This is a genomic window from Mesorhizobium sp. LMG 17147 (assembly GCF_024297145.1).
GTDB lineage: Bacteria > Pseudomonadota > Alphaproteobacteria > Rhizobiales > Rhizobiaceae > Mesorhizobium.
This window is the reverse complement of sequence record NZ_JANCTC010000002.1, coordinates 55362-111672: the sequence shown is the minus strand read 5'-3', so window position 1 is coordinate 111672 and position 56311 is coordinate 55362. Positions and strand designations below refer to the sequence as shown.

55 protein-coding genes and 1 riboswitch (2 of these 56 only partly in view) are annotated in these 56311 nt (G+C 63.2%); of the genes, 18 read left to right on the top strand and 37 right to left on the bottom strand.

Going from position 1 to position 56311, the window contains the following annotated elements:
• Positions 1–42 carry the 5' end (the start) of a polyhydroxyalkanoate synthesis repressor PhaR gene (phaR, locus tag NMG46_RS04285; protein WP_254816501.1) on the bottom strand. 567 nt of this gene lie to the left of the window's left edge, so the window shows 42 of its 609 coding nt (coding positions 1–42); its start codon is at positions 40–42; its stop codon lies beyond the left edge, outside the window.
• 278 nt (positions 43–320) lie between these two features.
• On the opposite strand from phaR, the gene NMG46_RS04280 reads away from it, so the two are divergent.
• Both NMG46_RS04280 and phbB read left to right on the top strand, forming a co-directional pair.
• Complete coding sequence (locus tag NMG46_RS04280; RefSeq protein WP_254816500.1) at positions 321–1505, top strand: acetyl-CoA C-acetyltransferase; 1185 nt, start codon at positions 321–323, stop codon at positions 1503–1505.
• A gap of 103 nt (positions 1506–1608) precedes the next feature.
• A complete protein-coding gene (phbB, locus tag NMG46_RS04275) occupies positions 1609–2334 on the top strand; it encodes an acetoacetyl-CoA reductase (RefSeq protein WP_254816499.1) in 726 nt (241 codons plus the stop codon).
• Between the two features lie 65 nt (positions 2335–2399).
• Here the strand turns inward: phbB and NMG46_RS04270 are convergent, their stop codons facing one another.
• A complete protein-coding gene (locus NMG46_RS04270) occupies positions 2400–3650 on the bottom strand; it encodes an NAD(P)/FAD-dependent oxidoreductase (protein ID WP_254816498.1) in 1251 nt (416 codons plus the stop codon).
• Between NMG46_RS04270 and NMG46_RS04265 the strand changes: the two genes are divergently transcribed.
• The 5 genes from NMG46_RS04265 to NMG46_RS04245 all read left to right on the top strand — a co-directional run bounded on the left by NMG46_RS04265 (position 3586) and on the right by NMG46_RS04245 (position 10230).
• Entirely contained in the window at positions 3586–4317 is a 732-nt protein-coding gene (locus NMG46_RS04265; RefSeq protein ID WP_254816497.1) for a TetR family transcriptional regulator, read from the top strand. The genes NMG46_RS04270 and NMG46_RS04265 overlap by 65 nt on opposite strands.
• A gap of 700 nt (positions 4318–5017) precedes the next feature.
• Positions 5018–8395 (top strand): helicase-related protein, encoded by a 3378-nt coding sequence (locus tag NMG46_RS04260; protein WP_254816496.1) that lies wholly within the window; start codon positions 5018–5020, stop codon positions 8393–8395.
• A gap of 12 nt (positions 8396–8407) precedes the next feature.
• On the top strand, positions 8408–8794 hold the full coding sequence (locus tag NMG46_RS04255; protein ID WP_254816495.1) for an RNA-binding S4 domain-containing protein: 387 nt from the start codon (positions 8408–8410) through the stop codon (positions 8792–8794).
• Positions 8795–8941: 147 nt separating this feature from the next.
• A complete protein-coding gene (gene fdxA, locus NMG46_RS04250; RefSeq protein WP_254816494.1) occupies positions 8942–9280 on the top strand; it encodes a ferredoxin FdxA in 339 nt (112 codons plus the stop codon).
• A gap of 368 nt (positions 9281–9648) precedes the next feature.
• The gene (locus NMG46_RS04245; protein ID WP_006327799.1) at positions 9649–10230 is read left to right on the top strand and encodes a CarD family transcriptional regulator; all 582 of its coding nucleotides are present in this window, start codon (positions 9649–9651) and stop codon (positions 10228–10230) included.
• Between the two features lie 76 nt (positions 10231–10306).
• On the opposite strand, the gene NMG46_RS04240 is transcribed toward NMG46_RS04245, so the two are convergent.
• From NMG46_RS04240 to NMG46_RS04230, 3 genes are all read right to left on the bottom strand, one after another.
• Positions 10307–11080: an amino acid ABC transporter ATP-binding protein gene (locus tag NMG46_RS04240; RefSeq protein WP_254816493.1), complete on the bottom strand. Its 774-nt coding sequence runs from the start codon at positions 11078–11080 to the stop codon at positions 10307–10309.
• A complete protein-coding gene (locus NMG46_RS04235) occupies positions 11077–11757 on the bottom strand; it encodes an ABC transporter permease subunit (protein ID WP_254816492.1) in 681 nt (226 codons plus the stop codon). The genes NMG46_RS04240 and NMG46_RS04235 overlap by 4 nt, the downstream gene beginning before the upstream one ends.
• Positions 11758–11879: 122 nt before the next feature.
• A complete protein-coding gene (locus NMG46_RS04230; RefSeq protein ID WP_254816491.1) occupies positions 11880–12653 on the bottom strand; it encodes an amino acid ABC transporter substrate-binding protein in 774 nt (257 codons plus the stop codon).
• A gap of 325 nt (positions 12654–12978) precedes the next feature.
• Between NMG46_RS04230 and NMG46_RS04225 the strand changes: the two genes are divergently transcribed.
• On the top strand, positions 12979–13836 hold the full coding sequence (locus tag NMG46_RS04225; protein WP_254816490.1) for an RNA polymerase factor sigma-32: 858 nt from the start codon (positions 12979–12981) through the stop codon (positions 13834–13836).
• Between the two features lie 13 nt (positions 13837–13849).
• On the opposite strand, the gene NMG46_RS04220 is transcribed toward NMG46_RS04225, so the two are convergent.
• From NMG46_RS04220 to thiB, 4 genes are all read right to left on the bottom strand, one after another.
• Positions 13850–15319, bottom strand: a complete 1470-nt coding sequence (locus NMG46_RS04220; RefSeq protein ID WP_254817057.1) for a M48 family metalloprotease — start codon at positions 15317–15319, stop codon at positions 13850–13852.
• Between the two features lie 254 nt (positions 15320–15573).
• A complete protein-coding gene (gene thiQ, locus NMG46_RS04215; RefSeq protein WP_254816489.1) occupies positions 15574–16365 on the bottom strand; it encodes a thiamine ABC transporter ATP-binding protein in 792 nt (263 codons plus the stop codon).
• Positions 16362–17981 carry a thiamine/thiamine pyrophosphate ABC transporter permease gene (thiP, locus tag NMG46_RS04210; protein ID WP_254816488.1) on the bottom strand — a complete coding sequence of 540 codons (1620 nt, stop codon included), beginning with the start codon at positions 17979–17981 and terminating at the stop codon, positions 16362–16364. Before thiP ends, thiQ begins: the two co-directional genes overlap by 4 nt.
• 240 nt (positions 17982–18221) lie before the next feature.
• Positions 18222–19235 carry a thiamine ABC transporter substrate binding subunit gene (thiB, locus tag NMG46_RS04205; RefSeq protein WP_254816487.1) on the bottom strand — a complete coding sequence of 338 codons (1014 nt, stop codon included), beginning with the start codon at positions 19233–19235 and terminating at the stop codon, positions 18222–18224.
• 43 nt (positions 19236–19278) lie between these two features.
• Positions 19279–19393, bottom strand: a riboswitch (TPP riboswitch).
• 140 nt (positions 19394–19533) lie between these two features.
• Between thiB and NMG46_RS04200 the strand changes: the two genes are divergently transcribed.
• The 4 genes from NMG46_RS04200 (at position 19534) to NMG46_RS04185 (ending at position 22618) form a co-directional block, all read left to right on the top strand.
• The gene (locus tag NMG46_RS04200; protein WP_254816486.1) at positions 19534–20178 is read left to right on the top strand and encodes a thiamine diphosphokinase; all 645 of its coding nucleotides are present in this window, start codon (positions 19534–19536) and stop codon (positions 20176–20178) included.
• 1 nt (position 20179) lies between these two features.
• Positions 20180–22000: an ABC-F family ATP-binding cassette domain-containing protein gene (locus tag NMG46_RS04195; RefSeq protein ID WP_254816485.1), complete on the top strand. Its 1821-nt coding sequence runs from the start codon at positions 20180–20182 to the stop codon at positions 21998–22000.
• Positions 22001–22076: 76 nt separating this feature from the next.
• Complete coding sequence (locus NMG46_RS04190; RefSeq protein ID WP_254816484.1) at positions 22077–22319, top strand: type II toxin-antitoxin system CcdA family antitoxin; 243 nt, start codon at positions 22077–22079, stop codon at positions 22317–22319.
• On the top strand, positions 22319–22618 hold the full coding sequence (locus tag NMG46_RS04185) for a CcdB family protein (RefSeq protein ID WP_254816483.1): 300 nt from the start codon (positions 22319–22321) through the stop codon (positions 22616–22618). Before NMG46_RS04190 ends, NMG46_RS04185 begins: the two co-directional genes overlap by 1 nt.
• Before the next feature lie 31 nt (positions 22619–22649).
• On the opposite strand, the gene NMG46_RS04180 is transcribed toward NMG46_RS04185, so the two are convergent.
• Together NMG46_RS04180 and NMG46_RS04175 are read right to left on the bottom strand one after the other, a co-directional pair.
• Positions 22650–24332, bottom strand: a complete 1683-nt coding sequence (locus tag NMG46_RS04180) for a hypothetical protein (RefSeq protein WP_254816482.1) — start codon at positions 24330–24332, stop codon at positions 22650–22652.
• A 73-nt stretch (positions 24333–24405) separates the two neighbouring features.
• Complete coding sequence (locus NMG46_RS04175; protein WP_254816481.1) at positions 24406–25704, bottom strand: adenylosuccinate synthase; 1299 nt, start codon at positions 25702–25704, stop codon at positions 24406–24408.
• Positions 25705–26024: 320 nt separating this feature from the next.
• Here NMG46_RS04175 and NMG46_RS04170 point away from each other — a divergent pair, with 320 nt between their 5' ends.
• Positions 26025–26927: a DMT family transporter gene (locus NMG46_RS04170; RefSeq protein WP_254816480.1), complete on the top strand. Its 903-nt coding sequence runs from the start codon at positions 26025–26027 to the stop codon at positions 26925–26927.
• A gap of 84 nt (positions 26928–27011) precedes the next feature.
• On the opposite strand, the gene serA is transcribed toward NMG46_RS04170, so the two are convergent.
• From serA to glmM, 5 genes are all read right to left on the bottom strand, one after another.
• Positions 27012–28610: a phosphoglycerate dehydrogenase gene (gene serA, locus NMG46_RS04165; protein ID WP_254816479.1), complete on the bottom strand. Its 1599-nt coding sequence runs from the start codon at positions 28608–28610 to the stop codon at positions 27012–27014.
• A gap of 182 nt (positions 28611–28792) precedes the next feature.
• Positions 28793–29968 (bottom strand): phosphoserine transaminase, encoded by a 1176-nt coding sequence (locus NMG46_RS04160; protein WP_254816478.1) that lies wholly within the window; start codon positions 29966–29968, stop codon positions 28793–28795.
• Positions 29969–30165: 197 nt separating this feature from the next.
• A complete protein-coding gene (locus tag NMG46_RS04155) occupies positions 30166–30915 on the bottom strand; it encodes an outer membrane protein (RefSeq protein WP_254816477.1) in 750 nt (249 codons plus the stop codon).
• A 233-nt stretch (positions 30916–31148) separates the two neighbouring features.
• Complete coding sequence (locus NMG46_RS04150; RefSeq protein WP_254816476.1) at positions 31149–31988, bottom strand: outer membrane protein; 840 nt, start codon at positions 31986–31988, stop codon at positions 31149–31151.
• A gap of 225 nt (positions 31989–32213) precedes the next feature.
• The gene (glmM, locus tag NMG46_RS04145; protein ID WP_254816475.1) at positions 32214–33566 is read right to left on the bottom strand and encodes a phosphoglucosamine mutase; all 1353 of its coding nucleotides are present in this window, start codon (positions 33564–33566) and stop codon (positions 32214–32216) included.
• 534 nt (positions 33567–34100) lie between these two features.
• Here glmM and NMG46_RS04140 point away from each other — a divergent pair.
• Entirely contained in the window at positions 34101–35087 is a 987-nt protein-coding gene (locus NMG46_RS04140; RefSeq protein WP_254816474.1) for a hypothetical protein, read from the top strand.
• A gap of 403 nt (positions 35088–35490) precedes the next feature.
• On the opposite strand, the gene ftsH is transcribed toward NMG46_RS04140, so the two are convergent.
• The 18 genes from ftsH to NMG46_RS04050 all read right to left on the bottom strand — a co-directional run bounded on the left by ftsH (position 35491) and on the right by NMG46_RS04050 (position 50513).
• Entirely contained in the window at positions 35491–37416 is a 1926-nt protein-coding gene (gene ftsH, locus NMG46_RS04135; protein WP_254816473.1) for an ATP-dependent zinc metalloprotease FtsH, read from the bottom strand.
• A gap of 105 nt (positions 37417–37521) precedes the next feature.
• Positions 37522–39015, bottom strand: coding sequence for a tRNA lysidine(34) synthetase TilS (gene tilS / locus NMG46_RS04130; RefSeq protein ID WP_254816472.1), 1494 nt, complete (start codon positions 39013–39015; stop codon positions 37522–37524).
• A gap of 54 nt (positions 39016–39069) precedes the next feature.
• On the bottom strand, positions 39070–40170 hold the full coding sequence (gene ybgF, locus NMG46_RS04125; protein WP_254816471.1) for a tol-pal system protein YbgF: 1101 nt from the start codon (positions 40168–40170) through the stop codon (positions 39070–39072).
• A gap of 188 nt (positions 40171–40358) precedes the next feature.
• Positions 40359–40865, bottom strand: a complete 507-nt coding sequence (pal, locus tag NMG46_RS04120; protein ID WP_254816470.1) for a peptidoglycan-associated lipoprotein Pal — start codon at positions 40863–40865, stop codon at positions 40359–40361.
• A gap of 230 nt (positions 40866–41095) precedes the next feature.
• Positions 41096–41380 carry a four helix bundle protein gene (locus NMG46_RS04115; protein WP_254816469.1) on the bottom strand — a complete coding sequence of 95 codons (285 nt, stop codon included), beginning with the start codon at positions 41378–41380 and terminating at the stop codon, positions 41096–41098.
• Between the two features lie 178 nt (positions 41381–41558).
• Complete coding sequence (tolB, locus tag NMG46_RS04110) at positions 41559–42869, bottom strand: Tol-Pal system beta propeller repeat protein TolB (protein ID WP_254816468.1); 1311 nt, start codon at positions 42867–42869, stop codon at positions 41559–41561.
• 39 nt (positions 42870–42908) lie between these two features.
• Complete coding sequence (locus NMG46_RS04105) at positions 42909–44066, bottom strand: TonB family protein (RefSeq protein WP_254816467.1); 1158 nt, start codon at positions 44064–44066, stop codon at positions 42909–42911.
• A 7-nt stretch (positions 44067–44073) separates the two neighbouring features.
• On the bottom strand, positions 44074–44532 hold the full coding sequence (tolR, locus tag NMG46_RS04100) for a protein TolR (RefSeq protein ID WP_254816466.1): 459 nt from the start codon (positions 44530–44532) through the stop codon (positions 44074–44076).
• Between the two features lie 9 nt (positions 44533–44541).
• On the bottom strand, positions 44542–45252 hold the full coding sequence (gene tolQ / locus NMG46_RS04095) for a protein TolQ (RefSeq protein ID WP_254816465.1): 711 nt from the start codon (positions 45250–45252) through the stop codon (positions 44542–44544).
• Between the two features lie 294 nt (positions 45253–45546).
• Entirely contained in the window at positions 45547–46017 is a 471-nt protein-coding gene (ybgC, locus tag NMG46_RS04090) for a tol-pal system-associated acyl-CoA thioesterase (protein ID WP_302893633.1), read from the bottom strand.
• Between the two features lie 129 nt (positions 46018–46146).
• Complete coding sequence (gene ruvB, locus NMG46_RS04085) at positions 46147–47187, bottom strand: Holliday junction branch migration DNA helicase RuvB (protein ID WP_023677999.1); 1041 nt, start codon at positions 47185–47187, stop codon at positions 46147–46149.
• The gene (locus NMG46_RS04080) at positions 47184–47588 is read right to left on the bottom strand and encodes a PIN domain-containing protein (protein WP_254816464.1); all 405 of its coding nucleotides are present in this window, start codon (positions 47586–47588) and stop codon (positions 47184–47186) included. Before NMG46_RS04080 ends, ruvB begins: the two co-directional genes overlap by 4 nt.
• On the bottom strand, positions 47585–47869 hold the full coding sequence (locus NMG46_RS04075; RefSeq protein WP_254816463.1) for an AbrB/MazE/SpoVT family DNA-binding domain-containing protein: 285 nt from the start codon (positions 47867–47869) through the stop codon (positions 47585–47587). Before NMG46_RS04075 ends, NMG46_RS04080 begins: the two co-directional genes overlap by 4 nt.
• 67 nt (positions 47870–47936) lie before the next feature.
• Positions 47937–48557 carry a Holliday junction branch migration protein RuvA gene (gene ruvA / locus NMG46_RS04070; protein ID WP_254816462.1) on the bottom strand — a complete coding sequence of 207 codons (621 nt, stop codon included), beginning with the start codon at positions 48555–48557 and terminating at the stop codon, positions 47937–47939.
• A gap of 13 nt (positions 48558–48570) precedes the next feature.
• Positions 48571–48993, bottom strand: coding sequence for a type II toxin-antitoxin system VapC family toxin (locus NMG46_RS04065; RefSeq protein ID WP_254816461.1), 423 nt, complete (start codon positions 48991–48993; stop codon positions 48571–48573).
• Complete coding sequence (locus NMG46_RS04060; protein ID WP_254816460.1) at positions 48971–49240, bottom strand: AbrB/MazE/SpoVT family DNA-binding domain-containing protein; 270 nt, start codon at positions 49238–49240, stop codon at positions 48971–48973. Before NMG46_RS04060 ends, NMG46_RS04065 begins: the two co-directional genes overlap by 23 nt.
• A 56-nt stretch (positions 49241–49296) precedes the next feature.
• Positions 49297–49809 carry a crossover junction endodeoxyribonuclease RuvC gene (gene ruvC, locus NMG46_RS04055; protein ID WP_254816459.1) on the bottom strand — a complete coding sequence of 171 codons (513 nt, stop codon included), beginning with the start codon at positions 49807–49809 and terminating at the stop codon, positions 49297–49299.
• A gap of 176 nt (positions 49810–49985) precedes the next feature.
• Positions 49986–50513 carry a DUF1465 family protein gene (locus NMG46_RS04050; protein ID WP_254816458.1) on the bottom strand — a complete coding sequence of 176 codons (528 nt, stop codon included), beginning with the start codon at positions 50511–50513 and terminating at the stop codon, positions 49986–49988.
• A 580-nt stretch (positions 50514–51093) separates the two neighbouring features.
• On the opposite strand from NMG46_RS04050, the gene NMG46_RS04045 reads away from it, so the two are divergent.
• On the top strand, positions 51094–51645 hold the full coding sequence (locus NMG46_RS04045; protein WP_254816457.1) for a DUF2269 family protein: 552 nt from the start codon (positions 51094–51096) through the stop codon (positions 51643–51645).
• A gap of 40 nt (positions 51646–51685) precedes the next feature.
• Here NMG46_RS04045 and NMG46_RS04040 read toward each other — a convergent pair whose 3' ends face one another.
• Both NMG46_RS04040 and NMG46_RS04035 read right to left on the bottom strand, forming a co-directional pair.
• Complete coding sequence (locus NMG46_RS04040) at positions 51686–52456, bottom strand: sulfite exporter TauE/SafE family protein (RefSeq protein WP_254816456.1); 771 nt, start codon at positions 52454–52456, stop codon at positions 51686–51688.
• Positions 52457–52551: 95 nt separating this feature from the next.
• Positions 52552–53001 carry an Lrp/AsnC family transcriptional regulator gene (locus tag NMG46_RS04035; protein WP_254816455.1) on the bottom strand — a complete coding sequence of 150 codons (450 nt, stop codon included), beginning with the start codon at positions 52999–53001 and terminating at the stop codon, positions 52552–52554.
• Positions 53002–53133: 132 nt separating this feature from the next.
• On the opposite strand from NMG46_RS04035, the gene NMG46_RS04030 reads away from it, so the two are divergent.
• The 3 genes from NMG46_RS04030 to NMG46_RS04020 all read left to right on the top strand — a co-directional run bounded on the left by NMG46_RS04030 (position 53134) and on the right by NMG46_RS04020 (position 55804).
• Positions 53134–54018, top strand: a complete 885-nt coding sequence (locus NMG46_RS04030) for a DMT family transporter (protein ID WP_254816454.1) — start codon at positions 53134–53136, stop codon at positions 54016–54018.
• A 105-nt stretch (positions 54019–54123) separates the two neighbouring features.
• Positions 54124–54771, top strand: a complete 648-nt coding sequence (locus NMG46_RS04025; RefSeq protein WP_254816453.1) for a thiamine phosphate synthase — start codon at positions 54124–54126, stop codon at positions 54769–54771.
• Position 54772: 1 nt separating this feature from the next.
• Positions 54773–55804, top strand: a complete 1032-nt coding sequence (locus tag NMG46_RS04020) for a tetratricopeptide repeat protein (RefSeq protein ID WP_254816452.1) — start codon at positions 54773–54775, stop codon at positions 55802–55804.
• Between the two features lie 43 nt (positions 55805–55847).
• Here the strand turns inward: NMG46_RS04020 and NMG46_RS04015 are convergent, their stop codons facing one another.
• Positions 55848–56311, bottom strand: the 3' portion of a protein-coding gene (locus NMG46_RS04015; RefSeq protein ID WP_254816451.1) for an NAD(P)-dependent alcohol dehydrogenase. Its footprint extends 64 nt past the window's final position; 464 of the gene's 528 nt are visible here — the last part of the coding sequence; the start codon falls outside the window, past its right edge; it ends in the stop codon at positions 55848–55850.

Below are 56311 nucleotides of genomic sequence, written 5' to 3'. Positions count from 1 at the left end.
GGCATATTTCTTGATAACAATAGGTTCGTCTTTTGCGGCCATCTGCATCCTCCCCGGACACCGGGCAGCTTAAGTAAGCCGCCGGTAACGATTGCGCCTTTTTAAAGGATATGCGCAAAAGCGTCATGAATCCAAGCAGTTTGTGCAGTGCGGGAACATTTTATGCTGCGCAGCACGGACGGGCCGCCGTTGCAGCGGCGTGCGGCATGCTTGCGGCAGTCGGACGCCATGCCCATTTCGGGTTTGACTCGGGTTGTGGAAAGGGCAAGAAAAGTCCCCGACGGCACCCGAAATCGTTCCCCGAAAGCTTGGAGAAGAACATGTCCGCTTCCAACGCCATCGTTGTTGCCAGTGCAGCGCGCACGCCTGTCGGCTCCTTCAACGGCGCCTTCGCCAACACGCCAGCCCATGAATTGGGTGCGGTCGCCGTCAGGGAAGCGCTTGTCCGTGCCGGCGTCGAGGGCAAGGAGGTGGACGAGGTCATTCTCGGCCAGATCCTGACCGCGGCCCAAGGGCAGAACCCGGCGCGGCAGGCGGCTATGGCCGCCGGCGTGCCGCAGGAGGCTACCTCCTGGGGCCTGAACCAGCTCTGCGGCTCGGGCTTGCGCGCCATCGCGCTCGGCATGCAGCAGATCGCCCAGGGCGACGCGAGGATCATCGTTGCCGGCGGCCAGGAATCGATGTCGATGGCTCCGCATGCGCAACATCTGCGCGGTGGCGTCAAGATGGGCGACTTCAAGCTGATCGACACCATGATCAAGGACGGCCTGACCGATGCCTTCTACGGCTATCATATGGGCAACACCGCGGAGAACGTCGCTCGCCAGTTCCAGATCACCCGCGACGACCAGGACCAGTTCGCACTGGCTTCCCAGAACAAGGCCGAGGCCGCGCAGAAAGCCGGAAAATTCAAGGACGAGATCGTTGCCTTCACAGTCAAGGGCAGGAAGGGCGACACCGTCGTCGACCAGGATGAATACATCCGCCACGGCGCCACAATCGATGCCATGACCAAACTCAAGCCGGCGTTCGACAAGGAAGGCACGGTAACAGCAGCCAATGCTTCCGGCATCAACGACGGCGCCGCCGCCGTGGTGCTGATGACCGAAGCGGAAGCCGCAAGGCGCGGCATCACACCTCTGGTGCGTATCGTTTCCTGGGCGACCGCCGGCGTCGACCCGCAAATCATGGGGACGGGACCGATCCCCTCCTCGCGCAAGGCGCTGGCCAAGGCCGGCTGGTCGGTCGGCGACCTCGATCTGGTCGAAGCCAACGAGGCCTTCGCCGCGCAGGCCTGCGCCGTCAACAAGGACATGGGCTGGGACCCGGCGATCGTCAACGTCAATGGCGGCGCCATCGCCATCGGCCATCCGGTCGGCGCCTCCGGCGCCCGCATTTTCAACACGCTGGTCTACGAGATGCGCCGCAGAAGTGCCAAGAAAGGTCTTGCCACGCTGTGCATCGGCGGCGGTATGGGCGTTGCCATGTGCGTGGAAGCATTGTGATGAGATAAGCGATACGAGTAGGATACTGCCGCAAAGCGAGTAGGGAAAGAGGGCAAACCCCACCGCTTCAACGCGCAGTCATCTGCATTTCCCGGGAGGACACATGACAAAGGTAGCAATCGTCACAGGCGGGTCGCGCGGCATCGGCGCGGCGATATCGGTCGCCTTGAAGAGCGCCGGCTATTCGGTGGCCGCAAACTACGCGGGCAATGAGGATGCGGCGGCAAAGTTCAATGCAGCGACCGGCATCCCGGTCTATAAATGGTCGGTCGCGGACTATGAAGCCTGCACTGCCGGCATCAAACAGATAGAAGCCGATCTCGGTCCCGTCTCGGTGCTGGTCAACAATGCCGGCATCACCCGCGACGCGATGTTCCACAAGATGACGCGCGAGCAATGGAAAGAGGTCCTCGACACCAATCTTTCCGGCGTCTTCAACATGACGCATCCGTTGTGGGGTGGAATGCGCGACCGCAAGTTCGGCCGCATCATCACCATCTCCTCGATCAACGGCCAGAAAGGCCAGGTCGGCCAGGTCAATTATTCGGCTTCGAAGGCCGGCGACATCGGCTTCACCAAGGCACTGGCCCAGGAAGGCGCGCGCGCCGGCATCACCGTCAACGTCATCTGCCCCGGCTATATCGCCACCGAGATGGTCAAGGCGATGGACGAGAAGGTGCTCAACGAGCGTGTCATCCCGCAGATCCCGGTCGGCCGTCTCGGCGAGCCGGAGGAGATCGCGCGCTGCGTCGTCTTCCTCGCTTCCGACGATGCCGGTTTCATCACCGGCTCGACCATTTCAGCCAATGGCGGCCAGTACATTAGCTGAGGCTTGGGATGTCGCGGATGCCCCCGTACCGGCCCGACGGCAGGTACGGGCAGATAACCGGGCTGTCACGCGGCAAGCTTCAGCGCTGGGCTGGCTTCAGGCTGGGTTCGGGTAATTGAACCTGCCTCGCACGCGGGTGCCGGCAGACGGGCAAGCGGCGCCCGGCTAAGGCCCGACAGCTTCAAGGCGATGCGGCGCTTCAGGAATGGTGTGAGGTTCAGCACCGATAGTACGAGGTTGCGAACGAACCGCTTCACCGGACTGCGGGCAAGCGCCATGCCGGTCATCATGCCAGCCAGGTCAAGCACCTCTTGGGCTGCCGGGCGTCGCAGCGTTTCATAGAGTTCGAGCTCCGCTTCGGGGCGCACGCCGTTCACCACGTCGCCAAGCAATTGGCCAAGCACGACCGCGTCGACGATGCCGGTATTCATGCCTTGCCCTCCCGCCGGACTGTGCACGTGCGCGGCATCGCCCATCAGGAACAACCGGCCCTTGCGGTATGACCGGACCAGGCGGTGATGCACGCGAAACCGCGAGCTCCACGACAGGTCGAGCACGCGGGTTCTTTCTTTGGTCGGTCCACGGCTGTCGAGCAGCACCTGTATGTCTGCGACTGCGGGTTTTTCCGGTGCATCGTCCATTGTCGCGACGACGCGGTACGATCCGTCTGGGAGCGGCGCCACCACCACCAGTCCGGCTGGCGCAAAGAACAGCGACACTTCGGTTGGCCCAACCGGCCAGTCGAGACGAACGTCGGCGAGAACGAACGACGCCTCATAGGCCGCACCGTCGAACTCGATGCTGGCCGAGTTGCGCACCAGGCTGTGCATGCCGTCGCCGCCAACGACGTAACGTGTCGATATGATCTTCTCGCGACCGTTTTCGACCACCGTCACGCGCGCACCGTCAGGGTCCTGAACCACCGCTTTGGCCTCGACCACGAGGTGGATCACGCCGCCCAGGGCCGTAATCCGCTCGGCAAACACCTGCTCGGTGAGATTCTGAGGCAGCATCATCAGATAGGGATGCCTCGACGGAAGCTTTCCGAAATCGAGCTTGAGCAGTGCCCGGCTGCGATCTCGGATGGCGAAATTCTGCAGCTTCAGGGCAAGTTCGCTCAGCCGCTGCGTGACGCCCAGAGGCTCCAGCGCTTCCAGCGTCTGAGCGTGGATGACGCCGGCCCGCGAGGTCTGAAGGCCCTCCCCAAGCCTGTCGATCAGAACATGGTCGACCCCGGCCTGGTGCAGCACGATGGACAGCGCCAAGCCGGTCGGGCCGGCGCCAATAATCAGGACTTCCGTTTTATCTGGCAACATTTTCTCTCTCCATTTATCAACACATGTTGACTTTCTAGCCGAAGCCATTGCATTTGTCAACAGTCGTTGGCATATGGATTTCATGAGCGAGAATCAGCAGAAGAAAACCAGCAAGTCGGACCGCACCCGCGCCCAGATCCTCGAAGCCGCGAGGCTGCTGTTCGCCAAGCACGGCTATGACGGCGCCTCCATCCGCGACGTCGCGGCCCATGCCTCGATCGATCCGGCCATGGTGATCCGCTATTTCCGCAGCAAGGACGAGCTATTCGCCAGAGCGGCGGTCGTCGACCTGAAATTGCCGGCACTGCGGGTGATCGATCGAACCGCCATCGGCAAGACACTGATCAGGCGATTTCTCGAAATCTGGGAAGATCCGGCCAACGGTACCGGCATGGCAATTCTGCTGCGGTCGGCGACGTCGAACGAATTCGCCGCCGAAAAGTTGCGCGATGTATTTGCCAACCAGGTGAGGCCACTGGTTGCGGCGGTCGCTGATCCCGCCGATGCGGGCCGGCGGGCCGGGCTCATTTCCAGCCAGCTGCTGGGTTTGGCGATGTGCCGTTACCTGCTGCGCCTACCACCGGTCGTCGCCCTGTCTCACGACGAAATCATCCAGACCGTCGGCCCTACATTGCAGCGCTATGCCGTCGGAGAGGACGTGCCTTGAACAAGCCGTTCAGCGTGGGGCCGAGTCTGAGCCTCATGCGGCAAGTGCGCCGACCGATGGCCATGACGCCGGTGTGTGCCGAACCAGCACGCAAAGGTTAATGGCCGCTGCGCAGCCTGTGCAAAAACCGCCCGGCTGCCTGTGGATTCTCGGTGGAGAAGCTGTTCACAACACAACATGTTGCGGTGAACAAACCAAGAAACTTCGGCTATCTCTGATTCGTCGCCGATTCGTTCCGGCTTTGAGCGGAACGTTAACGAGGAGAGCTGAAAACTCCCTCGAAATGATTAAGGCGCGTTAGGAAAGATCAATAATTTCATAATGTTGTGCGAAGCAGATTGGCCACCCACGACCATTCACCGGCAAAGATTAACCATGGTGCTCGCCTGGATGCCGCTTGCATGAATCGGGCCAGTTCCCGTGATTCAGCATGTGGTGAGGTATGCCGGCAGAAAACCCAGATGTAGCCGTGAACAAAACCTGAATCGGCGAGAGTCAGTGATTCGTCGCTGATTCGTTCCAGACTCGTTCCAACTGTTAATCGGGAACAGATTTTCTGGCTTTGAAGCGACCAATCGGCCTGCCCTCGGCACATTCCGCTTTCGCTTCGCGCCCGAAATCCCTATGTGTCGCCTGTCATACGCGGCCAATATGGGCGCGCTCCCGACAATGCGAGGCGGAGAGCCTTATTTCCAGGCCGATGAACATCCATCCGAAACACACTGAACCGCTGATCCTGACCGGCCGGGACGTGACGGCCGTGCTCGGCCCGACCAACACCGGCAAGACCCATCTCGCCATCGAACGCATGGTGGCGCATGAAAGCGGCGTCATCGGCCTGCCGCTCAGGCTGCTTGCCCGCGAGGTCTATGCGCGCGTCTGCGAGAAGGTCGGCGCCCATAAGGTTGCGCTCATCACCGGCGAGGAAAAGATCCAGCCGGCTGGCGCGAAATACTCGGTCTGCACGGTGGAAGCGATGCCGCGCGAGACCGACGCCGCCTTCGTTGCCATCGACGAGGTCCAGCTCGCCGGCGATCTCGAACGCGGCCACATCTTTACCGATCGCATCCTGCATCTGCGCGGCCGCCAGGAGACGCTGCTGCTTGGCGCGGCCACCATGCACGGCATCCTGCAGCGCCTGCTGCGGGGCGTGTCGGTGGTGACCCGGCCACGGCTGTCGCATCTTGCTTATGCCGGCTCGAAGAAGCTGACCCGCCTGCCGCGGCGCACCGCGATCGTCGCCTTCTCGGCCGACGAGGTCTATGCCATTGCCGAGCTGATCCGCCGCCAGCAAGGCGGTGCCGCCGTCGTGCTCGGCGCACTCAGCCCGCGCACCCGCAACGCCCAGGTGGCGCTGTTCCAGTCGGGTGACGTCGACTACCTCGTCGCAACCGACGCCATCGGCATGGGCCTCAACCTCGACCTCGACCACGTCGCCTTCGCCCAGAACCGTAAATTCGACGGCTACCAGTACCGCAACCTGACAGCGGCCGAGCTCGGCCAGATTGCCGGCCGCGCCGGCCGGCATCTGCGCGACGGCACCTTCGGCGTCACCGGCCAGGTCGATCCACTGGATGAGGAACTGGTCAAGAAGATCGAGGCGCATGATTTCGACCCGGTGAAAGTGCTGCAGTGGCGCACCGCGCATTTCGATTTCGCCAACCTCGATGCGCTGAAGCGCTCGATCGAGACCAACGCCCCGGTCGAAGGCCTGACGCGCGCGCTGCCGGCCGTGGACGCGCAGGCGCTCGAGCATCTGTCGCGCGACGAGGATGTCCGGGCACTCACCACCGATGCCAGACGCGTGGCGCTGCTGTGGGAAGCCTGCGCGCTGCCCGACTACAGGAAGATCGCGCCGGCCCAGCACGCCGACTTGATCGCCTCTATTTACATGGACCTTGCCAGGCATGGCCATGTCGACGAGAACTACATGGCCGAGCAGGTGCGCCGTGCCGACTCCACCGAAGGCGACATCGACACGCTGTCGCACCGGATTGCCCAGATCCGCACATGGACCTTCGTTTCCAACCGACCCGGGTGGCTGGCCGATCGGGCACACTGGCAGGAAAAGACGCGCGAAATCGAAGACAGATTGTCGGATGCGCTGCATGAGCGGTTGACGAAACGTTTTGTAGACCGCAGGACTTCCGTCCTCATGCGGCGCCTTAGAGAAAACACGATGCCTGAAGCCGAAATCAGCCCAACCGGAACCGTCCTCGTCGAAGGCCATCATGTCGGCGAGCTGCAGGGTTTCCGCTTTACCGCCGACCAGAGCGCCGGCGGCGAGGACGCCAAGGCGGTGCGGGCGGCGGCGCAGAAGGCGCTTGCCGCCGAGTTCGAGGCGCGGGCCGAGCGCTTCGGCGCCTCTGCCAATGGCGACATCGCCCTGGGTTCGGATGGCACGCTGCGCTGGATCGGCGCGCCGATCGGCACGCTGGTCGCCGGCGAAGACGCTTTGAAGCCGCGTCTTGTCCTGCTGGCCGACGAGCAGCTCACCGGTCCGGCCCGCGACAAGGTTGCGGCGCGCGCCGAGCGCTTCGTCAATTTCCAGATCGAATCCCTGCTGAAGCCGCTGGTCGACCTCAAGAATGCCGAGCAGATCACCGGCATCGGCCGCGGCATCGCTTTCCAGCTTGTCGAGCATTTCGGCCTCATTAACCGTCGCGACATCGCCGACGAGATGAAGTCGCTCGACCAGGAAGGCCGCGCGGCCCTTCGCCGCCTCGGCGTGCGCTTCGGCGCCTACCATGTCTTTGTGCCGGCACTGATCAAGCCGGCGCCGGCCGGGTTGATCACGCTGCTGTGGGCGCTGAGAAACGACGGCAAGGACAAGCCCGGCTTCGGCGATGTCGTTCACGCACTGGCCTCCGGCCGCACCTCGGTGGTCATCGATCCGACCTTCGACAAGACCTTCTACAAGCTTGCCGGCTACCGCAATCTCGGCCGGCGTGCTGTACGCGTCGATATTCTCGAGCGGCTGGCCGACCTGATCCGGCCGGCGACCAACTGGAAGCCGGGCCTCGGGCCTCGCCCCGACGGCGCCTATGACGGCCAGTCCTTCATGGTGACGCCGCCGATGATGTCGATCCTCGGCGCGACCGCCGACGACATGGAAGAAATCCTGAAGGGGCTCGGCTATCGCGCTGATGCCAAACCGGCGGCCGCGGTCAAGGCGCGGCTCGAAGCACAGGACAATGCCGCGCGCGAAGCGGCCGCTGCAAAGCAGGCGGCTGAAGACGCAACGCGAGTCGAGCAGGCGAGGATGGCGGAAGCATCTGCCGCGGCAGAGCCGCCGGCCGAGGCTTCGGAACCCGTGTCGAATGCGGCTCCCGTTGCGGAGGCGGCGGCCGAAGCTGTAACCGAAGCGACGGCAGAGCCTGTCGCGGAAGCTCCAGCCCTTGAAGCTGCGGCAGAAGTCACGCAAGAGACCCTGCCCACCGCCGAAGCGGCTGCAGAACCAGCGGCTGAGCCAAGGGCGGCGGAACTTGGGGCGGAAACTGAGGCTACGGCACCGGCAGAGCCGCCGATTTTCGAAACGACGGAAGCATCGCCGGCCGAACCTGCAGCGACGGCGGAAGCCGTCGCTGGCGACGCTGCCCCGGAGGCGGAGGAGCCAAAACCTATCCTATTATGGCGGCAGGGTCGTTTCGACCAGCGCCCGCGTCATCGCCAGCATGACAACCGCCCCCGGGACAATCAACGGGGCACTCGCGCGCGCAATGGTCAAGCTGCGCCGGTAGATGCCGGCGGGCAACCGACGCCAGGCGACCGGGCCGCCCGTCAGGGGCGCCACGACCCGCGTGACGGCGCCGGCAAACCGCGCTTCGATCGCAGCAAGTTCAAGCCTAAACCGCAAGGCGAGGCTGGGGAGCAGCGCGCCGGCAAGCCGCAAGGCGAACGCCCCGACCGGCGCGAAAACCGGCCCGGCTGGAAGGCTGGCCGGCAGGACGGCAAAGGCAGCGCCCAAGGCGCAAAGCCCGCCTTCCAGCCGAAACCGCGTGAGGAACGCCCGGTCCGCTTCGACCCGGACTCGCCCTTCGCCAAGCTCGCCGCGTTGCGCGACCAGCTGAAGAAGTAAGCTGCTCGTCCAATGGTCACTGATGCTCGCCAGCGCATCGACAAGTGGCTGTTCTTCTCGCGCGCCGTAAAATCGCGCACGCTGGCAGCCAGGCTGGTCGTCGCCGGACGCGTCCGCATCAATCGCGACAAAGCAGCGCAGGCCTCCGATGCGGTCCGGCCGGGCGACGTTTTGACCATCACGCTGGAGCGGCGGATCTTCGTCTGGAAAGTCCTTGGCACCGGCGTACGGCGTGGCCCGGCCGAAGAGGCCCGCCTGCTCTACGAGGACATGTCGCCGCCCGCCACGCCCAAGGGCGAGGCGCTTCCGGATGCGGTGCCGCCGTTGCGCGAGGCCGGCAGCGGTCGCCCGACGAAGAAGGAACGCCGCCAGACCGACCACCTGCTCGGCGACGATTGAGCAAGGTCGAACGCCCGCTTTGCCGGCCTTCCGGAATTCCATTCCGGAAACCGCGGCACCGCTGGCAGGGCCGCCCTTGCCACCAGCGGACAAAGGCGTTACCTCACCAAAAAAGCCCAACAAAATGGGACGTCCCGGAGCCGACCAATGACCTATGTCGTGACCGACAATTGCATAAAATGCAAATACATGGACTGCATCGAGGTCTGTCCGGTCGACTGCTTCTACGAAGGTGAGAACATGCTCGTCATCCACCCGGACGAGTGCATCGATTGCGGCGTCTGCGAACCGGAATGCCCGGCCGACGCGATCAAGCCCGATACCGAACCGGGCCTCGACAAATGGCTGCAGATCAACACCGAATATGCCGAGAAATGGCCCAACATCACCGCCAAGAAGGAGCCGCCGGCCGACGCTAAAACTTTCGATGGCGAAACTGGCAAGTTCGAGAAATATTTCTCCCCCGAGCCCGGCGAAGGCGACTGACGAGCCGGCCAGCTGCGGCCGCCTGACGCCACTTAACAGACGTGATACATTAACTGCCTTGACAGGCGGCAACGGCGCGTGGCCTTCGCGCGTGCAGCAAAACCTTGATTCTTCCGACTTTTTGTGTTATATCAGCCAAACATGCCGGTGACACAACGTCGATTTATGGCGCAAACGCCCCAAATCACTGAAAGGTGAATTTCTCAATCCGGACCAGAGCGATCTGGGGCAGGCGGTCGCAATGTTGCGATTTGCCGGTCCTGGCCTTTCCGGTGAGTTCATCGTTGTGTGGCTAAGGACCGGTCACCCCGGTCGCACGAGTTCGGGCCGGCACGATGCCGGTACCACAACAAGGAGTTCAGGGCGTAATGGCAACGATCACCCCGCAGAAGAAGTCCACCGCAGCGCGCCACGGTTTCAAGACCGGCGAGTACATCGTCTATCCGGCGCATGGTGTCGGCCAGATCGTCTCGATCGATGAGCAGGAAGTCGCGGGCCACAAGCTGGAGCTGTTCGTCATCGACTTCCAGAAGGACAAGATGCGCCTCAAGGTGCCGGTCGCCAAGGCGACCTCGATCGGCATGCGCAAGCTGTCGGAAGAGGATTATGTCGAGCGCGCGCTGAAGGTCGTGCAGGGCCGCGCCCGCGTCAAGCGCACCATGTGGTCGCGCCGCGCCCAGGAATATGATGCCAAGATCAACTCCGGCGATCTGATCTCGATCTCGGAAGTGGTGCGCGACCTCTATCGCGCCGACAACCAGCCGGAGCAGTCCTATTCCGAGCGCCAGCTCTACGAGGCGGCCCTCGACCGCATGGCCCGCGAGATCGCGGCCGTCAACCGCATGTCGGAGACCGAAGCGGTGCGCCTCATCGAGGTGAACCTCAACAAGGGCCCCAAGCGCGGCGCCAAGGCCGACAACGAGGAAGCCGAGCAGGAAGAAGCTGCCTGAGCCTTTTCGCCTTCGAATTCAGAAAAACCCGGCCTCGCGCCGGGTTTTTTGTTTTGGCTGACCGGTAATGGCCGCTCTAGCTCTTGCCGCCGCCTTCCCGTTCCGCCTCCTGCTTCAGCGTGGCGATGAACCGCTTGGTCCGCTGGCGCTCGGGGTTGCTGAACAGCACCGCGGCCGGCCCTTGTTCGACGATGTTCCCGGCATCGAGGAACACCACTTCCCGCGCGATCTTCGAGGCGAGCCGCAGATCATGCGTCGCCATCACCATTGTCGTGCCCTCGCTGGCGAGCTTGCCGAGCACGTCGACCACCTCCTGAGCCAGTTCCGGATCAAGTGCAGAGGTCGGCTCGTCGCAGAGCAGGACTTTCGGCGAAGGCGCCAGAGCCCGGGCAATCGCCACGCGCTGCTGCTGGCCGCCTGACAGCGTCGCCGGCCAGGCATCGGCCTTGTGCGCCATGCCGACCTTTTCGAGCAGGGCTAGCGCCCGTCCGCGCGCTCTTTCCTTGGGCCATTTCAGCACCGTCACCAGCCCCTCCATGATGTTCTCGATCGCAGTGCGATGCGGAAACAACTGGAAATTCTGGAACACCATGCCGGTCTGCAGCCGCAGTCGCTGGATATCCCTGGTCGAGACCCTGCCGCCGGGGTGGAACTCGAGTGCATCGTCGCCGATCCGCACCGTGCCTGAAGTCGGCAGCTCGAGCAGGTTGATGCAGCGCAAAAGCGTGCTCTTCCCACCGCCTGAGGGCCCGACAAGCGCCGTGACGCTGCCTTCCTCGATGGTGACGGTCACGCCCTTCAGCACCAAATTGTCGCCGAAACGCTTTTCGATGTTGGTGAGGCCGATCATGCGCGCGCCTCCAGGAAGCCGCCATAACGGTTGAGCCGCGTTTCCAGCCGCGCCTGCAAGGCCGACAGCACGGAGCTCATGACCAGATAGAGAGCCGCTGCCTCGACATAGAGGATCAGCGGCTCATAGGTGGTGGCGACGATGCGCTGCGCCGCCTGGAACATCTCCGGCACGGTGATAGCGGCGGCGAGCGAAGTGTCCTTGACCAGCGAGATGAAGGTGTTGGACAGCGGCGGCACGGCGACGCGTCCCGCCTGCGGAAGAATGGTGCGCCGCATTGCCTGGCCCCAGGTCATGCCGATCGAATAGGCCGCTTCCCACTGACCCTTGGGCACCGAACCGATGACGGCGCGGATGATTTCCGACGAATATGCGCCGATGTTCAAGGTAAAGCCGATCAGTGCTGCCGGAAAGGCGTCGAGCAGGATGCCGACCGATGGCAGGCCGTAGAAGATCAGGAACAGTTGCACGAGAAGCGGCGTGCCGCGGAATATCCAGACGTAGAAGCGGACCACGGCGACCAGCGGTTTGGGACCGAACAGCCGGACAAGCGCCACAACCAGGCCTAGGACAAGACCGAATGCAAACGACAGCAGCGTCAACGGCACGGTGAAGATGAGTGCGGCCCACAGCAGCGTAGGCAGGGATTCCAGCATCAATTGCAGCCAGTGCGGCACGAAGGCTCCTCCTTGCCAGATTGCCGTCGCTCACATCACGCGAAAGCGGCGGGCCGTCAAAAGACAGCTCGCCGCGATATGAACGACGCGGGCCGGCGTTCGGCCCACACGAGAAAGCCGTTTTACTTCGAAACGTCCTGGCCGAAATAGGTGTCGGCGATTTTCTTGTAGGTGCCGTCGGCCTTGATGTCGGCCAGCGCCTTATTGATGGCGGCCACCAGTTCCGGATCGCCCTTGCGCACGATGACGCCGGAATAGTCGGCGTTTTCCTCCTGCGCGGCAATCTTCACATTGGCGTCGGGCTTGTGCTTCTTGAAGTCGAGGAAGGACAGGCTGTCGTTGATGGTGGCGTCGGCGCGGCCGGTAAGAAGAAGCTGGATCGACTGGTCGAAGCCGTCGGTGCCGACGAGTTCGGCGCCGTTGGTTTCAGCCAGCTTGCCGAAGTTCGAAGTCAGCGACTGCGCCGCATTCTTGCCCTTGAGATCGGCGAAGCTCTTGATATCGGTGTTGTCGCCACGCACGATCAGCACCGCCTTGGAGGCGATGTAGGGATCCGAAAAGTCATATTTGGCCTTGCGCGCCTCGGTGATGCCGACCTCGTTGATGACGGCATCGTAGCGGTTGGCGTCGAGACCGGCGATCAGCCCGTCCCATTTGCCTTCGAGGAACTGGGCTTTGACGCCGAGGCGCTCGGCGATGGCCCGCGCGATCTCGACGTCGAAGCCGACGAGCGCGCCGGAAGCATCATGATAGGTGAAGGGCGCATAGGTTCCTTCCGTGCCGACCTTGAAGACGCCGGACTGCTTGATCTGGTCGAGATTGGCGCCGGCATGACCGGCAGCGATGGCCAGAACCTGCAGCGTTCCGGCGATGATGAGCGATTTGAGCCATTTCATTTTTCTGTGATCCCGTCCTTGGCCGATGTCCGGCGTCATTGCGAGTGCCGGAAAATGACAGATGCGCGATGCCGGAATAAGAAACTAAATTTCAAAAATCTCGCGCCCTTGAAATCCAATTCTCAACCAGCAGTTCCCGGGGCCATCCGGCTGAGTCAAGGCCGGTGGCGAATCGCCTGGAACAGCGCAATCGACATGACAGTCCGGGGGAACATTCCCCCGCATGGCACGTTCTTCGCTGTTGTAGGGCGCGGCGCCGCCATTTCAACCATCGGCGCCAACTCACGATTCGATCGCACCGCAACGCCTGAAGCAGGAGCGCGGCATGATGGAAGACAGTGCAGGACGGACCATGGTTCGCGCGGCGATGAAAGCCCCTTATCTGGAACGTGACGAAGAGCATCTCCTGGCGCTGCGCTGGAAGGAAAACAATGACCAGCACGCGCTGCACCGCATCACCGTCGCGCATATGCGGCTGGTCATTTCCATGGCGTCGCGGTTTCGCCACTACGGCCTTCCGCTGGGCGACCTGATCCAGGAAGGCCATGTCGGGCTGCTGGAGGCCGCGGCCCGTTTCGAGCCCGAGCGAGAGGTGCGGTTCTCGACCTATGCGACATGGTGGATCCGCGCCTCGATGCAGGACTATATCCTGCGCAACTGGTCGATCGTGCGCGGCGGCACCAGCTCCGCGCAAAAGGCGCTGTTCTTCAACCTGCGGCGTCTGCGCGCCCGCCTGGCAAACGGCGCCGAGCAGACGTCGAATGCCACGCTCTACCGCGAAGTGTCGGCGGCTCTCGGGGTATCGGAGGCCGATGTGGCGATGATGGATTCCCGCCTTTCGGCGCCGGACAGCTCGCTCAACACGCCGCTTGCCGACGATGCGGGCGCAACCGAGCGGATGGAGTTCCTGGTTTCGGATGACCCGCTGCCCGATGAGGTGGTCGGCGACACGATCGACGTCGAACGCCGCTCGGTGTGGCTGAAGACGGCGCTCGGCGCTCTCAATGCGCGAGAACTCAGGATTATCGAGGAACGCCGGCTGAGCGACGAGGGCGCGACGCTCGAAGCGCTCGGCGAGACGCTCGGCATCTCCAAGGAACGTGTCCGGCAGATCGAGGCGCGCGCCATGGAAAAGCTCAAGGCGGCGCTGGTAAAGCAGAATCCGGAATTTCTCGCAGCCTGAATCGCGTCGGCTGCTATTTGTCGGTGACGATCTTAACCTTGTCGCCGGCCGAAACCGCAGCACCCGGCGACAGCGCGTTGAGCACCCTGAACAAATCCAGCTTGCGGTCGACGCCGACCATCTGTGCGGCCAGGGAGCCCATTGTCTGGCCGGGCTGCACCGTGACGATGCGGATACGCAGTGGCTTCAGTGCTGCCTTCTCGGCAGCACTCAGGATGCGGAATGAGCCGCTGACCGAGCGCGCCACCGTGCTCAGCGAGGTGCTGGCCGACGGTGCAGCAGTCAGCAAGCGGTAGACCTGGCCGCCGGCGCGGATCACCGCAATATCGAATTGCCAGCCATCGGCGCCGGCATGCGCGGTCGCCGCTTCGTTGCCGTTGATCGTCTCCTGGCGCACGCTGCTGTCGTCGAGGCCGGCAACCCAGCCGCTGCGGATGTAGTCGGTCAGCGAGCGGTCCTTGTCGATCGAAACGCCGTCGAAGCGGATTGCCATGTCGCCCGGGCCTGTGGCCGTCACCGCCGCCGCCGAATTGTCGATGATGAAGCCGTTGGGCACCGAGAACGACACGCCGAGGCCAGGATGCAGGAAGGTTTCGCCGCGCACATAGCCTTCCTCCGGCGTGTCGCCGTAGAGCAGCCCGTCTATGCCGGCAAGGAAGGAATCGCGGTCGCGCGACCCGACACCGGGCGCGCCGAACTGGCGGGCGTGGCGCTGCGCGAGATCGATACGCTGCGGCGTGTTGGGGTGCGTCGCCAGGAAGTCGAGGCTGGCGTCGGTGGCGCCACTGATCGAGCGGAAATCGGTATAGGCCGACATCGACTGCAGGAAGCGGCCGGCGGCGTAGGGGTCGAAACCGGCTTCGCCGATCGACTTGATACCGATGGCATCGGCCTCCAGCTCCTGATTGCGCGAGAACTGGGCCAGCCTCAGCTTGCCGCGGATCAGCGCCGCCTTGGCCGTCGGGTTGTCGCCGAGCACGTCCGAAACGACCTTGGTCGCCAACCCCTCTTCGGCTTCCAGCTGCTGGCGCTGCAGACCATGATTGGCCGTAACGTGGCCCATCTCATGCGCAATGACGGCGGCAAGCTCGGCTGAATCGTTGGCCAACGCCAGCAGGCCGCGGGTGATGTAGAGATAGCCGCCCGGCAGCGCGAAGGCATTGACGTTGGGCGAGTTGAGGATGGTGATGCGGTAGGTCTGGGTCGGGTTGGCCGACACCACGGTCAGTCTGCCGACGACCTTGGCCACCATGCGCTCGAGCTTGGGGTCGGAATACTCGCCGCCATAGGTGGCGAGGATGCGCGGGTGCTGCGCCTTCGCCAGTTCGGCGAGCCTGCTGTTAGCGGCGACATTGTCGACCGTAATCGGCTTGTCGGAGGGCTGGAAGCCCGATTCCTGCACGTCGGGAGGCGTGAACATCTGGCAGCTTGCCAGCGCCACGGCAAGGCCGGCCAGCGCCAGAAAGCGCGCCAGCGGTTTCAGCCTCCGATTGTCGATGCCGGTCGGCAGGTCGGCTTCCTTTCAAGTCCTGTGACGTGACCGCGAAAATCTGGCGCGATTTCCGGAAAGCATCACGCGCAAAATCAAGTTCTACGGCGTCCTTCGTGCGTCCGACAGATACGAGGCAGCAAGGGCAAATCACGGTCCAGGCCGGACCAGCTCCTGGCGGACCTAGCCACACTACCTCGACCATGGCAAGCAAGCGCCGCTTCGCCTTCCTCCGGTTTGACCGTAAATTATGTCCGCTTCCGGGCAACATCTCGTGATCCAGCCGCAAACGGACCCGAGCCGATATAGCGTCGGAATGCGTCCGGTCCAGCCCCAACGAAAAAATCGGCGGCGGTGCCCGTCGCGGCAACCGTGCCACCATCCAGGAAAACCATGTTTTGGCCGATGCGGCGCGCATCGTCCGGCTGGTGCGTGACGAACAGCACCGTCATGCGCTGCTCCGAATGGACGTCGGCCACCAGGTCGAGCATGTCGTCGCGCAGTGCCGGTCCGAGCGAAGCGAACGGCTCGTCGAGCAAGAGCACCGGCCGGTCGCGCACTAAAACCCGGGCGAGCGCGACGCGCTGCCGCTCGCCGCCGGAGAGTTCGCGCGGCAGTCGGCTTTCCTTGCCGGCCAGGCCGACGCGCTTCAGCGCTGCGGCGATTGCGGCGCGGTCAGCCTCGCTCAGCCTGAGCGAAGGCGAGCGGCCGAGCCCGACATTCTGCTCGAGGGACAGATGGGCAAACAGGTTGTTTTCCTGGAACACCATCGATACCGGCCGCGCTGATGGCGGCGCAGTGCTGACGTCGGCGCCGCCGATGAGCACGCGGCCTGACCGTGGCGCCTCGAAACCGGCCACCAGATTGAGCAGGGTCGACTTTCCCGAACCGCTCGGCCCCATGATGGCGGTGATTTCCGACGCCGGGAAATCGACATCGAATATAAGCGGCGTTTCACCATAGCTGAACGAGACATTATCGAGCCGCACGGCCGCGCCTTTTTCCACCGAAATGGACCGTTCCGGGCTGATCGGCATCATGATTTCTCCCTCCTTCCCATCCAGTCCGCGGTCAGCACCAGCGCCAGGCAGACAAGGCCGAGCAGCAGCGCCAGCCCGGCCGCATCCTCGGTGCGGTAACTGCCCATGCGGGCCAGCAGCAGGTAGGGCAAGGTTTGCACGGAATCGCTGCCGAACAGCGCAATGACGCCAAGATCGCCGAGCGACAGCGCCATGGCGAAAGCGAAGCCGGTGGCGAGCGGCCGCCGCAGCGACGGCCAGTCGACCAGCCGCAACCGGTTCCAGCCTGAGATGCCAAGCTGTGCGCAAAGCCGTTCGTGGCGTTCGCTCGCCGCGTCATAGGCAGGGCGGATGGCGCGGATGGCGAACGGCATCGCCATCACCGCATTGACCGCAACGACCATGACAGGGGCGATCGCAAAGACATCGCTGACAGTGCGCAGGAAGAGGAACCAGCCGGCGCCGATGACGATGGGCGGCACCACCAGGACGAACCCCGCACCGGTGTCGGCCAGATGCTCGAGCACCGTCCGCCCGCCTGTCCGCCGGGTGAGCGCCAGCGCCCAGCGCGCCATGACCAGCGACAGCGACAGCGCCAGGGAGAGCAGCGCCGATAAGACGGACAGCGCGGCACTGGTCGCCGTCGCTTGCCGCACCGCGCTCTCGCCGGCAAGGCGGCCGAGATCGGCGCCAAGCCCGGCCGCCAGCGTGGCCGCCATCGGCCCGGCGACAAATAGCAGTGCCAGCCCGATCACCAGCGCGTTCAGCACGGTCTCGGCCGCGCCGGCTGAAAAATACCGGCGCGGCGCCACCGGCAGATTGGCGTCGCCGGTCATATTGGCGCCAAGCCGCGTCAAGGCCAGCACGACCACGAAGGTCAGAGCAATCTGCAGCAAGGTCAGCGTCACAGCCCGCGCCGGGTCGAAGTCGAAACGCAGCGCCTGGTAGATGGCAACCTCCAGCGTCGTCGCGCTGGGTCCGCCGCCGAGCGTAAGCACGATGGTGAAGGAGGTGATGCACAGCATGAAAACGAGCCCGGCAACGCCCGGCAAGGCCGCACGCAGCGGCGGCCATTCGATCAGCCGGAAGGCCGGCGCAGCACCCATGCCAAGCTGGCTCGCCAGCCGCCATTGGTCGGCCGGCACGGTCTGCAACGCCTCCAGGAACAGCCGCGTCGCCAGCGGCAGGTTGAAGAAGACATGGGCGACGAGTATGCCCGACAGGCCATAGATGCCGGGCCAGCTCTGGCCGCCTAGCGCGCCCAGCATGCCGGCGAAATAGCCGGCGCGGCCATAGAGCGCCAAGACGCCGAGTGCGGCAACAATGGCCGGCAGCGCCAGCGGCACGGCGAAAAGCTGCAGGATAAAGCCTCGCCCGAAAAACTGTGGATGCCGCGACAGGGCACGCGCGACGAACAGTGCTGGCGCGACGGAGAGCAGGGTCGACAACAGAGCCTGCCAGAGCGTGAAACGGACGATACGCAAGAGATACGAATCGAAGGCGGAGGCGACACCGGACGGGTCGCGTGTGGCTTCGACGACAAGCCCGGTGAATGCACCGCCGATCAGCAACGCGATGGCCGCGAGCGCGAGGATGCCGGCGGTGATGCGGGAGTCAGATGATGGTGCGCGTTGCACGCTAGACCACCAGATTCGAGATTCTTAGTGAGGATTGCGTTCCTTCGCGCCCCCCTCTGTCCTGCCGGACATCTCCCCCACAAGGGGTGAGATCGGCAGTTTCAGCGCTCCGCTCATTCCAGCAACATCGGCGACCGGCGAAAGCCGCCGTGCCGTCCGATCTCCCCCCTTGTGGGGGAGATGTCCGGCAGGACAGAGGGGGGCGCCGTAGAGCGATCATCTTCGATCAATCGGCCAAAGCTACTTGCTCATCGCCGCAAGCCACTCATCGACCCAGGCCTTGCGGTGGGCCGCGACTTCCTCCGGGCTGAACAGCAAGGTCTTGGTCGGTTTGACCAGCTTGTCGAACGCCGGATTGAGCGGCTTGTCGGTCTTGCCGGCCGGGAACATCCAGTTGGTTTCGGGAATGACGTCCTGGAATTTCGGTCCGGTCATGAAGGCGATGAACTTTTCCGCCAGGGGGTTCTTCGCGCCGTTGGTGGTGATCCCCGCAACTTCGATCTGCAGATATTCGCCTTCCTCGAAGGACGCCGCCTGGTAGCGCTCGGTGTTTTCGGCGACCATGTGGTAGGCCGGCGACGTGGTATACGACAGCACCATCGGCGCCTCGCCCTTGGTGAACAGGCCGTAGGCCTCGCTCCAGCCTGGCGTCACCGTCAGCACCTTTGCCTTGAGCTTGACCCAGGCTTCGGGCGCCTTGTCGCCATAGACCGACTTGACCCACAACAGCAGGCCAAGGCCCGGCGTCGAGGTGCGCGGGTCCTGGATGACGATCTTTTCACCGGCATCGCCCTCGACCAATTCCCTGAGGCTTTTCGGCGGGTTCTTCAGTTTTTCGGTATCGTAGACGACGGCGAAATAGCCATAGTCGAACGGCACGAAGACGTCGTCGCTCCAGCCGCCTGGCAAGCTGACGCTGGACACGGCGCCGTGCGGCGAAAACAGGCCGGTTGCCTTGGCGTCGGCGGTTAAATTGGTATCGAGGCCAAGCACGATATCGGCCTTGGTGGCGGCCCCTTCCAGCTTCACACGGTTGAGCAGCGCCACGCCGTCAGCGACCGAGACGAATTCGATGACGCAGCTGCATTCGGCCTCGAAAGCCTTCTTCACCGCCGGTCCCGGACCCCAATCGGCGGTGAAGCTTTCATAAGTATAGACGGTCAGTCTATCCTGTGCCGATGCCTGCCCTGGCAGGGCGAGCGCGGATGCCGCAACCAGGACAATCGGGACAAGAGAGTGGAAAAAACTGCGCATCGGCGCCTCCTTCGTTCGCGTTGAAAGGAATTGAGGCGTCGGGCTGTCCGAAACGTCTAATCCCTCCGCCGGTACAAACCGGATCAGGTTCAGCGGGTTGGCAGTCTTGCCTCTCAGCCGGTCCGCGAAGATCGCGTCCGGCACCCCGTTAGAGCGTTTCGACACATAGGCCCGGCCGAAGTGCCGCGCAAGCGGAAGTTTGCCGGGCATCCAAAGCCCAGCCTTCCGTTTCGTCTGCCGTTTCATCTTCCGTTTCATTCTTCCGTTTCTGGGGCAGGGCTGGTAAGGGCCACGAGATATGAGCACATTCACCATCCTGCTTGGCGGCGATCTCATCCGCACGCCGCTGCTCGACCGCCAGGTCGAAGGCTCGCGCGTCATCGCTGCCGATGCCGGCATCGGCCATGCCCGTATGCTGGGCCTGAGGCCGGAACTCTGGGTCGGCGATTTCGATTCCGTGCCTGCCGAGTTGCCGGAGGATCTGGCCGCCGTGCCACGGCAGGTGTTTCCCGCCGAAAAGGACAAGACCGACGGTGAACTTGCTATCGCCGCCGCGCTCGAACGCGGTGCGACCAGCCTTGTGCTCGCAGGCGCCTTCGGCGGTAAACGCACCGACCACATCTTCCTGCATCTGGCGTTGAGCGTCCGGCTGGCGGAGGGCGGAACGGAAGTGCTTTTGACCAGCGGCGCACAGGAAGGCATTCCCTTGCTGCCCGGAAAGACTTGCTTCGACTATGCCGACGGCACGCTGTTTTCGGTGCTCGGCTTCTCCGATCTCGCCGGCCTGAGCGTCACCGGTGCCAAATGGCCGCTCGACCACGTCGAGGTTGCGTTCGGCTCGTCGCTTACCATTTCCAACGAGGTTAGGGGCCGGTTGGAAATCGCGCTGGCCAGCGGCCGCGCGCTGCTGCTCGCGCATCCTTTTCCCTTACCTGAAAGCTGACATGGCACCGCCGCTTCTCAATCTCGACGGGATAAAGCTGACCTTTGGCGGCGCGCCGCTGCTCGACGGTGCCGCCCTGACGGCCTCAGTTGGCGACAAGATCGCCCTGGTCGGCCGCAACGGTTCGGGCAAGTCGACGCTGCTCAAGATCGCCGCCGGACTGATCGAGCCGCAGGACGGCGAAGTCTTCCGCCAGCCTTCGGCAACCGTGCGCTACTTGCCGCAAATGCCCGACATGGACGGTTTTGCGACCGTCCGCGCCTATGTCGAGGCGGGGCTCGGGCCCGCCGACGATCCCTATCGCGCCACCTATCTGATGGAGCATCTCGGCCTGACCGGCGAAGAACGGCCGAACGACCTCTCCGGCGGCGAGGCGAGGCGTGCGGCACTCGCCCGCGTCATGGCGCCGGAGCCCGACATTCTCCTCCTCGATGAGCCGACAAACCATCTTGACCTGTCGGTCATCGAATGGCTGGAGGAGGAGCTTGCCCGCACCTCCTCGGCACTGGTCGTCATCTCGCATGACCGCCGTTTTCTCGAGCGCGTGTCACGCGCCACAATCTGGCTCGACCGCGGTCAGACCCGCCGTCTCGACAAGGGCTTTGGCTATTTCGAGGAATGGCGCGACACGGTGCTGGAGGAGGAAGAGCGCGAGCAGCACAAGCTCGGTCGCCAGATCGTGCGCGAGGAGCACTGGCTGCGCTATGGTGTGACAGCGCGGCGCAAGCGCAACATGCGCCGGCTCGGTGAGTTGCAGACCATGCGCCAGCGCTTTCGCGGTCATCGCGGCGCCGAGGGTGCGGCGACGATGACAGCCAGCGACGCCGCCGAATCCGGCAAGCTGGTGATTGAAGCCAAGAACATCGAGAAGAGCTTTGGCGATCTGACCGTGGTCAAGGGATTCTCGACCCGCATCCAGCGCGGCGATCGCGTTGGCCTGGTCGGGCCGAACGGCGCTGGCAAGACGACGCTGTTGAAGATGCTGACCGGCGAATTGAAGCCGGACGCAGGCACGGTGCGGCTCGGCACCAATCTGGAGATCGCCACACTCGACCAGAAGCGCGAGGCCGTCGACCCGCAGGAGACACTGGCGCAGTATCTCACCGACGGTCGCGGCGAGAACCTCGTCATCAATGGCGAACAGCGCCACGTCGTCTCTTACATGAAAGACTTCCTGTTCAAGCCGGAACAGGCGCGCACGCCGGTGCGCGAGCTTTCGGGCGGCGAGCGGGCACGGCTGATTCTCGCCCGCGTTTTGGCGCGGCCGGCAAACCTGCTTGTGCTCGACGAGCCGACCAACGACCTCGACATGGAGACACTGGAGTTGCTGCAGGAATTGGTCGCCGGCTTTGCCGGCACGGTGATCCTGGTCAGCCACGATCGCGATTTCCTCGACCGCACCGTGACCAGCATCATCGCGCCGGATGGTGACGGCCGCTGGATCGAATATGCCGGCGGCTATTCCGACATGCTGGCGCAGCGCGGCGGCACCAGGCTGGACGACCGCAAGGCGCGGCCGAAGGCAGAGACCAGCGAGGCGACGGGTGCAAGCAGGAGCGACGCGGCCGCTCCCAAGGGCCCGGCAAAGAAACTGTCGTTCAAGCAGAAATTCGCGCTGGAAACCTTACCCAGGAAGATAGAGGCGGTGTCGGCCTCGATCTCGCGGCTGGAGAACAACATCGCCGATCCGGCCTATTACGAGCGCGACCCGGCCTCGTTCCAGAAGACGATTGCCGCGCTCGACAAGGAGCGCGTCACACTGGCAGCGCTCGAGGAGGAATGGCTGGAACTCGAGATGCTGCGCGAGGAGATGGAGGGGTAATTCGCGAGTTCAAGCACCTTGTCGTTGCGACTAGAGATGAGTGCGCATATATTATGCGCATGCTGCAGAGGTGATCATGCGCAAGATAGCTGTGAATGCGGTTCGTCAGCCGGCAAATCTGTCGATCGACTCAAAGCTCATGAAGGAAGCCAAGGGGCTCGATGTGAATGTCTCGCGCGCCGCTGAGGCTGGCATCGCAGAGGCAGTGGCCGCCGAAAAGACGCGGCTGTGGAAGCTTGAGAACCGCGCGACGATAGATGCGTGGAACGAATATGTCGAAAAACACGGTATTCCGCTGGCGGAACATCGGCAATTCTGATGGCGCGCTACGACGTCTTCGCGGGTAGCATCGAAGGCGGCTATCTCCTCGACGTCCAGGCCGATCTGCTCGACCATTTCAAGACCCGGGTGGTCGTCCCGCTGCTGCCGGTTGCGATGGCGCCATCACCAATGCGAAGGCTCCATCCCATTTTCGAGATCAATGGTCGGAAATTGGTCATGGCCACCCATTTGATCGCCACGGTTGCGGCGACGGAACTGGGCGAGAGCCGACTGAATCTGACCAGGCATCACGAAGACATCGTGAGCGCGCTCGACATGCTGTTCCAAGGCTTCTGAGCCAAGGAGGCGTTGGGCTGGTGAGCCGGCCTCACCCCGCCGTCTTTGTCTGCCAGGCCTTCAGCGCCTCGTCGAACACCTTCTCGCCGGGAATTCCCTTTTCCATGGTGAGCAGCGCCCGCCGCCCGGTCTTGTAGACGACCGGCACGTCAATCCAGTCCTGACCTCTGAGCAAGGTCAGATTGGCGTCTTCATCCGCCTTGGTGTCGTTGAGCGCAACCAGGAAGAAACCGTCGGCGATCTTGGCCGGGATGCCGATCAGCGGGCTGCCGGCATCCTGCTCGGAGCCCTTCATGGCGACACGCAAGATGTTGTCGACACCGCCGCCCTCGAAGCCATTAGGCGTCAGGAAGATCATCTCGATGATGTGGCTGGCCGGCAGCGTCTGGTCGGTGTTGCGACGGATCGTCATGCGCAACTGGATATCCTTGCCTGGAATGGTCGCCTCGGCACGGATCGCCGGCTCTGGTGGCAGGTCGCCGCCGGGCGATTCCTGCACCAGCGACCAGACGATGTTGCCGGGCTCGGCCGAGCCTTGAGCGGTGCTGGTGCGCTCCTCGTAGAAGATCGCCTTCTGGCCGACGGCCAACGCGGCTTGCGGCGGAACTGCCGTCGGTGCCGCTGCCGTCGCGGGCGGTGGGGCGGCCGTTGCAGGGGCTGGCGGAGCAGCTGCAGCATCGGGCGGTGTTGCGGGCGTTGGCGCAGCCGACCCATCGACTGCTGGAGCATTGGCCGTGGCTTGCGTGTCGGCGGGTGCGGCCGGTGCCGGCGCGGCGGGTGCCGGGGTGGTCGGCGCTTGAGCGGCCGACGGCGGCGTGGTCAGTGCGGCGACGGATTCGCCTTCGCCGATGCCCGCCTGCCCGGCCGCGGGGCCGGGATCGACTTCGTGGCCCTCGGGCGTAAGGCGCTGCGTAAACTTCGCGCCCTCGCCGGCCTCCGTCGGAGGCGCGGCGGCCGGTACGGCCGCATCGGCCACCGGCTTGGCCGGGGCTGGTTTTACCAGCGGTTCGGTGGCGACGGCTTTGGTCTCGTCGAGGCCGAGCATGCTGCCGAACGCATCCTTGTTCAGCCAGATGCCATAACCGCCACCGGCAATGACCAGCAGGGCAATGGCGGCGGCGATCACGCCGCCATAGCTGCGCCTGCGCTCGGCAGGATGGAGCCGCTGGAACCTGTCCTCCGCGGGGCCGCCGTCGTTGGAAAAGTCGTCGCCCCGAAAAACGCTGTCTTGGTCATCGGCCGTCGGAAGATCCATATCGGACGGCGGCGGACCAGCGCGCTCCTGAGGAAGAGCGACGGGCTGCGGCTTTTGCCAGTTCGGCACCGCCTTGGCGGGCGTGGACTGCCATGCCGGCCCAGTCTGGGCCGGCCCGGTCTTTGCTGGCCCCGTCGTTGCTGGCTCGGTCTTTGCCGGCTGCCGGACATGGCTGGGCTGGTTCTTGTTGCGGTCGATGGAGGAGAAGATGTCCTCCAGTTCCGCCAGCGGATCGGATGCCGGTGCCGGTTTAGCATATTCTCGCTCAACGCTTGCGATGGCGTCTTCGAGTGCGCGCTTCTGCCTGGCGACATCCGACGGCGCAAACGGCGGATCGCGTTCGGCAATTTTCTTCGCGATCGTCGAACGCGCCATGTCATAAACTTTGGCGCGCACTTCCGCCGACGGCTTATCAAGCTTGTCTAGCGTCTTTTTCAGGGCACCAACAAAATCTACCATGCTTCAGTCGACCTGCATTTGTTTCTGGGCCGGCCCCCGCAAATCAGCCGCAATGCCCGGAAAGGCTGAGAAACTAGTCTTGAAACGGATCGGTCACAAGTATCGTGTCGTCCCGTTCAGGGCTGGTGGAAAGGAGTGCGACCGGCGCGCCGATCAGCTCTTCGATGTGGCGGACGTACTTCACCGCCTGGGCCGGCAGATCGTTCCAGCTACGCGCGCCGGCGGTGGTACCTTTCCACCCCTCCAACGTTTCGTAGACCGGTTCGACGCGGGCCTGCGCACCCTGGCTGGCCGGCAGGTAATCTATCGCCTCGCCGTCGAGTCGGTAGCCGGTACAGACCTTAATCTCGTCCAGCCCATCGAGCACATCGAGCTTGGTCAGCGCAATGCCCTTGATGCCGTTGACGGCGACGGCCTGGCGGACCAGCACGGCATCGAACCAGCCGCAGCGGCGCTTGCGGCCAGTTACGACGCCGAATTCATGGCCACGCGTGCCCAGGAACTCGCCGATCTCGTTCTTCTGCTCGGTCGGAAACGGGCCTTCGCCAACACGCGTGGTATAGGCCTTGGTGATGCCGAGCACATAGCCGATGGCGCCCGGGCCGACACCGGACCCGGCAGCGGCCTGGCCGGCAACGGTATTTGACGAGGTGACGAACGGATAGGTACCATGATCGATGTCGAGCAACGTGCCTTGCGCGCCCTCGAACAGGATGCGCTCGCCGGCGCGGCGCTTGTCGTCGAGGATTTTCCAGACGCGGTCCATATAGGGCAGGATCTCGTCAGCGACGGAAATCAGCTCGCTCATGATCGCCTCATGCGTGACTTCGCCATGGCCAAGCCCGCGCCGCAGCGCATTGTGGTGCGTCAGCAGCCTGTCGACCTTCAAGGGTAGCGTTTCCAAATCCGCCAAATCCATCACCCTGACCGCGCGCCGGCCCACCTTGTCTTCGTAGGCGGGACCGATACCGCGGCGGGTCGTGCCGATCTTCGTTCCGGAATTGGACGCGGCGTCCTCGCGGAATCCGTCCAGCTCCCGGTGCAAGGACAGGATAAGCGCGGTGTTTTCGGCTATTTTCAGGCGGTCCGGCGTCACCTCGACGCCCTGCCCCTTCAATTTCGCAACCTCCGCGACGAAAGCGTGCGGATCGAAGACGACGCCATTGCCGATGATGGACAGCTTGCCTTGCCGCACCACGCCGGACGGCAGCAGCGACAGCTTGTAGACCTTGCCGTCGACGACCAGCGTGTGGCCGGCATTGTGGCCGCCCTGGAAGCGCACGACAACATCGGCGCGCTCCGACAGCCAGTCTACGATCTTGCCTTTGCCCTCATCGCCCCATTGCGAGCCGACGACCACCACATTGGCCATATTTCTTTTCCCTTGAGACGCCGCACGAGCAGCTTGAAAACAGTTCGAAACGACAGGCCTCTATCGCATCGGCCCCCAAAAACGGAATCGATTTTCGGAGAGCACGACGCGAGGATTAAAGCCTTCCGACGCGTACTTGTAGCGTCCAATTGCACGCACGTCGCTCTATAGCGTCAAGACCCGGCGAGCGCGACCACCCTTTGCCACCCAAAACGCTCCGAGGCACAACAATTTTCGCCTTTGACATCATTTACTTGGGCTAGCGGTCGCAATAGTCCCATACCGACGTCAGATTCCCACTGCCTGGCCGGAATGTCACGATGCATCGAGCCGCCTACCTATTCCTGCTGTTCACCACCTTGCTGTGGGGCGGCAACTCCGTGGCCGGCAAGCTGGCCGTCGACCACATTTCACCGATGACACTGGTCTTCCTGCGCTGGATTCTGGCCGTTCTGATCCTGCTGCCGATCGGCTGGCGAACGCTGCATCAGGACTGGCCAGTGGTGCGTCGGCACTGGTTGCTGCTTGGCGGGCTCGGCGCTTGCGGCTTCGCCTTTTTCAATGCGATCTTCTACACGGCGCTCAACTACACGACGGCGATCAACGTCTCGATCGAGCAGGCGGCGATACCGATCGTGATCATCATCGCCAATTTCGTGCTGTTTCGCCTGCGGGTGAACCGGGTGCAGATCGCTGGCGTCGTGCTGACCATCATCGGCGTCGCAGTCACGGCGAGCCATGGCGACCTGCGCCAGCTTCTCAAGCTGGATCTCAACTTCGGCGACGCGATCATGCTGGTCGCCGTGCTTTGCTACTCCTTCTATTCGGTGGGGTTGCGGCTGAAGCCGGTCATCCGCTGGCAGAGCCTGATGCTGGCGCTGTCGGTTGCCGCACTCATCACATCGCTGCCTTTCTTCCTGTGGGAGATTGCCGCCGGCAAGGTCATCGTCCCCGACGCCCGCGGCTGGGCTGTCGCGTTCTATACCGCCATCGGTGCTTCGGTCATCTCGCAGATCTTCTATATCAGGGGCAACGAGCTGATCGGCGCCAACCGGGCCGGCCTGTTCATCAATCTGGTGCCGATCTTCGGTACGCTGCTGTCGGTGCTGATTGTCGGTGAGACATTCCAGCTTTATCAGGCGCTGGCTCTCGCACTGGTGCTGGGCGGCATCAGCCTCGCCGAATACAGCGGACGGAAGATGGCGGTATCCGCTGCTGAATGAAGTCGCTTGCCGCGACGGTTCACTGCGGTCCGTCAACGACCATGGAAGCGCCCCGCGTGCTGCTGCACACGGGGTGATCGAATTTCAGGCCGCGCCGACGTCGAAATGCAGCCGCTTGGCCGAGTCGATCGATTTGTGCGAGCGCACCTGCGCCAACACGTCTTCCGGGAACGGCGCATCGAGATAGAGCAACGCAATGGCATCGCCGCCCGGCCGGTTGCGGCCGAGCTGGAAATTGGCGATGTTGACGCCGTTCTCGCCGCACACCGTGCCGAGCAGGCCGATGATGCCGGGCGCGTCGGCATTGGTCGTGTAGAGCATGTGCTGACCGACCTCGGCGTCGAGATTGATGCCCTTGATCTGGATGAAGCGCGGCTTGCCGTCCGAAAAACAGGTGCCGGCGATCGAGCGCGTCCTGTGCTCGGTCTTGACCGTTAGCTTGATATAGCCGTCGAACACGCCCGACTTGTCGCGCTTGACCTCGGCGACGATGATGCCGCGCTCCTTCACCATGATCGGCGCCGACACCATGTTGACGTCGGCGACCTGCGGCCGGATCAGCCCGGCAAGAGTAGCGCTGATCAGCGCCCGCGTATTCATCGTCGCGGTCGAGCCGTCGAACAGGATCTCGACCTCCTTGATCGGATCCTCGGTGACCTGTCCGACAAAGGCGCCGAGCACTTCGGCGAGCTTGACGAAAGGTTTCAGCCGCGGCGCTTCCTCGGCGGTGATCGACGGCATGTTGATGGCATTGGAGACAGCGCCTTTGATCAGATAGTCCGACATCTGCTCGGCGACCTGCAGCGCGACGTTCTCCTGCGCCTCCATCGTCGAGGCACCGAGATGCGGCGTCGCCACCACATTCTCCATGCCGAACAGCGCGTTGTTCTCCGCCGGTTCGACCTCGAACACGTCGATGCCGGCGCCGGCCACCTTGCCGCTCTTCAAGGCCGCGATCAGGTCGGCCTCGACGATCAGCCCGCCACGGGCGCAGTTGATGATACGCACGCCGGTCTTCATCTTTGCGATCGCCGCGGCGTCGATGATGTTGCGTGTCTTGTCGGTAAGCGGTGTGTGCAGCGTGATGAAGTCGGCACGGGCGAACAGCTCGTCGAGCTCGACCTTTTCGACACCGAGTTCCTCGGCGCGGCTGTCCGACAGGAACGGGTCGAAGGCGACGACGTGCATCTTCAGGCCGACGCCGCGCGTAGCGACGATCGAGCCGATATTGCCGCAACCGATGATGCCGAGCGTCTTGCCGGTGATCTCGACGCCCATGAAGCGGTTCTTTTCCCATTTGCCGGCATGGGTCGAGGCGTTGGCCTCCGGTATCTGGCGGGCCAGCGCGAAGATCATGGCGACGGCATGCTCGGCGGTGGTGATCGAATTGCCGAAAGGCGTGTTCATCACGATGATGCCCTTGCGACTCGCCGCCGGGATGTCGACATTGTCGACGCCGATGCCGGCGCGGCCCACGACCTTCAGCCTGGTCGCGGCGTTGATCAGCTTCTCCGTGACCTTTGTCGCCGAGCGGATGGCCAGCCCATCATACTGGCCGATCACTTCGAGCAGTTTTTCCTTGTCCTTGCCGAGATCCGGCAAATAGTCGACCTCGATGCCGCGATCCCTGAAGATCTGCACGGCGGTGGTGGAAAGTCTGTCTGAGACGAGAACGCGGGGCATTGGCTTGGTCCTTTGCGATTGGCGTCCCTCCCCCTTGAGGGGAGGGTCGGCGCGAAGCGCCGGGGTGGGGTCATTGCGGCCGGATGCGGCCAAATCTTTTTCTTTCTGGATGGCGGATCGGTGAGCGGTTGGAGGCGACCCCACCCGCCCCTTTGGGCCACCCTCCCTCGAGGGAGAAGGAGTCAGGCGGCTGCCTTCAGCGACGCCTTTTGCGCGGCAAAGGCCCAGTCGAGCCAGGGCAGCAGCGCTTCGAGATCGGAGGTCTCGACTGTCGCGCCGCACCAGATGCGCAGGCCGGGCGGTGCATCGCGGTAGGCGCCGATGTCGTAGGCGACGCCTTCCTTGTCGAGCGCCGAGACGATTGCCTTGGCGAACGCAGCCTGTCCATCCGCGTCGAGTGCAGCGACATCCGGATCGGTGAATGAAAGGCAGACCGATGTGTTCGAACGCGTCGCCGGGTCGACGGCAAGATGGCCGAGCCAGGAAGATTTCCGGACAAAGCGATCGAGAACAGCGGCATTGGCATCCGCTCTGGTGACCAGCGCGTCGAGGCCGCCGATCGACTGCGCCCAACGCAGCGCGTCGAGATAGTCCTCGACGCACAGCATAGACGGCGTGTTGATGGTCTCGCCCTTGAAGATGCCTTCGATCAGCTTGCCGCCCGAGGTGAGACGGAAGATCTTCGGCAGTGGCCAGGCCGGCTTGTAGCTTTCCAGCCGTTCGACGGCGCGCGGGCTGAGGATCAGCATCCCGTGCGCGCCTTCACCGCCCAGGACTTTCTGCCAGGAGAAGGTGACGACGTCGAGTTTCTGAAAATCCAGCTTTTGCGCAAAGGCCGCCGAAGTGGCGTCGCAGATGGTCAGGCCCTTGCGGGTGGCCGGGATGAAATCGCCGTTCGGCACGCGCACGCCCGACGTCGTGCCGTTCCAGGTGAAGACCACGTCGCGGTCGAAATCTATTTTGGTTAGGTCGGGCAGCACGCCGTAGTCCGCCTCTAACCTGCGAACATCGGCGAGCCTCAGCTGCTTGACCACATCGGTGACCCAGCCGGAGCCGAAGCTCTCCCAGGCGACCATGTCGACGCCGCGTTCGCCGAGCAGCGACCACAGCGCCATTTCGACCGCGCCGGTATCCGAGGCCGGCACGATGCCGATGCGGTAATCCGCCGGAACCTGGAGGATTTTCCGCGTCAGCTCGATCGCTTGTTCGAGCTTGGTCTTGCCGATCTTGGCACGGTGCGAGCGCCCGAGCGCGGCATTTTTGAGCGCCTCGACCGACCAGCCGGGACGTTTTGCACAGGGACCTGAGGAAAAATTGGGATTTGCCGGACGGAATCCGGGCTTCGTTTGCGTCGTCATCGTGGTCTATCCTTCCAGATAGTGGCCCCTCGTTGGGGAGGGGTGGCCCACGGACGGCGATATGCGTTCAGGCTTTCGGCGTCAAGGGGAAAGTTTTTGTCGCTGTCGGGATACCGGCTGCCTTTGGCAAAAAAATGCCACAACGCAAACGGCGGGCCAAAGACCCGCCATTGTTCACGCCTCAGCTTCGATCGAGCCTACCAGAGGTCGTATCGCAGTCCGACTTTGACCTGGTGATTATTGATCCCTTTGCGGATCGGATAAGAAGTCAGGCTTTCGGCCGTCACATATTCGGCGTCGGGTGCGGAGAAATACTGATAGCCCACATCGACTGAGACATTCTTGGACACTTGGTAGGCAAGGCCGGCATTCAGCGTGTACGCGAAGGAGTATTGGGTCTTGTTGTCACGCAGGACGAAATCGTCGGTGGGGTCGGCGTTGGCGGTGAAGTAGCTAGCCGACAGGCGGCGCTTGCTCTGGAGGATACCGACACCAGCGCCGAGATAAGGCGTGATTCCGACATAGGTGCCAAGGTCGACATAGCCATTGAGTATGCCTGAGAAGGCATAGTTCTTCAGGGTCGCCGATGCCACGGTCGTTCCGTTGTTATAGCCGACCTCGATCTTGTTGCCGGGCAGATAGCCGGCATTGAGATCGGCGCGCAGATAGTCGTTGAAATGGTAGCCGAAGCCAATGCTGGCGAAGATGGGATCTTCCTTTTCGTCGAAGCTCGCGGGCGTGAAGGCGAAATCCTCATCCCTGAAGCTCTTCTGCACCAGATAGGAGACATCGCCGCGCAGATACCATCCCGAGCCAACCTCGACCGGTACATAGTCAGGCGCCTGGTCGGCATAGACCGGCGGTTCGTAATCGGCACCAAGCGCCGGCGTCAGCGGCATCAGGACGACTGCTGCTAGCGCCAGTGCTACAGGCGATTTGGATGTCATGGTCCTCGGCTCCCGAACTTGGCGCATTCGCAATCGCGCGCCGTTTCAGAGAGCATTGTTAACCATAGTGGTTAAGTGCGGGTTAAGGATAACAAGGCGTTAGCAATTGATTTGATCCGCTTTCGCTTCTCAAGCTGGACGGTGTTCCAGAGCGCCGCAGCATCTGTAGGCAGCCAAAACGAAACCGCCCGGCATCAGCCGGGCGGTCGACGAATTCCTGGAATTCGAGGCGACTACTTGGTGTAAACAGGCTCCGGTTCCGGAACATAGGGCTCCGGCGGCGCGCAGTCCGACCTGCCGAACTGATAGCGCAGGCCGCCACGCACTTCGTGCACGTTGATGCCGCGGTCATAGCCTGGGCCGACATTGGGGAGGGAGGCATAGTCGAACATCTTACCGCCATTGATGTGGCTGAAGCGGTAGCCGACATCGAGTTTGACGCGGTCGGTCAGGCAGTAGGATGCGCCCGCCATGGCAGCATAGGCAAAACGCCAGCCCTTGCCACCGCTATGATCAAATGAACCGTCGCTGTCCACGTTGTGCAGTTCATCCCACTTGACCCAGGCACCGCCGATGCCGGCGCCGACATACGGCGTGATCCCATGCCAGGTGCCGATGTCGACATAGGCGTTGGCCAAGAGCAGAAGCGCCGAATAGGACGAGGTATCGACGGACGTGCAAGGCGTTTGCTGCGGGCCGCAGAAGCCGTTGGTCGAGCCGCGAAATTTGGACTTGCTCATCCAGTCCAAGGTGAGATCGGTGCGGAAATGCTCGTCGATCTGGTAACCAACACCGCCGCCGGCCGAGAAGGCGCCGTCCAGCTTGCCTGCATCGAACTTGCCGGGATTCTGGGGCGCTACACCGTAGGTGATGTAGTCGCCACCACGAAACTTCGACCAGTGATAGTCGATGTCGCCACGGATATACCAGCCGCCGAATTCGGCCGGCTGCTCGTAGGCAACCGGTGGTGGCGCCTCCTCGACTACGGGCGGCTCGACGAAATCGGCGGCGAATGCCGGCCCGGCGCCGGCAAACAGCGCGGCCAGGAGGGCCATTCTTGCTGTGTTGAACATGCTTATCACTCCTGAGAACCCTCGAACGGCGAACGCGCCCGAAATGTGATTGACCTCAGTTGTGGATAATGAATCGGAAAGGTTAAAAGGCGTTTAACCGTATTGATTAACCACGAATCTCTAAAATTCGAACAATCCGGCCGCCGTTGCTGCAGGCGGGATTGGCCGCGACTCAATAAAAAGCCCGCTGGCAAGGCGGGCTTTGAACCGGTGTTGGGAGGGAGATCAGGCGGCGCTGCGCGTTTCCGAAATGACCTCGACGATGTCGTTGACGACGGACTCGACAAGTTGTGGGTCGTCGCCTTCCGCCATGACGCGGATGAGCGGCTCCGTGCCGGATGGCCGGATGACCAGGCGCCCGGCCTTACCGAGGCGATTGCGCGCATCTTCGATCGCTGCCTTGACCGGCGCCTCCTCGAGCGGCTTGCCGCCGGAAATATGCACATTCTTCAACAGCTGCGGCACCGGCTCGAACTTCTTCGACAGTTCGCTCACCGGCCGGTTCTGCCGCTTGATGCAGGCGAGCACCTGCAGCGCCGAGACAAGGCCGTCGCCGGTGGTCGAAAAGTCGGACAGCACGATGTGACCCGACTGTTCGCCGCCGATATTGAGCCCATGGGCACGCATGTGCTCGACGACATAGCGGTCGCCGACCTTGGTGCGATGCAACTGCAGGTTCATATCGCCGAGGAAGCGTTCGAGGCCGAGATTGGACATCACCGTCGAGACGACACCGCCGCCGGCCAGCCGCCCGCTCTGGTGCCAGGACTCGGCAATCAGCGCCATGATCTGGTCGCCATCGACGATCGCGCCGTTCTCGTCGACGATGACGACGCGGTCGGCATCGCCGTCGAGCGCAATGCCGATATCGGCGCGCACTTCGTGCACCTTCTTTTGCAAGCCGGCCGGATGAGTCGAGCCGCATTCCTTGTTAATGTTGAAGCCGTTCGGCTCGACATTGATGGCGACGACCTCGGCGCCGAGTTCCCACAGCGCGTCGGGCGCCACCTTGTAGGCGGCGCCGTTGGCGCAATCGACGACGATGCGCAGGCCCGACAGCGACATTGAGCGCGGCAACGTGCGCTTGGCGAATTCGATATAGCGGTCATGCACGCCGTCGACGCGTTTGGCGCGGCCGAGCCCATCGGAATCGGCGAGCGCCAATTCGATATCCTTGTCGAGCATCCCCTCGATACGCTCCTCGATCTCATCGGACAGCTTGTAGCCATCGGGGCCGAACAGCTTGATGCCATTGTCGTAATAGGGGTTGTGCGAGGCAGAAATCATCACCCCGATATCGGCGCGCAGCGAGCGCACCAGCATGGCAACAGCGGGCGTCGGGATAGGGCCGAGCAGGAAGACATCCATGCCGGCGGCGCACAGGCCGGATACCATCGCGTTCTCGATCATGTAGCCGGAAAGCCTGGTATCCTTGCCGAGCACGACGCGGTGGCGGTGGCTGCCGCGCTGGAAGGAGAGGCCGGCGGCCATGCCGACCCGCATGGCGACCTCCGCCGTCATTGGAAACTTGTTGGCTCGCCCACGAATGCCATCCGTACCGAAATAATGTCCTGCCATGTTCGCCAGCTTCCCGATGGTTCTTTCCGAGCATCTCATGCCATAAAATGGCCCAAGCCCCGTCATCACATTGTATGATTATGGACGACCAATCCTTAGAAAATTGTTGTTTTGTGTGTTTTGCGTCACGCTAGTGTGTTGATTTTCAAGTTCCGAGCCCTTGTTGCGGCAGCAGCATCAGAAACGTCAACTCAAACTCATCTGGATCCTTTGGTCTGTGGCAGTGTGGCCTTGAACCCGAGTCCGCATCGTGCGGCTCCAGACAGCGGTAGGCTCAGGTCCTCCGCACCCGCCGATTTGACTGTCCCTCATGTGACGCAGTGGCCTCGCTGGGAACCAGCCATATGCGCGCTCTCCGTGCAATGCACCCGGACGAATTTGGCTCGGAGACGGTCCCGGCAACGAATTCATCACCTTAAAGAAAAGAATGCACTTCTAAATTTGTCTCTACGCTACTTAGCATCTGGCGCAACCAGCCGTTGAGCGCTATTGCTGCACTGGGACATATCATGAACTGCCACAGGGAGAAAACGCATGCTCATCCACCGACTTGCCACTTTGACGGGTCTTGCCGTCGCGACCTTGTTCCTGGCGGCGCCTGCCAATGCGCTGACCATGGCCGAGTGCAGCACCAAGTATAACGCGGCGAAGGATGCGGGAACGCTTGGCGGGCAGAACTGGAACCAGTTCCGCAAGGCGCAATGCGGCACCGATGCCACCGCCGCTACAACCGAGACCGCCCCAGCCACGGCCACCGACACCACCAAGGCAGCCGCCGGCGACGATGCGGCACCGGGCCTGACGGCGAAGGAGTGCAGCACCAAGTACCAGGCGGCAAAAGCCGCCGGCACGCTGAACGGCATGAAGTGGAACGATTTCCGCAAGACCCAGTGCGCCGCCGACGCGACGGCAGCCGCACAACCCGCCGCCACGACCAAGGCTGCGGCAGCCGCCGACGACGCTGCGCCGGGCCTGACGGCCAAGGAATGCAGCACCAAATACCAGGCCGCCAAGGCTGCCGGCACTCTCAACGGCATGAAATGGAACGACTTCCGCAAGAGTGAATGCGCCGCCGGCGCAACTGCAGCGGCACAGCCTGCCGCGGCACCTGCCGAGGCGGCGACAGCCGCGGCGACCGATTCCGGCAAAGGCCTCAGCATGGCGGATTGCAGCGCCAAATATCAGGCTGCCAAGGCCGGCAACACGCTGAACGGCATGAAGTGGAACGACTTCCGCAAGAGCCAATGCGGCGCCGGCGCAGCCGACGACGACACCCTGCCGGCTCCTGATGCCAAGTATACCGGCGATCCGCAGCCGCCGACCATCACCGCTCCCCAGGGCGTGAAATTCCCGACGGCGATCTCCAAGAAGTATGCAACCGAGACCCCGGCCAAGGGCCGCATGCACACCTGCCTCGACCTCTATTACGCCAACAAGGACGCCAACACGCTGGGCGGCCTCAGGTGGATCCAGAAGGGCGGCGGCTTCTACAGCCTCTGCAACGCCAAGCTGAAGAGCTGACCGGCGCCATCATCCAACGATGGGAGCCCGCGAGCCGCAAGGTTCGCGGGCTTTTTTGTTATTGCCGAACAAGTGAGAGGGCCTTCCGACGTCGGACCAACTGTCAGATCGCGTTCCTTCGCTCCCTCTGTCCGCCGCCGGAAGCAAAGAACCCGCCTCGGAGGGCGGGTCGTCGGCGCCGTTGAGCCCTTGGCGCCGGAAAGGCAGGCAATTTGCCCAGGTCGGCGCCGAGTTTCCCTTCCCTTTATGAGGTTAGGGATCATCGTAGGGCGAAAGCCTCGGTTTTCCACCTGCGATAGCCCTGCACAAGTGGGGAGATCGGCAGCTTCAGCGCCTTCGCGAACATCAAAAGGAAACGCCGCGGTTAGAGCCCGCGGCGTTTCGAAGTCGATCTGTCCTGTCCCTAGCTTGACGGCTGGGGTTCCATGCCGCCTTCGGGCTCGGGGCCCTTCTTGCGGCGGCCGGACTTTGGTACGGCCGAGCCACGGCTCGGCGGCGTGTCGTCGCCGAGGTCGCGTGCGGGCTTATTGCCGGCGATCAGCTGCTTGATCTCCTCGCCCGACAGCGTCTCGTATTCGAGCAGGCCTTGCGCCAGCGCGATCCATTCCTTCTTCTTCTTGGTCAGGATTGACCTTGCCGTGCAATAGGCCTCGTCGATCAGTCGGCGCACTTCGGCGTCGATGATCTGCGCCGTCTCTTCCGAGATGTTCTGCGTGCGCGCCACCGAATGGCCGAGGAACACCTCCTCCTGGTTGTCGCCATAGGCGACATGGCCGAGCTTGTCGGAGAAGCCCCAGCGCGTCACCATGGCGCGCGCCAGCTTGGTCGCCTGCTCGATATCGGAGGAGGCGCCCGATGTGATGTTCTCCTTGCCGAACTTGAACTCCTCAGCGACACGGCCGCCCATCATGATGGCGAGCCGCGAGATCATGTATTTGTAGCTCATCGAATAGCGGTCGCCTTCCGGCAGCTGCATGACCATGCCGAGTGCCCGGCCGCGCGGAATGATGGTCGCCTTGTGCAGCGGATCGGCGGACGGCACGTTGAGCGCCAGAATGGCGTGGCCGGCCTCGTGATAGGCGGTCAGCTCCTTCTCGGCCTGCGTCATCGCCGACGAGCGGCGCTCGGCGCCCATCATGATCTTGTCCTTGGCGTCCTCGAATTCGGCCATGGTGACGAGGCGCTTGTTGCGCCGTGCCGCCATCAGGGCGGACTCGTTGACCAGGTTCATCAGGTCGGCGCCGGAAAAGCCCGGCGTGCCGCGCGCGATCACCTTGAGGTCGACATTGGGCGCCAGCGGCACGTTGCGCACATGCACCTTCAGGATCTTTTCGCGGCCGACGATGTCGGGGTTCGGCACCACCACCTGGCGATCGAAGCGGCCCGGCCTGAGCAGCGCCGGATCGAGCACGTCGGGCCGGTTGGTGGCGGCGATCAGGATGATGCTTTCGTTGGATTCGAAGCCATCCATCTCGACCAGCAGCTGGTTCAGCGTCTGCTCGCGTTCGTCATTGCCGCCGCCGAGGCCCGCACCGCGATGGCGGCCGACGGCGTCGATTTCGTCGATGAAGATGATGCAAGGCGCATTCTTCTTGGCCTGGTCGAACATGTCGCGGACGCGGCTTGCGCCGACGCCGACGAACATCTCGACAAAGTCCGAGCCCGAAATGGTGAAGAACGGCACGTTGGCTTCACCGGCGACCGAGCGGGCGAGCAGCGTCTTGCCGGTTCCGGGAGGACCGACGAGCAGCACGCCGCGCGGGATCTTGCCGCCGAGCCGCTGGAATTTCTGCGGGTCGCGCAGGAACTCGACGATCTCTTCCAGATCCTGCTTGGCTTCGTCGACGCCGGCGACGTCCTGGAAGGTGACGCGGCCATGCGCTTCGGTCAACAGCTTGGCCTTCGACTTGCCGAAGCCCATGGCACGGCCGGAACCGGACTGCATCTGGCGCATGAAGAATATCCAGACGCCGAGGATGAGGATCATCGGCAGCCAGGAGATCAGGGTGCCGAACAGCGAATTGGAGCCGTCGGATTCAGGACGCGCATTGATGGTGACGTTCTTATCCTGCAGACGCGAAACCAGTGACGGGTCCCCAGGCGAATAGGTCTGGAAGCCGTTGGAGCTGTCCGTGTAATTGCCGGAGATACGGGCGCCGGCGATGGTCACCGACTTGATCCGTCCGGCGGCGACTTCCTGCAGGAACTGCGAATAGGGGACATCGCTCGAGGCCCCACGCGTCTGCGGCGTCTGGAAAAGATTGAAGAGAGCGATGAGCAGGACCGCTATGATCGCCCAGAGCGCGAGGTTGCGATAATTCGGATTCATCAATTGTCCCATTGGCGCCGCTGGGCGGACACGCGTCGTGAGAGGAAACTTGGCCCTAACATAGGGAGAGCGTCTCCCCTTGCCAAGCATAACAGCAGGTCTCGGTTAAGCTTTCGCCCGTGGTAGGCCGGCACTGTGGCCGCCGAATGGCGAGGCTGGAACCGGCGCCGCGCCAAGCAAGGCGGCGACGGCATCGGCCGGCGCCAGATCGAAGGACGGCAGGAAACGGGCGAAGGGCGCGACTGCCGGATATGCGGCGACAGCCGCCGGCATCGGGCCCTCCCCGGGCAAACCCGGGCCTTCCCCAGGCAGACCAAGGCATTCGCCATCCCGCCATAGCGCCGGCTCGGCGGCCAGGGCTGCGCGTACAAGGCTTGCCGGCGTGCCATGCCCGGCAATTGCCCGCTTTGCGGCAAGAGCCCCCCCGAGCGGTGCTACCAACAGCGGCGCGATCAACAATGCACTTGAACTGTCGCCCAATGTGATCCGTCTGCGGCCGTCCCAAAGGGCATTGTCGGAAACCTCGACAGCGGGCGGCAGATCGCGCAATTCGCGATGCAAAAAGATACCGGTACGCCGGGCATCGATCACGGTCCGCGACAATGTGGCACAAAGCGGCCCGGTGCGGAGCCGGCCGAAAAGGGCTTCGCTGCGGGCCTGGTCGGGAAGGAAAGCTGTGCCGCCGGTCGCCGCCAGCAGAATGCGCAGCGCATAAATAGCCGCCCCGCTGTCGCTTTCAGTCGCAAAATCCCGGTCGAGGCGGACGAGGCCGGCGGCTGGCCTGGAGGCCAAGCTGCGGATCAGCATGGCCGCGCGGCGTCCCAGTTGCTCACGCTCGGCCGCCACCTTTCTGGCCAGCGCTATCGCTTCAGCCACACGAGGCGCACCATCGCCTTCGGCAAGTGCTGCGCGGACGCGCGGCCGCTCGAAAGCGGTGTCGGCATTGGTCGGATCTTCGATCCAGGCAACCTGTTCACGCCGCAGGAATTCGCGCAGTGCCTCACGCCTTACGCCGAGCAGTGGCCGCATGATCCAGTGCCGCCAGTCGTAGAGGGTTGCCGGCGCCATCCCGGCAAGACCCCGCCCTTCCTCGCGCCGCCCGTCGTCGCTTTGCCCGCCATCACTTGGCCGCTCGTCACTTGGCCGCTCGTCAGTTGGCCGCTCGTCACGCGCCCACTCGTCCCGCGTTTGCCGCATCAGCACGGTCTCGGCCTGGTCGTCGGCGGTGTGGCCAGTCAGGATCAGGCCGATGCCTGCCGCTTCGGCGGCCTCGGCGAGCAGCCGGTATCGGGCTTCGCGCGCGGCGGCGGGGAGGCCGGTCGATGGTTTGCGCCCCGACCAGGCGAGAACGCGATGGGCAATACCGCGCGCCGCGCACAGCCTGGCCACGGCTTGCGCTTCCGCTGCCGCTTGCGGCCGCAATCGATGATCGATCGTTACCGCCAGCAATTTCGTTGCCGGGGCGTTACGGTCGAGATGAGCTTTGAGGAGGAGGAGAAGGGCGGTCGAGTCGCTGCCGCCGGATACGGCCGCAACAGCGCCGTTGGAAAAGTCGATCCGCGAAAAATCCGAAAGGTCAGGCTCGGTGTCGAGCGTCATGCATGTCGCCCAAGCGTGGGCCCGGTTTTGCGGCAACGACACGCAACGGAAAAACTAGCACGCCGCGAGTGCCCTTTCCTGCTTGACCCGCTCCTTGAGCGCGCCGGAAATATCAGGGTAGCGCTTGCCGATCTCGCTGAAAGTGGCACAGGCCACGTCGCGCTGCTTCAGCCCGACCAGTGAAACGCCGAGCTTCAGCAGCATGTCGGGCGCCTTCTTGGCCTTCGGATAGTCCTTGCTGGCCGCGAGGAAAATCTCGGCCGCATCGCGGTATTTCTGCTGGCCGAGCAGCGATTCACCAAGCCAGTAATGCGCATCCGCCGCTTTGGCGTCCCGGGGAAAACGGGCGATGTGATCGCGGAAACCCTGTTCGGCGGTGCTGTAGTCGCCCGACAGGATGAACTGGTAAGAGTTGCGGTAAAGCTCCTCCGGGTCGTTGGTCGATGGGAGTGCCGCGACCACCGTGTCGTCGGATTTACCGGCCTTGTTGCCGGCCGCGCTGGAGCCGTTGGCCGGGGCCGTATTCTGCGACGGCGCGTTCGCCTGCGCATTGCCATCGGCTTCGACGACATTGCCGTTTTTATCGACGGTGATGGTGCCGAACGTCTTGGGCGGCGCGCCGGGGATCAGCTTGCCGGGATCGCCGTTGGGCGATTCGATGATGACGTCTTCGACGCTTTTGCCGCCGTCTGCTGCCTTGCCCGCGTCGGCCGGAGCCTGCGTTGCCGGGACCTCCGCCACGTTACCGTCGCTGCTGGGCGCGGCCTCGGACTTCTTCTGTCCGGCCGGCTGCTGCGCGCCTTGCGGACCGCCTTCCAACTGCTGGAAACGGAATTCGTTGTCTTCCTGCTGCTTGCGGATCTGCTCCTGCATCTGCAGAACCTGGAAATTGAGTTCCTCGATCTTGCCGTTCATCTGCCGGAGCTGTTCCTCCAGCGCCGGCGTGCCGGTGCCATCCTGTTGCGCGAATTGAACCTGATCCGGCTTTTTCTTTTCGCCGAAAATGCCGGGCAGTTTGATCGTCGGCAGATGGAAGGAAAAACCGCTTTCCGATGACTGCCCGGTGCCGTTTGCCCCGATACCGTCAGCAAGTGCCGCGATACTTGATACGAGCAGCAGCGCAAGGGTGCCGCTCAAGACCGATCTGAAATGCATGTGCCTCTCGCCGTGAAACCATTGTTGCGCGCCTCTCACTCGAAGTAGACCAGCCAACTGGGGACTGGCCAGACGCTCTCGGCTCTTAACAGGACGTGAGACTTCGGCCAAATTTTGTTTGGAGCGAGCAGATACGAAAAAGGCGGCCCTGCGGCCGCCTTTCGCACCAAGTGTTGCATTTTTGCCGATCAGGAGCCGGCGCCGCTCAGTGTGGTCACGGCGCGGCGGTTCTGCGACCAGCAGGAGATGTCGTCGCAAACCGCGACCGGACGCTCCTTGCCGTAGGAAACAGTCTTCAGGCGCTGTGCCGAAACCCCTTTGGCAACCAGGAAGTCGCGGGTGGCGGCAGCACGGCGGGCGCCGAGCGCCAGATTGTATTCGCGCGTGCCGCGCTCGTCGGCATGGCCTTCGATGACGATGGCATACTGCTTGTACTGGTTCAGCCACTGCGCCTGGCGCGACAGCGTCGTCTGCGCATCGGCGCGGATCGAGGACGAATCGGTATCGAAGAAGATGCGGTCGCCGATGTTGACGGTAAAGTCCTGGGCCGATCCGGGCGTTGCCGCGCCGGCGCCGTTGAGGCCGAGATCGGCGGCGCTGTTCGGCGTCTTCTTCGAGGCGCAACCGGTGATCGCGAGCATCGCGACGAGCGCGATCATGACCGGGTTTGTGGTAAGTGCTGCGATACGGCCCATGCCGCCTCTCCTTCGCAATTCGAGTGATTTCATTGATCGTCCAGTAACCACGTTTGGGTTAACCGACGCTCAAGAAACACGGTTAAAATTTGGTTTCGGCTGCCGTCCGCAACCGTTCTGCCGAGGGCTACTCAAAGGCGACAATGAGCGCGGACCGTAGGCGGAAATGCGGCCAAAACATGAAAAAGAGGGAATTGAGGAGTTGAGGAATTGAGGAATTGAGGAAGAGATCACCTCAGCTTCTCTCTGAGATTGACCCGCATTCCATAGATGCGGGCATAGGATTGCAACCAATCGTCGCGTTGCGCCTGTGTGATGTACTCGAGGTCGAACGCATACGAAATCCAGGTCTCCACTTCACTGCACGATCCTATGGCCATCGAAGTGAACCGTGCGAATTCGGGCTTGGAGTGGGTCTGTTTGGCAAAGCCTTCGGCCAAATTGGCGCAGATCGCCTTGCTGGAACGACGTAGTTGATCCGCGAGCGCGTATTGCTCCATTTTCGGAAATGGCAAGCGTGGCTCTGTGTACCCCAAGGGAAACCGCATAGGCACGCTTATAGACTTCTAAATCCCTCGCGTGCTCGACGTAGACCCCTGCCTTCTCCATTCTTCAGTTCTTCAACTCTTCAGTTCTTCAACTCGTCAGTTCGTCAGTTCTTCAATTCCTCATTTCCTCAATTCCTCTCCCCGCCTATTCCAGCAGCGGCGACCAGGCCGGATCCGAGGCGAAGTTCGCCGTCGGGATCGGCTGTTCGTTGCGGCCGGTGAGATCGACCGAAACAAGTTTTGGTCCGCCATTGGAATCACGGAAGAACATCAGCACCCGGCCGTTGGGTGCCCAGGTCGGCCCTTCCTGCTGAAAGCCGGTAGACAGGATGCGCTCACCCGAACCGTCGGTGCGCATGACGCCGATCTGGAATTCGCCGCCGGTCTGCTTGGTGAAGGCGATGAGATCGCCGCGCGGCGACCACACCGGCGTCGAATAGACGCCGTCGCCGAACGAGATGCGGGTCTGGCCCGAGCCGTCGGCGCCCATCACATAGATCTGCGCGCGGCCGCCGCGATCCGAGGTGAACACCACCTTGCTGCCGTCAGGCGAGTAGGACGGTGAGGTGTCGATGGCGGTCGAGTTGGTAAGCCTGGTCGTCGAGCGGCTTCTCAGGTCCATGGCGAAGATGTTGGAATTGCCGTCATCGCGCAGCAGGCTCATGATCACCTTCTGGCCGTCCGGCGAAAAGCGCGGCGCAAACGTCATGCCGGGGAAATTGCCGACCAGTTCGCGCTGCCCCGTCTCGATCTGCAAAAGGTAAACCCGCGGCTGGCCGCTCTCGTAGGACATGTAGGTGATTTCCTGCCGGTTTGGCGAGAAGCGCGGCGTCAGCACGATCGATTTGCCGTTCGAGAGATAGCGGACGTTGGCGCCGTCCTGGTCCATGATGGCAAGCCGCTTCTTGCGCGCATTCTTGGCACCGGACTCGTCGATGAAGACGACGCGCGTGTCAAAATAGCCCTTCTCGCCGGTCAGCCGCTCGTAGATCGCATCGGCGATGATATGGGCGACGCGCCTGGTATTGGCGTCGTTGGCGAAGAACTGCTCGCCCGACATCTGCTGGCCGGCAAACGTGTCCCACAACCGGTACTGGGCGCGAATGCGGCCGTCAGCCTCCTTGCCAACACTGCCGGTGACCAGCGCCTGCGCATTGATCACCTTCCAGTCTTCGAAGCGCGGCGTGGCATCCGGGCTCGAGATCTTTTCAATGAAAGCGCTTTTGTCGATCGGCGCGAACAGGCCGGAGCGTTTCAGGTCGGCACTGACGATGCCGGAAATCTCGGCGCCGAGCGCGTCGCCTCCCTGGAAGTCCGTGATGGCGATCGGCAACGGCTCGACATTGCCCTTATTGACGTTGAGCTCAACGAGCGCCCGCGCCGGCAGGGTGACAGCAACAGTCATACCCAGCGCCATCGCTGCGATCGTCAGGAGCGGCTTGAGGATGGATTTCATGTCTTCTCGCTTCTTTCGCTGATTCTGTGAGTGCCGGGCCTAAAGACCGAGCATCTCCCTGGGGTCAAAAGTGACCCGAACGTCGGACCAGATGTCTTGCTTGCCCGCCGGAACCTGCAGGCCGGCGACATCGCATTTCTGAACCGCGCGCACTGCACTTTCGTCAAACGGGCGGTTTCCGCTCGACTTTTCAACGCTCGGCCGGCCATCCAGCTTGCCGGAGGCGTCCAGATTAAACCGGACCACGACGACGAAATTCTCCGAACCTTCGAGCCCTGCCGGAAGCGTCCAGCAACCACCAAGCTGGGCCTCCAATGCCCCCTGCTCCGATTTCGAAAGCTTCTGGCCCTGATCCTTCTCGCCGCCGAGCGATGCTTGCTGGGTCGAGCGCTTGGCGCCGCCGCCGGACGGCTTCCGCTTGTCGAGCAGAGCCGAAATCTCGTCGGCGTTGAATTGCTTGTCGTCCGATTTCGGCTTGGATGAGGCTTCCTTGACCGGCTTGTCGGCGTCCTTGCGCTCGGGCGCCTTGGCGCTTTCGGCCTGGGCCGGCTGCGGCTTCGGCCGGGCCTCGGGCGCCGGCGCCGAGTCCGGAAGCTGCGCCTCCTCGGTCGGCGGTTGCTTGGCAATCGCCTCGGCGACGGCATCCGGCTTGACCTCGGGCTGCGGATCGATCGCGGCGGTCTTGTCCTGCGGTGGCGTGGGCGTCGGCTCCTTGGCCGGCGTCGGCTTGGGCTCGGTCTGCTTGACAGGCTCGGGCTTGACCTCTTCCTTCGGCTGCGGCACCGGCGCCACCTCCGTGGCGGGAATAGGCTTCGGCTCTTCCTTCGGCTTCGGCACGTCCTCGGGTTTGGGCTTTTCGACCGGCGTCGGCGCGGGTGGCGGAGCCGCCGTCATGTCGACTGGCTGGGGCTTGGGCTCAGGTGTCGGCGGCTTTTCGGTGTCCACGCTGTTATCGCCGATTTTCTGGGCATCGGGAACGATGTCGGGACGCTGTGTCGGCAGCGGCGCCGGCTTGTCGTGCATCACAGACTTCTTGTCTCCTTGCAGGACCTGTGCCGTCGCTTCCATCGGCACGATCTCGACCGACACCGATTCCGCATCGGACGCAGGCATCGCGGGCGGCGAGGACAAGGTGAACAGCCCGAAGGCAATCGCCACCGTATGCAAGATCACCGATGTGGTGAGGCCGGTCCTCATCTTGCGTCTACTGATCCTGTTCCTGCAGTGAAACCAGGCCGATATTCTTGTAGCCGGCAGCCGAGATGCGGGCCATCACCTTCATGGCCGTGCCGTAATCCGTCGCCTTGTCACCCCTGATGAAAATGCGCTCGTCATAGCCCGTCTTCGAGATCGCCTGCAGCTTCGCCACCAGCTCCTCGATAGGGATCTCGGTTTCCTGGAGGTAAATCTGACCGGCCGGGTTGATGGACACGGTTATAGGCTGCGTATCGGCGTTCATCGCCTTGGCCTGCGTATCCGGCAGGTCGATCGGCACGCCGACCGTCAGCAAGGGTGCTGCGACCATGAAGATGATCAGCAGCACTAGCATCACGTCGACCATCGGCGTGACGTTGATCTCCGATATCAAGGCGTGATGGCGGCCGCGCCGCCTGTGGCCGCGCCCGCCACGTCCTCCGCCACCTGCGCTTACGGACATTCCCATGATCGTTCCTCAGGCCTTCTGCGCGACTTTTTCATCGATTTGGCGCGAGAGTATGGCGGAGAACTCATCCGCGAAGCCTTCCATGCGCACCGCGATCTTGCTCGCGTCCGACGACAGCTTGTTGTAGGCGATGACGGCGGGAATGGCGGCGAGCAGGCCGATGGCCGTCGCCAGCAGCGCTTCGGCGATGCCGGGCGCGACCACCGACAGGCTGGTGTTCTTCGAGGCGGCGATCGCCTGGAACGAGGTCATGATGCCGATCACGGTGCCGAACAGGCCGATGAAGGGCGCCGCCGAGCCGGTGGTGGCGAGAAACCCGAGCCGCCCTTCCAGCTTTTCCATTTCGCGGGTCAACGCCAGATCCATCGCCTTGTCGATGCGGGTCTGCAGGCCGAGCGGCGATTTCGCGCCCTTCTCGAAGCTTTTCTTCCATTCGCGCATGGCGGCGACGAAGATCGCGCTCATGCCGGTCGTCTTGCGGTCGGCGAGCGTGCGGTAAAGCTCTTCCAGCGACTGTCCCGACCAGAACACCTGCTCGAAGCGGTTGAGCGCCAGCCGCATGCGGGCATAGGCGACGAGCTTGTCGACGATGATCGCCCAGGTCCAGATCGAGGCGCAGAGCAAGCCGATCATGACCAGCTTGACCACCCAACCGGCCTGCATAAACAAGGCCCAAATCGATAAATGCGCGCCCGGTTCGGCGAGAGCGATGTTTTCCATGTTACGTCCTTAAAGATTTTCCGGGCGTGGCTGGCGGCTGGCCCATGGGCATCCCTTGTGGTCCGTTCGCGTTAAGCTTGCGGAATAACCCCAAATGCACCGTTGGCGGCCTTTTCGGGGCAAATATTGGTGAAAGGAAGGCGCTTGGATTCTCCCAATCTTAACCAATCCCTTCATGGACCGTTATGGTTAAGGATGGGTTATGACGTACAGCGCGGCGCATTGCCGCGCCCCGACGAGCCGCCCGGCGATCCTCGCCCGATCAGGAGTTCCGGATCGTCCGCCTCTGAGCCCTTATTTGCGCGTTCTGGGCATGAAGGCTGCGATCCAGTCCTTGGGAAAGCGCCGCGGCCGCCCGTTCTCGCCGACAATCGCCGCTTCGACACGCGCCTCGACCAGCACTTCGCTGCCGCGCTTCAACTGTTGCGCCATGACGATGCGGGCGCCGGAGATCTCGTCGGTGCGCGTATCGATGGTCAGGATGTCGTCCATGCGGGCCGAACCGCGGAAGTCGATCTCCATGCGCCGCACCACCCAGACTATTCTCTCGCCATGCTTGCCGTCGGCAAGCTCGGTGTGGTGGACGCCGGCCAGCCGCAGATAGTCGGAACGGCCGCGCTCGAAGAATTCGAGATAGCGCGCGTGGTAGACGACGCCGGAAAAATCGGTGTCTGCATAATAGACCCGCGCCATCAATCGATGGCCGAATTCCGTCAGCGCGCCGGAAAGCCCGGCGGACAATGCCGATTCACCGTGATCGTCCATTGCGCTGTCCTTTTGGTCCCGACGAGCATCTGTTTTGACACCACCTGTTTTGCGCATAGACCGGCGATGATCAAGGCCCGGAGGGCTGGGCCAGGGAACTGCCAGCAGCAAAGCCATAAGTAGCGGAACTTAGGGCTCTTCCTGGAACAGGCTGATCTGCTGCTGCGCCAGGTCCTTCGGCGCGTCGAGGCCGAGATGCCGCCAGGCATTGGCCGCCAGCACGCGGCCGCGCGGGGTACGCATGATGAAGCCTTGCTGGATCAGAAAGGGTTCGATGATGTCCTCGATGGCATCGCGTGGCTCGGAAAGCCCGGCAGCGATTGTCTCGATGCCGACCGGCCCGCCGCCGAAATTCCGGGCGATCATCGACAGATAACGGCGGTCGAGCGCGTCGAGGCCGAGCCCGTCGACCTCCAGCCGCGTCAGCGCCTCGTCGGCGACTTTGCGGTCGACATGACCGTCGCCGGCAACGCTGGCGAAGTCGCGCACCCGGCGCAACAGCCGCCCGGCGATGCGCGGCGTGCCGCGCGCCCGCCGGGCGATCTCCAAGGCACCGTCGTCGCCGAGCGGCATGGCAAGGATGCGGGCGCCGCGCCGCACGATCTGCTCGAGTTCCTCGACCGAGTAGAAATTGAGCCGCACCGGAATGCCGAAACGGTCGCGCAGCGGGTTGGTCAACAGGCCGAGCCGGGTGGTGGCGGCGACTAGCGTGAAGCGGGCCAGGTCGATCTTGACCGAGCGCGCCGCCGGCCCCTCGCCGATGATCAGGTCGAGCTGGAAGTCCTCCATCGCCGGATAGAGGATTTCCTCGACCGCCGGGTTGAGCCGGTGGATCTCGTCGATGAATAGCACGTCGCGGTCTTCGAGGTTGGTGAGCAGCGCTGCCAGATCGCCGGCCTTGGCGATGACCGGACCCGAGGTCGATCGGAAATTGACGCCGAGCTCGCGCGCCATGATCTGCGCCAGCGTCGTCTTGCCGAGGCCGGGCGGGCCGACGAACAGCACATGGTCGAGCGCTTCGCTGCGGCCCTTGGCGGCCTCGATGAAGACTTTGAGATTGGCCCGCACCGCCGCCTGGCCGACGAAGTCGCCGAGCGTCTGCGGCCGCAAGGTCTGCTCGGCGTCCTCGCCGCGTCTGTCGGGAGCAATGAGGCGTGGCGAAAGGCTCATGCGAGCAGTTCCATACCGGGAATGGCCTTGGCAGCGCGCTGATCGAAGGTGACCGTGTGCGAGCAACCTAATTTTCGATTGTGTTCCGCAATCAACGCGTCGGCAAAGTCGACCTGCACTGAATTCGATCGCTCGAGCGCGATGACGATGGCATCGAAGTCTTCGAACTCCAGCGTCTTGATCTTGAGCAGCCTCTGGATTGCGGCCAATACTTGTTCCTTTGGCTGCCTGTAGCGCGAAGCCAACGACCAGCTGAATTCGACCAGCACGACCAAACTTACGAAGCCGGGCATTTCCACACTAAGGCCGCTGCCGAACGCAAGCGCCTTTTCCCGCTGCTCCGGATCATCATTGAGCACCATGCGAAGCAGAACGTTTGTATCGATGCCGATCGACGTCAAGCGGGACCCTCTTGTCCGTCATTTGATCTATCCCCGACAACATGCCGGCCGACTGCATCCCGCACAGCGGCGTCGATTTCCTCCAGCGTAGCGGGACCGCCAGGCGGATCTCCCAAGAATCCGGCGAGGTCGGCAAATCCGAGGTTGCGCGGCGTTCCGATCAGGTAACCATGCATGACCGTCCAGGCGATCGTATCGCCCGTCTTGAGCGACAAGGCGTCGCGGACGTCCTTTGGAATCGTGAGCTGTCCCTTGGAGGTCAGACTGGCATATGCGCCCATATTCTTACTCCTGGAGAAAATTCTTACCGATCACATAGTAGTTGGAATTTCACTTTGCAGCAACGTCTCACCGTGCGAGCTCCTTCAGCCCGAAGCGGATCAGCTTCGATGCGTCCGCCTCCTCACCTGCCGTCTTCAGCGCCGCTGCGACTGCATTGGCGGCGGTGTCGCGCGAATAGCCGAGATTGACCAGCGCCGAGACGGCGTCGGTGATCGGCGCCGAGGCAACGCCCTCACCGAGCTCCTGCTTCAAGCCGATGGTGCCGGAGGCGGTGCCCGCATAGGCCGGCGCTTTGTTCTTCAACTCGGTGACGATGCGCTCGGCGACCTTCTTGCCGACGCCGGGCGCGCGGCTGACCATGGCGATATCGCGCAGCGCAATCGCATTGGCGAGATCGGCCGGCGCCAGCGTCGACAGGATGGCCAGCGCCACTTTAGCGCCGACGCCTTGCACATTGTTCATCAACAGCCGGAACCACTCGCGCTCCAGCACCGACTGGAACCCATACAGCCGCAGCATGTCCTCGCGCACATAGGTCTCGATGAACAGCACCACCGCCTCGCCCGGCTGCGGCAATGCCGCCAGCGTACGCGCCGAGCAATAGGCGACGTAGCCGACGCCATGCACGTCGACGATGCAGAAATCCTCGTCGATCTCGTCCAGCGTGCCTTTTAGCTTGCCGATCATTTGAGCTTGCCGATCATGCCGGGTGGGTTTCCGGAGAGATGATGTCGAGGTCCGGGAAGTAGCTGCGATAGCGCGCAGCATCGCGCGTCAGCAGGCGATGCCCGGCGACAACTGCGTGGGCGCCGATAAAGAAATCCGGCAAGGTTCGTTCGCGAATGCCGCCGGCGCGGCGATAGCGCGAGTGCGTGACACCGGCAAGGAAGGCTGCTTCCCACGGCACGAATTCACGCTCGATCTTGAGCATGTCGGCTGCCTGGCGAAGGGCCTGCTCCGTTGCAATCAGCGGCGCGAGCTCGGACCAGACGATTGTGTTGATGACAAGCGCGCCGTCGCGCCGGCATGCGGTAATTGCCGACGCAGACCACATTCTCTCCCGTCCGGCAGGACCCCAAACGTCGACCAAGACATTTGTGTCAATCAATGTCGAGGTCTTCACGCGGGCCCCTCAGCCATTCCATATATTCGTCCGTCGTCATGCCCCCTAGGTCCAGCGTACCGGCCATACGGCCGAGCATCTGGCTGAATCTGCGCGAGGCTTCCTCCTCCGACATGTTTTCGTTGACCGCAATGACACGAGCGCCGTCCTCAGTGGGAACGAACTCCACCTCCGAACCAGGGCCGATACCCAGATGATCCCGGATCTCCTTCGGGATGGTCACTTGCCCCTTGGTGGTAACGCGCATGGTAATACCTCGTCGGTATTACTTATCGCCGGCCTGAGAACAAGTCAAGAACAAACTTATCCGACCAGCGCCGCCAGCCTGTAGGCGATGCTCTGCCGGTGGTGTGCATGACAGATGGCGATGGCCAGCGCATCGGCGGCGTCGTCGCTGTCGAAAGTCGCCTTCGGCATCAGCACCTTGACCATCATGTGGATCTGCTTCTTGTCGCCATGGCCGACTCCGATCACCGCCTTCTTGACGGCGTTTGGCGCGTATTCGGCAACGACAAGGCCGGCACGCGCCGGCACCAGCATGGCGATGCCGCGTGCCTGGCCGAGTTTGAGCGTCGCTGCGGCGTCCTTGTTGACGAAAGTTTGCTCGACCGCCGCCTCGTGCGGCATCGCCGCATGCAGGACCTCGGCGAGCCCGTCATGCAATTGGCAAAGACGCATCGCCAGGGCGGCCTTGTCGTCGGACCGCACCGTACCGGAAGCGACGAAGCGCAGCGAATTGCCGAGGCTTTCGACGATGCCCCAACCGGTGCGCCTCAGCCCCGGATCGATGCCGATGATGCGAATCGCTTCCCCCATCCGCCAACTTTACCCCTGGTAGACAGCGATGCCAGCGAAATGTGAACAAACCAGAAACGAGGGCTGGCTACGTCGCGCAGGCTGTTTGAGATTCGCTCTGACGAGGCAGATGGCGTGATTTTCGAGAACCGAGGCGGCCTTAGGTGTCCGTCGGAGTAGAATTATCAAACGGTCTCTCAGCCGCGGGCGAAAGCCGTGTTGAGCAGCGTGATCTGGTCGGACACCGGATTGACGCGACGGCTCGACGGCGGCACCTCGGCGAGGCTGCCATAGATCTCCTCGTCCATGCGGCGCACCAGCGCCTGCAGGCGCAGCGAGCGGTTGACGAGGTCGATGAAATCCTTCGGCAGTTCGGCCCAGCCGGGCGCCTCCTCATGCGCCGAGGCGGTGTCGAGACGCACCTTGGATTTTTCTGAGGCCACCTGATCGCGGGTCATCTCGCCGGAATTCGCCGCCCGCTGCAAAAGCAGCCACGAGGCGACCTGCATCAGCCTGGTGGTCAGCCGCATTGATTCGGCCGCATAAAGCGTCGCCGCCGGCCTTGACAGCTTCTTGGCCTCGGCGCGGCCCTTGCCGTCGAGATACTCGGCCGCCTGCTCGACCAGGCCCATGCCTTCCTGATAGAGCGGCTTGAAGGATTGGGAGAAAACCCGGCGCTCCGCCAGTTTGATGGTTTTCGCGCCAGCCTTCGAAGGCTCGTTCATTGCTACGCCCCTGCACTTGCCTCAAAGCCGGCCGATTCGGCTCTTGGTCTGCCACATCCGGCAGCCTAAACGACTGAAGCTTGAAAATGCGCTTCGCTGCCGGCGAAGGCAAGCACATGTTTAACAAACGGTTAACGGCCGCATTTAGCCGCTAGACGTCCATTCCTGCGAACAAAAAAAGAGCCGCGGATAAGGCGGCTCTCAGGAGTTTAACAGGGAGGCGTCAAACAAAGTGGCTCCAACCACTCGGTAAGAATCCAGATCACTGGATGGACATAGTAAACGCCTGTAAAGCTTAACGAAGCCTTAACGCAGCGCATATTTTTCGATCAAGGGCCCGGCATCTGTGCCGTAGCAGCACAGCTGACCGGCCAGGGCGGCGTTCACACCACTGGCTGGAAGCGGGGGCGACCCGCTTGCGCCATGGTTCTTCCAGATCGTGACCGACATACCGAAACAAAGCGGCACTGCGCGCGACATCGTTCCGAAACAGGCGACGCGCTAAACGCCGCGCTCCTCGCAACGAGGCGGAGCAAACCTTGCGCTCCGGCAATCATGAAAATCTCTCAAGGAGCGAACAATGGACTGGTACTCGGTCGTCAAATTTCTGCACATCGTCTCGGCGATCCTCTGGGTCGGCGGCGGCTTCACGCTGATGCTGCTTGCGGTACGCGCCGACCGTGCCGGAAACGTCGAAGGCATGCTGCAGGCGATGCGCGCCACCGGCGAGCTCGGTAACCGGTTCTTCGCGCCGATGTCGATGCTGACATTGCTCTTCGGCCTCATCATGTGCGGCTTCTGGGTCGGCTTTTCCGATCTGTGGGTGCTGATCGGCCTTGCCGGTTATGCGACGACCTTCTGCATCGGAATGTTCGTCTTCAAGCCGACTGCCGACCGCATGGCAGGCATGATCGCCAAGGATGGCGTGACGCCGGCAGTGCTTGCCCAGGGCCAGCGCGTCCTCAATGCCGCGCGCTTCGACTATTCGGTGATGCTGGTGATCATCGCAGACATGGTGCTGAAGCCGACGCTGCACGACATCACCATTTTGGGCTGCATGGCGTTCGTGCTGGCAACTGGCGTTGCCCTGGCGCTTGGCAGGACGCGGCCGCTGCTGCCGACTGCCGCCTGAGGTTTAAGGAATCCGGCGGCGGCCGACTGGGGCCGCCGTCTTACAGAAGGCCGGCGATGCCGTCCCACAGAAGCTTGACCGCGACGACCGCTACGGTCGCATAGGTAAAGGGATAGAACAGTTCCGGCTGCATCCGCCGCACCAGCCAGGCGCCGGCGATTGTCGACAGCGGCGCCAGCGGCATCAGCACCGCCGACGCGGTCAAATTGGTGGTGTCGAACTGGCCGAGCGCGAAATAGGGGATGAGCTTCAGCGCATTGGTGACGGCGAAGAAGATCGCCGCGGTGCCCGACAGCACCTTCGGATCGAGCCTGATCGGCAGCGCATAGACCTGAAAAGGCGGGCCGCCGACATGGGCGACGAAGCTGGTGAACCCGGCAACGGTACCCCAGAAGCCGGCGGCGACGCGGTTGGGCTCCGCTGCGTGGCCGGCACCGTGGCGGAGTTGCAAATAGAGCCAGCGCAGCACGAAGATCAAGGCAACCGCGCCGACGATCAGCCGCACCATCTCTTCGGTTACAAGTGCCGCCGTCAGCCAGCCGAGGGCGATGCCGATCACGGCGCCCGGCATCATGTCGGCCAGCATCTTGCGGTCGAAGATGCCCCACCATGTCCACACCGAGACAATGTCCATCAGGCACAGAATTGGCAGAAGGATTGCGGCAGCCTGAACCGGCGGCATGGTCAGCGCCATTAACGGCACGCCGACAAAACCGACGGCGCCGCCGAAGCCGCCTTTCGACAGGCCGACGAGGATGACGGCCGGAATGGCCGCGGCATAGAACCAGGGATCGACGAGCAGGCCTGACATGAGGGAAAGGAGGCTGGAGGGAAAGTGACCTCTGGAATAGACCAGAAATGATCGAACCGCGACCGCAAATATGTGGACCACGGCACCGAAACCCGTCACATGTTTGGCATGTCGAGCGGCGGCGGCCGTCTCCGGATCGGCTGCGCCTTGATGATGGCGGTGCTGGTTTCGGCCTTGTCGGCGATGCGGTCGAGAATCCCGTCGAGCTCGCCGATCGAGCGGACGAACAGCCGGGCAACGAAGCAGTCATCGCCCGTCACCTTGTCGCATTCGCCGAATTCCGGGATTTCCTCGATCAGCTTCTGGACGATGTGCAGCTTGCCCGGCAATGGCCGGATGCGAACGATCGCCTGCAAGGCGTAGCCGAGCGCCTGCGGATCGACGTCGATGGTGAACGCGCGGATAACGCCGCGATCCTCAAGCCGCCGAAGCCGCTCCGAAACGCTTGGCGACGACAACCCGACCTGCAGCGCCAGTTCCTTCAGCGAGGTCCGTGAATCCTTGACCAGGATATCGAGGAGCTTTCTGTCGAGATCGTCCAGCATTTTGCAATTCTAGGGAAAGAGCGATGTTTGCCTAATTTAATGAGGCTTGCCCTGCATATCACCAGCTGCAAGTCATGGAAAGACCCGATCCGCCGTGGGATTATCAAATCGCAACGGGTTTCAGGAGCATCCATGGACAACACGGTACGCGGCACGATCGAAATGACGGCGGCGATGGCGATCCTCGGCACGATCGGCTGGTTCGTCGTCCTTTCCGGCCAGCCCATCATGGACGTGGTGTTCTGGCGCTGTGCTTTCGGGGCGGTAACGCTGCTGATCATCTGCGCGGCGCTGGGACTGCTGCGCGGCAGGCTGTCGCTTCGCATTGTCGCGATCGCGGCTCTCGGCGGTGCTGCCATCGTTATCAACTGGCTGTTGCTGTTCAGCGCGTTTTCCCGCGCGTCGATCTCGATCGCCACGGCTGTCTACAACACGCAGCCCTTCATGCTGGTCGGTTTTGGCGCGCTCTTCTTCTCCGAACGGCTGACGGTGACCAAGCTGACCTGGCTCGGCATCGCCTTTGCCGGCATGCTGCTGATCGTGCAGGCCGCGCCCGATGCAGGCAATCATGGCACGGACTACTTTACCGGCATTGCGATGGCGCTGGCCGCGGCTTTCTTCTGGGCCGTTGCGGCTATCGTCACCAAGAAGCTCAAAGGCACGCCGCCGCACCTGATCGCCCTGATCCAGGTCTGCGTCGGCGTTCTCATACTGGCACCCTTCGCCGATCTCACCCACCTTCCCGCCGATGCGCGGAGTTGGGTCATGCTGGCGACACTCGGCATCGTCCATACCGGCCTGATGTACATCCTCATGTACGGCGCCATCCAGAAGCTGCCGACGCATCTGCAGGGATCGCTGTCCTTCATCTATCCCGTCGTCGCCATCCTCGTCGACGTGGTCGCTTTCGGCCATCGTCTGCAGCCGGCGCAGATCGTCGGCGCCGCCGCCATCCTGGTCGCCGCCGCCGGCATGAACCTCGGCTGGTCGCTGTGGAAATCGAAAGTGCCAGCCTAGAGCTCGCAAGCGACCCCCTGCCGCCTGTTCAACTCCCGCACTTTGCTCTATGCCGCAATGCAACCATCTTCGCCCGGCATAGGCGATAACCGGGACCGAACACCAATGAATGACGCAACGCCGCCCAACCGCTGCCGTATCGTGCTGATCGCGCCGCCGAACGTGCCCGCCGAGCGCATCGCCGCGGCCTTCGCCGGCGGTGACGTCGCCTCGCTTATCCTGCCGGAAAACGGTATGGACGAGGCCGCCTTCCAGGCCTTTGCCGAGCAGATCGTGCCGGTGGCGCAAGCGGCCGGCATTGCCGTCATCATTGCCGGCGACACCCGCATCGCCGGCCGGGTCCAGGCCGACGGCATTCATGTCGAGGTCGGCAAGGACGAGCTCGCCGAAACGATCGAACATTTCCAGGCCAGGATGATGGTCGGCACCGGCGGCGCCAAGACCCGCGATGATGCGCTGGAACTCGGCGAGCTCAGGCCTGATTACATCTTCTTCGGCCGCTTCGGTTACGACAACAAGCCGGAGCCGCACCCGCGCAACCTGTCGCTGGGGCAATGGTGGGCGGACGTGATCCAGATCCCTTGCATCGTCATGGCCGGATCCGATCTTGCCTCGGTGGAAGCGGTCGCCGCCACCGGTGCCGAATTCGTTGCGCTGTCCAGCGCCGTCTTCGCCGACGGCGCCGATCCGAAGACGGCGGTTGCCGCCGCCAACGCGCTGCTCGACGAAACCGCGCCGCGCTTCGAGGACTGACGTGTTCTCGCGGAAAATCCTTTTCAGCGCCTTTCTTGCAACGGCCGTGACGCAGGCGATAGCGGCGGAACCCGTTCCGCTACCGCGGCCCAGGCCGGATTCCAGCGAACCTGCCGATAAGCCGATCGCCGCACAATTGCCGCAGCCCGCCACCACCGCCCCGTTGCCGTCGGCCGATACCATCAACCCCGACCGCTTCGGCGCAAAGCCGTCCGACGCCGCCTACGGCGCCTTTCAGCGCGGGCTCTACAAGACGGCCTACAATCTTGCGCTTTCCCGTGCTCAAAACGGCGATCCGGCGGCACAGACGCTGGTGGCCGAGATCCTGTCGCGCGGCCTCGGCGTGCCGGTCGACGCGGCTGGGGCGGCGAAGTGGTATGCGCTTGCCGCCGAGCAGGGCGTGCCGGAATCGCAATTCCAGTATGCGCTGATGCTGCTCGACGGCCGCTACGTCAAAAAGGACGAAAAGGAAGCCTATGCGCTGATGCAGGCCGCCGCCGAGGCCGGCAATCGCCTGGCGCAGTTCAATTTTGCGCAGCTGATGGTCGAGCAGGAGCCCGGCGATGCCGGTATTGCCAAAGCCGTATCCTATTACGAGCGCGCTGCCGCGACCGGGCTTGCCGACGCACAATATGCGATGGCACAGGTCTACGCCAACGGCGCCGGTGGCAAGCCGCGCGACGATGTCCGCGCCCGCGGCCTGCTGGCACAGGCCGCGCGGCAGAACTACGACACCGCACAGATCGATCTCGCCACCTGGATGATCGAGGGGCGCGGCGGCGCACGCAACCTGAAATCCGGCTTCAACTGGATGAAGCAGGCCGCAGAAGGCGGCAATGTCGCTGCCCAGAACCGTCTCGCCAAGCTCTACATGAACGGCATCGGCACCGATCCGGATCTGATCCTAGCCGGCGCCTGGTATGTTGTCGCCCGCCGCGCCGGGCTCATCGACCAAGAAATGGACGATTTCCTGCAGGGCCTGACCGACGAGCAGACACAGCAGGCGCTGCAACGGGCCAACCGCCTGCCCTGATCGCGATCTCGCGACTCATCGCACCCGGGCTCGTCAGGCGGGCTCACTGCGTATGATCGAGCACGACCTTGCCGAAGGGCGAGCCGTGTTCAAGGTACCGAAAGGCTTCGGCGGCCTGGTTCCACGGCATAACCCGGTCGATCACCGGTCTCAACCGGTTGACGACAATGGCGCGGTTCATCGCCTCGAAGGATTCGCGTGAGCCCACCGGTATGCCTCGCGCCCGGACCTGCCGGCGGAAGATGTCGAGCGGGTTGATGGCGCCATCACTGCCACCGAGATAGCCGATGACGTTGATCTGGGCGCCGCGCGCCGCTGCCCTCAGGGATTGTGCAAAACTCTGCGGTCCGCCAACCTCGATGATATGGTCGGCGCCGCGGCCATCCGTCAATCCCAGCACGGCCGATGCCCAGTCGGGGACGCTGCGATAGTTCACGCCATCCTGCGCGCCAAGTTGCTTTGCCCGCGCAAGCTTCTCGTCGCTGCTCGACGTCACGATGACGCGCG

What these genes read in the sequence shown, in the direction of transcription:
- ruvC (WP_254816459.1), bottom strand. Translation starts at nt 49,809, where the DNA reads ATGGGGGAAGCGATTCGCATCATCGGCATCGATCCGGGGCTGAGGCGC.
- NMG46_RS04255 (WP_254816495.1), top strand. Translation starts at nt 8,408, where the DNA reads ATGGTCACTGATGCTCGCCAGCGCATCGACAAGTGGCTGTTCTTCTCG.
- NMG46_RS04105 (WP_254816467.1), bottom strand. Translation starts at nt 44,066, where the DNA reads ATGAGGACCGGCCTCACCACATCGGTGATCTTGCATACGGTGGCGATT.
- NMG46_RS04035 (WP_254816455.1), bottom strand. Translation starts at nt 53,001, where the DNA reads ATGCTGGACGATCTCGACAGAAAGCTCCTCGATATCCTGGTCAAGGAT.
- ftsH (WP_254816473.1), bottom strand. Translation starts at nt 37,416, where the DNA reads ATGAATCCGAATTATCGCAACCTCGCGCTCTGGGCGATCATAGCGGTC.
- NMG46_RS04050 (WP_254816458.1), bottom strand. Translation starts at nt 50,513, where the DNA reads ATGAACGAGCCTTCGAAGGCTGGCGCGAAAACCATCAAACTGGCGGAG.
- NMG46_RS04265 (WP_254816497.1), top strand. Translation starts at nt 3,586, where the DNA reads ATGGACAGCGCCAAGCCGGTCGGGCCGGCGCCAATAATCAGGACTTCC.
- NMG46_RS04075 (WP_254816463.1), bottom strand. Translation starts at nt 47,869, where the DNA reads ATGGGCGCATATGCCAGTCTGACCTCCAAGGGACAGCTCACGATTCCA.
- pal (WP_254816470.1), bottom strand. Translation starts at nt 40,865, where the DNA reads ATGGGCCGTATCGCAGCACTTACCACAAACCCGGTCATGATCGCGCTC.
- NMG46_RS04270 (WP_254816498.1), bottom strand. Translation starts at nt 3,650, where the DNA reads ATGTTGCCAGATAAAACGGAAGTCCTGATTATTGGCGCCGGCCCGACC.
- NMG46_RS04200 (WP_254816486.1), top strand. Translation starts at nt 19,534, where the DNA reads ATGAGCACATTCACCATCCTGCTTGGCGGCGATCTCATCCGCACGCCG.
- ybgC (WP_302893633.1), bottom strand. Translation starts at nt 46,017, where the DNA reads ATGGACGATCACGGTGAATCGGCATTGTCCGCCGGGCTTTCCGGCGCG.
- NMG46_RS04230 (WP_254816491.1), bottom strand. Translation starts at nt 12,653, where the DNA reads ATGAAATGGCTCAAATCGCTCATCATCGCCGGAACGCTGCAGGTTCTG.
- NMG46_RS04175 (WP_254816481.1), bottom strand. Translation starts at nt 25,704, where the DNA reads ATGGCCAATGTGGTGGTCGTCGGCTCGCAATGGGGCGATGAGGGCAAA.
- ruvB (WP_023677999.1), bottom strand. Translation starts at nt 47,187, where the DNA reads ATGAGCCTTTCGCCACGCCTCATTGCTCCCGACAGACGCGGCGAGGAC.
- NMG46_RS04190 (WP_254816484.1), top strand. Translation starts at nt 22,077, where the DNA reads ATGCGCAAGATAGCTGTGAATGCGGTTCGTCAGCCGGCAAATCTGTCG.
- thiB (WP_254816487.1), bottom strand. Translation starts at nt 19,235, where the DNA reads ATGCGCAGTTTTTTCCACTCTCTTGTCCCGATTGTCCTGGTTGCGGCA.
- tolB (WP_254816468.1), bottom strand. Translation starts at nt 42,869, where the DNA reads ATGAAATCCATCCTCAAGCCGCTCCTGACGATCGCAGCGATGGCGCTG.
- tilS (WP_254816472.1), bottom strand. Translation starts at nt 39,015, where the DNA reads ATGACGCTCGACACCGAGCCTGACCTTTCGGATTTTTCGCGGATCGAC.
- ybgF (WP_254816471.1), bottom strand. Translation starts at nt 40,170, where the DNA reads ATGCATTTCAGATCGGTCTTGAGCGGCACCCTTGCGCTGCTGCTCGTA.
- NMG46_RS04025 (WP_254816453.1), top strand. Translation starts at nt 54,124, where the DNA reads ATGAATGACGCAACGCCGCCCAACCGCTGCCGTATCGTGCTGATCGCG.
- tolR (WP_254816466.1), bottom strand. Translation starts at nt 44,532, where the DNA reads ATGGGAATGTCCGTAAGCGCAGGTGGCGGAGGACGTGGCGGGCGCGGC.
- NMG46_RS04030 (WP_254816454.1), top strand. Translation starts at nt 53,134, where the DNA reads ATGGACAACACGGTACGCGGCACGATCGAAATGACGGCGGCGATGGCG.
- NMG46_RS04040 (WP_254816456.1), bottom strand. Translation starts at nt 52,456, where the DNA reads ATGTCAGGCCTGCTCGTCGATCCCTGGTTCTATGCCGCGGCCATTCCG.
- glmM (WP_254816475.1), bottom strand. Translation starts at nt 33,566, where the DNA reads ATGGCAGGACATTATTTCGGTACGGATGGCATTCGTGGGCGAGCCAAC.
- NMG46_RS04245 (WP_006327799.1), top strand. Translation starts at nt 9,649, where the DNA reads ATGGCAACGATCACCCCGCAGAAGAAGTCCACCGCAGCGCGCCACGGT.
- NMG46_RS04180 (WP_254816482.1), bottom strand. Translation starts at nt 24,332, where the DNA reads ATGGTAGATTTTGTTGGTGCCCTGAAAAAGACGCTAGACAAGCTTGAT.
- NMG46_RS04225 (WP_254816490.1), top strand. Translation starts at nt 12,979, where the DNA reads ATGATGGAAGACAGTGCAGGACGGACCATGGTTCGCGCGGCGATGAAA.
- NMG46_RS04170 (WP_254816480.1), top strand. Translation starts at nt 26,025, where the DNA reads ATGCATCGAGCCGCCTACCTATTCCTGCTGTTCACCACCTTGCTGTGG.
- NMG46_RS04060 (WP_254816460.1), bottom strand. Translation starts at nt 49,240, where the DNA reads ATGCGCGTTACCACCAAGGGGCAAGTGACCATCCCGAAGGAGATCCGG.
- NMG46_RS04280 (WP_254816500.1), top strand. Translation starts at nt 321, where the DNA reads ATGTCCGCTTCCAACGCCATCGTTGTTGCCAGTGCAGCGCGCACGCCT.
- serA (WP_254816479.1), bottom strand. Translation starts at nt 28,610, where the DNA reads ATGCCCCGCGTTCTCGTCTCAGACAGACTTTCCACCACCGCCGTGCAG.
- phbB (WP_254816499.1), top strand. Translation starts at nt 1,609, where the DNA reads ATGACAAAGGTAGCAATCGTCACAGGCGGGTCGCGCGGCATCGGCGCG.
- NMG46_RS04160 (WP_254816478.1), bottom strand. Translation starts at nt 29,968, where the DNA reads ATGACGACGCAAACGAAGCCCGGATTCCGTCCGGCAAATCCCAATTTT.
- NMG46_RS04155 (WP_254816477.1), bottom strand. Translation starts at nt 30,915, where the DNA reads ATGACATCCAAATCGCCTGTAGCACTGGCGCTAGCAGCAGTCGTCCTG.
- fdxA (WP_254816494.1), top strand. Translation starts at nt 8,942, where the DNA reads ATGACCTATGTCGTGACCGACAATTGCATAAAATGCAAATACATGGAC.
- NMG46_RS04260 (WP_254816496.1), top strand. Translation starts at nt 5,018, where the DNA reads ATGAACATCCATCCGAAACACACTGAACCGCTGATCCTGACCGGCCGG.
- NMG46_RS04140 (WP_254816474.1), top strand. Translation starts at nt 34,101, where the DNA reads ATGCTCATCCACCGACTTGCCACTTTGACGGGTCTTGCCGTCGCGACC.
- ruvA (WP_254816462.1), bottom strand. Translation starts at nt 48,557, where the DNA reads ATGATCGGCAAGCTAAAAGGCACGCTGGACGAGATCGACGAGGATTTC.
- NMG46_RS04150 (WP_254816476.1), bottom strand. Translation starts at nt 31,988, where the DNA reads ATGTTCAACACAGCAAGAATGGCCCTCCTGGCCGCGCTGTTTGCCGGC.
- thiQ (WP_254816489.1), bottom strand. Translation starts at nt 16,365, where the DNA reads ATGATGCCGATCAGCCCGGAACGGTCCATTTCGGTGGAAAAAGGCGCG.
- NMG46_RS04185 (WP_254816483.1), top strand. Translation starts at nt 22,319, where the DNA reads ATGGCGCGCTACGACGTCTTCGCGGGTAGCATCGAAGGCGGCTATCTC.
- tolQ (WP_254816465.1), bottom strand. Translation starts at nt 45,252, where the DNA reads ATGGAAAACATCGCTCTCGCCGAACCGGGCGCGCATTTATCGATTTGG.
- NMG46_RS04045 (WP_254816457.1), top strand. Translation starts at nt 51,094, where the DNA reads ATGGACTGGTACTCGGTCGTCAAATTTCTGCACATCGTCTCGGCGATC.
- NMG46_RS04240 (WP_254816493.1), bottom strand. Translation starts at nt 11,080, where the DNA reads ATGATCGGCCTCACCAACATCGAAAAGCGTTTCGGCGACAATTTGGTG.
- NMG46_RS04195 (WP_254816485.1), top strand. Translation starts at nt 20,180, where the DNA reads ATGGCACCGCCGCTTCTCAATCTCGACGGGATAAAGCTGACCTTTGGC.